The 57,280-nt window shown below is 65.4% G+C and carries 48 protein-coding genes and 1 tRNA gene (2 of these 49 cut by a window edge); 28 read left to right on the forward strand and 21 right to left on the reverse strand.

Annotation, left to right across the window (positions count from 1 at the left end; translation table 11 throughout):
• Together QX041_RS04900 and QX041_RS04905 are read right to left on the reverse strand one after the other, a co-directional pair.
• On the reverse strand, nt 1-547 hold the 5' portion of the coding sequence (locus tag QX041_RS04900) for a peroxidase-related enzyme (protein ID WP_315714487.1). 38 nt of this gene lie to the left of the window's left edge; 547 of the gene's 585 nt are visible here — the first part of the coding sequence; the start codon lies at nt 545-547; its stop codon lies beyond the left edge, outside the window.
• Between the two features lie 159 nt (nt 548-706).
• A complete protein-coding gene (locus tag QX041_RS04905; RefSeq protein WP_316164589.1) occupies nt 707-2,461 on the reverse strand; it encodes an ATP-binding protein in 1,755 nt (584 codons plus the stop codon).
• A 481-nt stretch (nt 2,462-2,942) separates the two neighbouring features.
• Between QX041_RS04905 and QX041_RS04910 the strand changes: the two genes are divergently transcribed.
• From QX041_RS04910 to QX041_RS04920, 3 genes are all read left to right on the forward strand, one after another.
• Entirely contained in the window at nt 2,943-3,464 is a 522-nt protein-coding gene (locus QX041_RS04910; RefSeq protein ID WP_316164590.1) for an Hsp20/alpha crystallin family protein, read from the forward strand.
• A 170-nt stretch (nt 3,465-3,634) separates the two neighbouring features.
• Complete coding sequence (gene hpaD / locus QX041_RS04915) at nt 3,635-4,552, forward strand: 3,4-dihydroxyphenylacetate 2,3-dioxygenase (protein WP_315827378.1); 918 nt, start codon at nt 3,635-3,637, stop codon at nt 4,550-4,552.
• Between the two features lie 168 nt (nt 4,553-4,720).
• Nucleotides 4,721-5,239 (forward strand): hypothetical protein, encoded by a 519-nt coding sequence (locus QX041_RS04920; protein ID WP_316164591.1) that lies wholly within the window; start codon nt 4,721-4,723, stop codon nt 5,237-5,239.
• 72 nt (nt 5,240-5,311) lie between these two features.
• Here the strand turns inward: QX041_RS04920 and QX041_RS04925 are convergent, their stop codons facing one another.
• The 4 genes from QX041_RS04925 to QX041_RS04940 all read right to left on the reverse strand — a co-directional run bounded on the left by QX041_RS04925 (nt 5,312) and on the right by QX041_RS04940 (nt 9,122).
• Nucleotides 5,312-5,470, reverse strand: coding sequence for a hypothetical protein (locus QX041_RS04925; RefSeq protein WP_316164592.1), 159 nt, complete (start codon nt 5,468-5,470; stop codon nt 5,312-5,314).
• Nucleotides 5,471-5,701: 231 nt separating this feature from the next.
• Nucleotides 5,702-7,930: a tetratricopeptide repeat protein gene (locus QX041_RS04930; RefSeq protein ID WP_316164593.1), complete on the reverse strand. Its 2,229-nt coding sequence runs from the start codon at nt 7,928-7,930 to the stop codon at nt 5,702-5,704.
• A 229-nt stretch (nt 7,931-8,159) separates the two neighbouring features.
• Nucleotides 8,160-8,233: transfer RNA gene (locus QX041_RS04935), tRNA-Gln, on the reverse strand.
• A 181-nt stretch (nt 8,234-8,414) separates the two neighbouring features.
• Nucleotides 8,415-9,122 (reverse strand): TetR/AcrR family transcriptional regulator, encoded by a 708-nt coding sequence (locus QX041_RS04940; protein WP_315714478.1) that lies wholly within the window; start codon nt 9,120-9,122, stop codon nt 8,415-8,417.
• Between the two features lie 167 nt (nt 9,123-9,289).
• On the opposite strand from QX041_RS04940, the gene QX041_RS04945 reads away from it, so the two are divergent.
• Nucleotides 9,290-11,569 carry an arylsulfatase gene (locus tag QX041_RS04945; protein ID WP_316164594.1) on the forward strand — a complete coding sequence of 760 codons (2,280 nt, stop codon included), beginning with the start codon at nt 9,290-9,292 and terminating at the stop codon, nt 11,567-11,569.
• Between the two features lie 18 nt (nt 11,570-11,587).
• Here QX041_RS04945 and QX041_RS04950 read toward each other — a convergent pair whose 3' ends face one another.
• Both QX041_RS04950 and QX041_RS04955 read right to left on the reverse strand, forming a co-directional pair.
• Nucleotides 11,588-14,728 carry a multidrug efflux RND transporter permease subunit gene (locus tag QX041_RS04950; RefSeq protein ID WP_315749712.1) on the reverse strand — a complete coding sequence of 1,047 codons (3,141 nt, stop codon included), beginning with the start codon at nt 14,726-14,728 and terminating at the stop codon, nt 11,588-11,590.
• Nucleotides 14,725-15,894: an efflux RND transporter periplasmic adaptor subunit gene (locus QX041_RS04955; RefSeq protein WP_315714473.1), complete on the reverse strand. Its 1,170-nt coding sequence runs from the start codon at nt 15,892-15,894 to the stop codon at nt 14,725-14,727. The genes QX041_RS04950 and QX041_RS04955 overlap by 4 nt, the downstream gene beginning before the upstream one ends.
• Nucleotides 15,895-16,052: 158 nt before the next feature.
• On the opposite strand from QX041_RS04955, the gene QX041_RS04960 reads away from it, so the two are divergent.
• The 7 genes from QX041_RS04960 to QX041_RS04990 all read left to right on the forward strand — a co-directional run bounded on the left by QX041_RS04960 (nt 16,053) and on the right by QX041_RS04990 (nt 22,753).
• A complete protein-coding gene (locus QX041_RS04960; RefSeq protein WP_315749714.1) occupies nt 16,053-16,514 on the forward strand; it encodes a MarR family transcriptional regulator in 462 nt (153 codons plus the stop codon).
• Between the two features lie 377 nt (nt 16,515-16,891).
• Nucleotides 16,892-17,152, forward strand: coding sequence for a hypothetical protein (locus QX041_RS04965; RefSeq protein ID WP_315714471.1), 261 nt, complete (start codon nt 16,892-16,894; stop codon nt 17,150-17,152).
• Between the two features lie 259 nt (nt 17,153-17,411).
• Nucleotides 17,412-19,832, forward strand: coding sequence for a TonB-dependent receptor (locus QX041_RS04970; protein ID WP_316164595.1), 2,421 nt, complete (start codon nt 17,412-17,414; stop codon nt 19,830-19,832).
• A 2-nt stretch (nt 19,833-19,834) separates the two neighbouring features.
• Nucleotides 19,835-20,524, forward strand: a complete 690-nt coding sequence (locus tag QX041_RS04975; protein WP_315714469.1) for a Fe2+-dependent dioxygenase — start codon at nt 19,835-19,837, stop codon at nt 20,522-20,524.
• A gap of 11 nt (nt 20,525-20,535) precedes the next feature.
• Nucleotides 20,536-21,474, forward strand: coding sequence for a tonB-system energizer ExbB (gene exbB / locus QX041_RS04980; RefSeq protein ID WP_315714468.1), 939 nt, complete (start codon nt 20,536-20,538; stop codon nt 21,472-21,474).
• Between the two features lie 6 nt (nt 21,475-21,480).
• The gene (gene exbD, locus QX041_RS04985) at nt 21,481-21,948 is read left to right on the forward strand and encodes a TonB system transport protein ExbD (RefSeq protein WP_315714467.1); all 468 of its coding nucleotides are present in this window, start codon (nt 21,481-21,483) and stop codon (nt 21,946-21,948) included.
• A gap of 16 nt (nt 21,949-21,964) precedes the next feature.
• On the forward strand, nt 21,965-22,753 hold the full coding sequence (locus QX041_RS04990; protein ID WP_316164596.1) for a TonB family protein: 789 nt from the start codon (nt 21,965-21,967) through the stop codon (nt 22,751-22,753).
• A 21-nt stretch (nt 22,754-22,774) separates the two neighbouring features.
• Here the strand turns inward: QX041_RS04990 and QX041_RS04995 are convergent, their stop codons facing one another.
• The 7 genes from QX041_RS04995 to QX041_RS05025 all read right to left on the reverse strand — a co-directional run bounded on the left by QX041_RS04995 (nt 22,775) and on the right by QX041_RS05025 (nt 29,345).
• Nucleotides 22,775-23,176: a hypothetical protein gene (locus QX041_RS04995; protein ID WP_315714962.1), complete on the reverse strand. Its 402-nt coding sequence runs from the start codon at nt 23,174-23,176 to the stop codon at nt 22,775-22,777.
• Nucleotides 23,177-23,237: 61 nt separating this feature from the next.
• Complete coding sequence (locus QX041_RS05000; protein WP_315714465.1) at nt 23,238-23,918, reverse strand: site-2 protease family protein; 681 nt, start codon at nt 23,916-23,918, stop codon at nt 23,238-23,240.
• 55 nt (nt 23,919-23,973) lie between these two features.
• On the reverse strand, nt 23,974-24,363 hold the full coding sequence (locus tag QX041_RS05005) for a GFA family protein (RefSeq protein ID WP_315714464.1): 390 nt from the start codon (nt 24,361-24,363) through the stop codon (nt 23,974-23,976).
• Between the two features lie 201 nt (nt 24,364-24,564).
• Complete coding sequence (locus QX041_RS05010) at nt 24,565-25,311, reverse strand: SDR family NAD(P)-dependent oxidoreductase (protein WP_316164597.1); 747 nt, start codon at nt 25,309-25,311, stop codon at nt 24,565-24,567.
• Nucleotides 25,312-25,426: 115 nt separating this feature from the next.
• Entirely contained in the window at nt 25,427-26,161 is a 735-nt protein-coding gene (locus QX041_RS05015) for an SDR family oxidoreductase (protein WP_315749728.1), read from the reverse strand.
• A 142-nt stretch (nt 26,162-26,303) separates the two neighbouring features.
• The gene (locus QX041_RS05020; RefSeq protein ID WP_315714460.1) at nt 26,304-28,127 is read right to left on the reverse strand and encodes an IlvD/Edd family dehydratase; all 1,824 of its coding nucleotides are present in this window, start codon (nt 28,125-28,127) and stop codon (nt 26,304-26,306) included.
• A gap of 138 nt (nt 28,128-28,265) precedes the next feature.
• Entirely contained in the window at nt 28,266-29,345 is a 1,080-nt protein-coding gene (locus QX041_RS05025; RefSeq protein WP_315749730.1) for a LacI family DNA-binding transcriptional regulator, read from the reverse strand.
• Nucleotides 29,346-29,645: 300 nt separating this feature from the next.
• Between QX041_RS05025 and QX041_RS05030 the strand changes: the two genes are divergently transcribed.
• The 7 genes from QX041_RS05030 to QX041_RS05060 all read left to right on the forward strand — a co-directional run bounded on the left by QX041_RS05030 (nt 29,646) and on the right by QX041_RS05060 (nt 37,392).
• Complete coding sequence (locus QX041_RS05030) at nt 29,646-30,707, forward strand: sn-glycerol-3-phosphate ABC transporter ATP-binding protein UgpC (RefSeq protein WP_316164598.1); 1,062 nt, start codon at nt 29,646-29,648, stop codon at nt 30,705-30,707.
• 69 nt (nt 30,708-30,776) lie between these two features.
• Nucleotides 30,777-32,099 (forward strand): ABC transporter substrate-binding protein, encoded by a 1,323-nt coding sequence (locus tag QX041_RS05035; protein ID WP_316164599.1) that lies wholly within the window; start codon nt 30,777-30,779, stop codon nt 32,097-32,099.
• Between the two features lie 237 nt (nt 32,100-32,336).
• Complete coding sequence (locus QX041_RS05040; protein WP_316164600.1) at nt 32,337-33,290, forward strand: sugar ABC transporter permease; 954 nt, start codon at nt 32,337-32,339, stop codon at nt 33,288-33,290.
• Nucleotides 33,287-34,195 carry a carbohydrate ABC transporter permease gene (locus QX041_RS05045; protein WP_316164601.1) on the forward strand — a complete coding sequence of 303 codons (909 nt, stop codon included), beginning with the start codon at nt 33,287-33,289 and terminating at the stop codon, nt 34,193-34,195. Before QX041_RS05040 ends, QX041_RS05045 begins: the two co-directional genes overlap by 4 nt.
• A 220-nt stretch (nt 34,196-34,415) precedes the next feature.
• Nucleotides 34,416-35,399 (forward strand): D-erythronate dehydrogenase, encoded by a 984-nt coding sequence (gene denD / locus QX041_RS05050; protein WP_315749735.1) that lies wholly within the window; start codon nt 34,416-34,418, stop codon nt 35,397-35,399.
• A gap of 75 nt (nt 35,400-35,474) precedes the next feature.
• Nucleotides 35,475-36,644 carry an acetyl-CoA acetyltransferase gene (locus tag QX041_RS05055; protein WP_316164602.1) on the forward strand — a complete coding sequence of 390 codons (1,170 nt, stop codon included), beginning with the start codon at nt 35,475-35,477 and terminating at the stop codon, nt 36,642-36,644.
• A 193-nt stretch (nt 36,645-36,837) separates the two neighbouring features.
• Nucleotides 36,838-37,392, forward strand: a complete 555-nt coding sequence (locus QX041_RS05060; protein WP_316164603.1) for a GNAT family N-acetyltransferase — start codon at nt 36,838-36,840, stop codon at nt 37,390-37,392.
• Between the two features lie 214 nt (nt 37,393-37,606).
• On the opposite strand, the gene QX041_RS05065 is transcribed toward QX041_RS05060, so the two are convergent.
• Together QX041_RS05065 and QX041_RS05070 are read right to left on the reverse strand one after the other, a co-directional pair.
• Nucleotides 37,607-38,170, reverse strand: coding sequence for a DinB family protein (locus tag QX041_RS05065; protein WP_316164604.1), 564 nt, complete (start codon nt 38,168-38,170; stop codon nt 37,607-37,609).
• A 678-nt stretch (nt 38,171-38,848) separates the two neighbouring features.
• Nucleotides 38,849-39,274, reverse strand: a complete 426-nt coding sequence (locus QX041_RS05070; protein ID WP_315749742.1) for a GFA family protein — start codon at nt 39,272-39,274, stop codon at nt 38,849-38,851.
• Between the two features lie 256 nt (nt 39,275-39,530).
• Between QX041_RS05070 and QX041_RS05075 the strand changes: the two genes are divergently transcribed.
• The 4 genes from QX041_RS05075 to QX041_RS05090 all read left to right on the forward strand — a co-directional run bounded on the left by QX041_RS05075 (nt 39,531) and on the right by QX041_RS05090 (nt 43,581).
• On the forward strand, nt 39,531-40,736 hold the full coding sequence (locus QX041_RS05075; protein ID WP_316164605.1) for a CoA transferase: 1,206 nt from the start codon (nt 39,531-39,533) through the stop codon (nt 40,734-40,736).
• 4 nt (nt 40,737-40,740) lie between these two features.
• Nucleotides 40,741-41,907: an acyl-CoA dehydrogenase family protein gene (locus QX041_RS05080; RefSeq protein ID WP_316164606.1), complete on the forward strand. Its 1,167-nt coding sequence runs from the start codon at nt 40,741-40,743 to the stop codon at nt 41,905-41,907.
• Between the two features lie 184 nt (nt 41,908-42,091).
• Nucleotides 42,092-43,228 (forward strand): thiolase family protein, encoded by a 1,137-nt coding sequence (locus QX041_RS05085; RefSeq protein WP_316164607.1) that lies wholly within the window; start codon nt 42,092-42,094, stop codon nt 43,226-43,228.
• A complete protein-coding gene (locus QX041_RS05090; protein WP_316164608.1) occupies nt 43,225-43,581 on the forward strand; it encodes a Zn-ribbon domain-containing OB-fold protein in 357 nt (118 codons plus the stop codon). The genes QX041_RS05085 and QX041_RS05090 overlap by 4 nt, the downstream gene beginning before the upstream one ends.
• Nucleotides 43,582-44,256: 675 nt before the next feature.
• Here QX041_RS05090 and glsA read toward each other — a convergent pair.
• The gene (gene glsA / locus QX041_RS05095) at nt 44,257-46,116 is read right to left on the reverse strand and encodes a glutaminase A (protein ID WP_316164609.1); all 1,860 of its coding nucleotides are present in this window, start codon (nt 46,114-46,116) and stop codon (nt 44,257-44,259) included.
• A 384-nt stretch (nt 46,117-46,500) separates the two neighbouring features.
• Here glsA and QX041_RS05100 point away from each other — a divergent pair, with 384 nt between their 5' ends.
• Both QX041_RS05100 and QX041_RS05105 read left to right on the forward strand, forming a co-directional pair.
• On the forward strand, nt 46,501-47,487 hold the full coding sequence (locus tag QX041_RS05100; RefSeq protein WP_316164610.1) for an IclR family transcriptional regulator: 987 nt from the start codon (nt 46,501-46,503) through the stop codon (nt 47,485-47,487).
• Nucleotides 47,417-48,976, forward strand: coding sequence for an acyl-CoA carboxylase subunit beta (locus QX041_RS05105; RefSeq protein WP_316164611.1), 1,560 nt, complete (start codon nt 47,417-47,419; stop codon nt 48,974-48,976). The genes QX041_RS05100 and QX041_RS05105 overlap by 71 nt, the downstream gene beginning before the upstream one ends.
• Before the next feature lie 2 nt (nt 48,977-48,978).
• Here QX041_RS05105 and QX041_RS05110 read toward each other — a convergent pair whose 3' ends face one another.
• The 3 genes from QX041_RS05110 to QX041_RS05120 all read right to left on the reverse strand — a co-directional run bounded on the left by QX041_RS05110 (nt 48,979) and on the right by QX041_RS05120 (nt 52,445).
• A complete protein-coding gene (locus tag QX041_RS05110) occupies nt 48,979-50,262 on the reverse strand; it encodes an MFS transporter (RefSeq protein WP_315714443.1) in 1,284 nt (427 codons plus the stop codon).
• 86 nt (nt 50,263-50,348) lie between these two features.
• Nucleotides 50,349-51,536 carry an acetyl-CoA C-acyltransferase gene (locus tag QX041_RS05115; RefSeq protein ID WP_316164612.1) on the reverse strand — a complete coding sequence of 396 codons (1,188 nt, stop codon included), beginning with the start codon at nt 51,534-51,536 and terminating at the stop codon, nt 50,349-50,351.
• Between the two features lie 138 nt (nt 51,537-51,674).
• Nucleotides 51,675-52,445: an enoyl-CoA hydratase gene (locus tag QX041_RS05120; RefSeq protein WP_316164613.1), complete on the reverse strand. Its 771-nt coding sequence runs from the start codon at nt 52,443-52,445 to the stop codon at nt 51,675-51,677.
• A gap of 154 nt (nt 52,446-52,599) precedes the next feature.
• Between QX041_RS05120 and QX041_RS05125 the strand changes: the two genes are divergently transcribed.
• The 4 genes from QX041_RS05125 to QX041_RS05140 form a co-directional block, all read left to right on the forward strand.
• Nucleotides 52,600-53,256, forward strand: a complete 657-nt coding sequence (locus QX041_RS05125) for a TetR/AcrR family transcriptional regulator (RefSeq protein ID WP_315827396.1) — start codon at nt 52,600-52,602, stop codon at nt 53,254-53,256.
• A gap of 186 nt (nt 53,257-53,442) precedes the next feature.
• The gene (locus tag QX041_RS05130) at nt 53,443-54,939 is read left to right on the forward strand and encodes a CoA-acylating methylmalonate-semialdehyde dehydrogenase (RefSeq protein WP_315827397.1); all 1,497 of its coding nucleotides are present in this window, start codon (nt 53,443-53,445) and stop codon (nt 54,937-54,939) included.
• Nucleotides 54,940-55,123: 184 nt separating this feature from the next.
• Entirely contained in the window at nt 55,124-56,269 is a 1,146-nt protein-coding gene (locus tag QX041_RS05135) for an acyl-CoA dehydrogenase family protein (protein WP_315714438.1), read from the forward strand.
• Nucleotides 56,266-57,280 carry the 5' portion of an enoyl-CoA hydratase/isomerase family protein gene (locus QX041_RS05140; protein WP_315827398.1) on the forward strand. The gene runs 62 nt beyond the window's last position, so 1,015 of the gene's 1,077 nt are visible here — the first part of the coding sequence; its start codon is at nt 56,266-56,268; the stop codon falls past the right edge of the window. The genes QX041_RS05135 and QX041_RS05140 overlap by 4 nt, the downstream gene beginning before the upstream one ends.

Raw genomic sequence — 57,280 nt, forward strand, 5'->3', positions numbered from 1 at the left:
CGTCGTTGGGCCGCATGCCCGTGACATTCGCGATCCGGTTCGACAGCGCGAAGAACGCCGCGATCGCGGCGATGTCCCAGATATCGTCGTCGCCGAAGCCGTGGCCGGCCAGCGCCTTGAAATCGGCATCCCCGACCGTTTGCGCCTCGAGCGCCACCTTCATCGCGAAATCGAGCATCGCCCGCTGCCGTGGCGTGATGTCGGCCTTGCGGTAGTTGATCGCGATCTGGTCGGCGATCAGGGGATTCTTGGCGCGGATGCGCAGGATCGCGCCGTGCGCGATCACGCAATATTGGCACTGGTTGGCGCTCGAGGTCGCGACCACGATCATCTCGCGCTCGGCCTTGGTCAGCCCGCCGTCCTTCTCCATCAGCGCGTCGTGATACGCAAAGAACGCGCGGAACTCGTCCGGCCGGTGCGCAAGTGTCAGGAACACGTTGGGCACGAAGCCGCTCTTCTCCTGCACGCCGAGCAGGCGGGTGCGGATGTCGTCCGGCAGCGCATCGATTGCGGGGACGGGGAAGCGGCTGATGGCGGGCTGGGTCATGGCAACGGGTCCGGCATGCGTGGCAGGGGGCGAACCTTAGTCGATCGCGGCGCAGGCGCAACGGGCCAGCTCGGTCCATCACCCGCCAGTGGTGGAGCGCCCGCAACGCCTCCCTGGCAGCCGTCGTCGATCGGGATTTGAGGAGGGCCGCCGCCGGGTCTAGCGCAGCGGCTTCTTCAGCAGCGAGAAGCGGTCCGGGTCGAGACCCATCGACGGCTGCAGCATTGGCGCGTCCAGCGAGGCGGACAGGCTGCCGCGATCTCCGAGGTTGCCGGCGCCGCTGTCGCCGCTCGACGCGTCCCGGCTCGAGGTCGCTCCGCGCCAGCGCTCCAGCACGGCACTGACGAAATGCATGTCATGTCCGGCATTCACCGAGCGGACGGTGGCGATCGTCGCCTCGCTGCGCGGCAATTGATGCAGCGGCACCTCCTTGAAGCGCAGCCGGGTCGGCAGCGCGACGCCTTCGCCGAACGCCAGCACCTCGCGGGTGCCGAGCGAGGGAACGAAGGAGAGCAGGTTGGCGGCGGCATCCGACACCGCCGAACGCAGCAGCGACTGGTCGCGCTCGTTGGCGAGCCGCATCGTGAACAGCGTGTTGCACTGGGAGATGATGGTGGCGTCGAGCTCGGCCGGCCGCTGGGTGATCAGGCCGAGATAGACGCCGTATTTCCGGCCTTCCTTGGCGATGCGCGAGATCGCCTTGCGGGTCGGGCCGAAGCCGATCGAGCGGTCGGCCGAGGCGTAGCGGTGCGCTTCCTCGCAGACGAACAGCAGCGGCGAGACGCCGTCGCTCCACAGGCCGAAATCGAACGCCATGCGGCACACGACCGAGACCACGGAATCGACCACCTCGGCCGGGAAGCCGGCGAGCTGCATGACCGTCATCGGCCGGCCGTTGGCCGGCAGGCGGAACAGGTGGCTGATGACCTCGGCCATGGTGTCGCCGCCGACATTGGCGTTGTCGAACATGAAGGCGTAGCGCGGGTCGTTGCGTACCGTCTCGATCCGCGAGATCAGCTTGTGATAGATGATGCGCGAGGAGCGGTTCTCGAGCTTGCCCATGCGCTCGTCGATCAGGTTGATCAGGTCGACGAGGCGGTAGGGCACCGGCGTATCGACGGTGTAGCCGACGGTCTTCGGGTCGATGCGCTTGAGCCCGATGCGGTCCGTGTTCTGGTATTGGGTGTAGATGCCCTTCGCCAGCGGGATCACTTCTGCCAGGATGTCGAGCTCTTCCGGCACGCCCGGTCGGCCGCCGAACAGGACGTCGACGATCTCCTCGAAATTGAACAGCCAGAACGGCAGCTTCAGGTTGCGCGGGTTCAGCACCAGCGCCTTTTCACCAAAGCAGCGGCCATATTCGTTGTGGACGTCGAGCAGGAAGATACGCAGGTTCGGCCGCGCCTTCAGGATCTCGTTGAGCAGCAGCGACACGCCGGTCGATTTGCCGACGCCGGTCGAACCGAGCACAGCGAAGTGCTTCGACAGCATTTCCTCGACATTGACACAGGCGCGTACGGAGGTGTCCTGCTGCAGCGCGCCGATGTCGATGTGGTCGCCGGCGGTCGGCGTGTAGATCGTGCGCAGCTCCTCGCTGGTGATCATGTCGACGGCGTCGCCGATGGTCGGGTAGTGGGTGACGCCGCGCTGGAACTTGGGCCGTTCGGCCGGCCCGAGAATCTCGCCGAGCAGGTCTACCGAAGCCGTCGCGACGTATTCGCTGGCACGCGAGAGGTCCTCGCTGGTCACCTCGGTGATGATCGCAATGATCGTGGCGCTCGGGCAGCGAATGCTGATGAAACGGCCGACTGTCGCGCGGATATCGGAGACGTTCATCTGCTGTGTCGACAGAATGCCGACGCGGGCCTGGGAGCCCCGCACCGAGATCACGCGTCCGAAGGATGTCACGGTCATGAAACCTGTGGTGAATTGTTGAGTTGACACCTTCTCTGCTGGGACTGGAAAATTTGTTAAGCGGGCAATGTTTGTGAACGCGCCGGCCGCCCAGCCCGGCGGTCGGAGGGTCCCGCGGGGCGTTGCGATCGCACCTCCTCAATCGGGCCTAAGACCTTGCACCGTAAGGCTTTCTGCATCCTTTCCTCAGGCGTCGCGCGAACCGTCCGGGTTAACGTCCGGTTCACCATCTCCAAGGCTCTTCCTGTACGGCTCTTCGGCTGTGGAGGCCGCGGCACCGAAAGAGATCTGGAGGGGCTGCCGCGCCGATCCGAACCCGTCCAGCCGCTCAGCGATTTGATCGCAATCAATCTGGAACCCGGGCGTGCCGGCTATATTTTTCCCGTCAAGCGCGAGGGAGCGGATGCCGGCCGATCAACGAAATCGGTCGCGCCCATGCCGTTGCGGACCCGATCCTCGCGTGAAGCAGGAGGATGATGTTATGGCTGAACCTACCAAGCTGCCCGTCAACACCGAGAAGGCAGGTGCGCCATCCATGCAGGGGTGGCGGCCGTTCGAGAACCTGCGCCGCGAGATCGATCGCGTGTTCGAGGACTTCCATGGCGGGATCTGGCGCACGCCGTCGCTGTTCGACCAACTGCCGAGCCTGGCCCGCGCACGGTCCTTTGCCGTGGCGCCGGCGGTCGACGTCGCCGAGCACGACAATGCCTATGAGGTCACGGCTGAGCTGCCCGGCCTCGACGAGAAGAACGTCGAGGTGAAGGTTGCGAGCGGCGTGCTCTCGATCAAGGGCGAGAAGCAGGAGGACAAGGAGGAGAAGAAGAAGGACTATTACGTCCGTGAGCGCAGCTTCGGCTCGTTCGAACGCTCCTTCCAGATCCCCGACGGCGTCGACACCGACAAGATCGAGGCCGTGTTCAAGCAGGGCGTGCTCAAGGTCACCCTGCCGAAGAAGCCCGAGGTACAGAAGGCCGCCAAGACCATCGACATCAAGGCGGCGTGACCGCATCTCGTGGCTTTCCGTCCCATGATCATGGGACAGACGATGGATCGGACGCCAAGGAAGGGCCGCGCGTGCGGCCCTTTTTTTCGCGGAGCTGCAGGGGTAATCTGCCTTCCAAGCAAACGGTCGGCGATGCCGGCCGGGGGAACGACCGGAAGGGAGACGAGAGGATGGGCAAGCTCGCACTGGCGGCCAAGATCACGCACGTGCCGTCGATGTATCTCAGCGAGCTGGATGGTCCGGCCAAGGGCAAGCGACAGTCGGCGATCGACGGTCATATCGAGATCGGCCGGCGCTGCCGCGAGGCCGGCGTCGACACCATCGTCGTGTTCGACACCCATTGGCTGGTCAATGCCGGCTACCACATCAATTGCGCGCCGCATTTCGAGGGGCTCTACACCTCGAACGAGCTGCCGCACTTCATCGCCAACATGACCTATGAATACGACGGCAACCCGGAGCTGGGCCACATCCTCGCCGAGGGCGCCAACGCCCATGGCGTTGCCACCATGGCCCACGATGCGACGTCGCTGGCGCTGGAATACGGCACCTTGGTGCCGATGCGCTACATGAACCCCGACCGCCACTTCAAGGTCGTCTCCGTCTCGGCGCTGTGCACCTCGCATTATCTCGCCGACAGCGCCAAGCTCGGCTGGGCGTTCCGCCGCGCGGTCGAGGATCATTACGACGGCACGGTGGCCTTCTTCGCCTCGGGCTCGCTGAGCCATCGCTTTGCCCAGAACGGCACCGCCGACGAGTATCGCGACCGGATGTTCAGCCCGTTCCTGGAGCGGCTCGACCACGAGGTGATCCAGATGTGGGAGCACGGCGAGTGGCCGGATTTCTGCGACATGTTGCCGGAATATGCCAGCAAGGGACATGGCGAGGGCTTCATGCACGATACCGCCATGCTGCTGGGCGCGCTCGGCTGGAACCACTACGACCGCGGCGTCGAGGTGGTGACGCCGTTCTTCCCCTCATCGGGGACGGGCCAGATCAACGCGGTGTTTCCGGTCTCGCCGATGCCGCAGGCGCTGGACGACGTCGGCCGGCCGCGCGCCGCCGCACTCGCGGGCGGTCGGCTGTAGCGCCTCTCACCAGACCTCCGCATGCCCGAGCATCTCGATGATGTCCTCGGGATAGACCTGATCGGCGGTTGCCGTGAGCTCGGCTGGTCGCCGCCATTTGCTCGGTGTTGAACCGCGGCGTCGGCCGCGCGACCAATGCGGGACGGATCGGAGGCCGGTGACCGTTCAATGCTGACGAGAATTCTGCTGCTGACCGCAATGCTCATCGCGCCGGGCATTGCCACTGCGCAGGCGCCGCATCGCGAAGCCTGCAACGTCGAGGCCGACGTCACCGACCGCGATCCGAATGGTGCCAATGTCCGTGCCGAGCCTGGCGGCAGCATCGTCAAGGTCCTGAAAAATCCGACCAGCGATGGCTGGATCGTCGTGCATCTCGTCGCGCAGCAGGGCGACTGGTTCGAGATCGACCGGGCCATGCTGAACGACGTCGATCAGGGCAAGGAGACCGTGATCTTTCAGGGCAGGGGCTTCCTGCATCGGAGCATCGTCGGCGCCGGTGGCCTGCAGAACGGCGCGGCGATCTACCGCGATCACGCCACATCGAGCGCGAAGCTCGACCCGCATGCGAGCGGTGACCAGGCGGTCGAGCTGCTCGGCTGCTTCGGCGACTTCGCCCAGATCCGCGTCAAGAAGGGCATCGGCTGGACCCGGCAGCTCTGCACCAACATGGTGACGACCTGCTCATGACAGCGTGCGCTCGCCGAGCTCCGTAGCGGGCAGCCCGTTGACCACGGCTGCGTTGCAGGTCGTCGCGCCTGTTCAGGCCGCGCGCTGCTGGTGCTGCGACAGCCGCTCGCGCTCGCACCGGCACCCGGCCGCGAATTGGCGCAGCCGCTCGATCGTCAGCGCGTCGGTGATGCTCCGCTCGAGCCGCTCGGCCCGCTCGATCTGATCGTCGAGGTCCATCAGCTTGGTCATGTCCCGTCTCCCTGGCCAGACAATTTGAAGCAAATTGCATCGTTCCGGCCGGATGAGGATCGTGGTGAATGACGGGTTAATTCCGTGATCGGGCGCACGCTGGAAGGATCGTCCCGGCGAGCCGACGATGGATCGGCCGGACTGCGTCGTCGATGCACCGCAAGCGTCGGCATGGGTCGAACGGCGCACGGGCGCGACGCTGTGCCGGCCCGACGAGATCTGATTCGAGCGCTAGCCGGTCGTCGCTCGTGCGCAATAGTCACGCCAGAACGTCCGGTATCCCTGTTCCACATGCTGCGTGTAGAGCGCGCCGTTTCCGGCGGCTGAATTCAACACCCTGGCGGGCAGCTCGGCACGGAGCGAGGCAAGCTCGCCGGGCCGCGAGCAGAATTTCAGCGCTGTCGCGAGATAGCCTTCGTCGTCATCGGCGACCCACGCGTCGAGGCCGACTGCCTTGACGATCGCGCCGCCCGCCCGTGCCGAGGGGGTGCTGCCGAGCTTGGTGACGACAGGCACGCCCATCTGCAGTGCCTCCCACGTCGAGATGCCGCCGTTTTGCGGGAACGGATCGAGTGCGATGTCGATATCGGCGAACGTCGCAAGATGCTCCTCGCGCGACGTCTTTCCGACGCAACGGACGCGTTCCGCGGCGATGCCGTGGGCGACGAAGCGGGCGATCAAGCCGTCGCGCAGCAGGGGATCGTTCATCGCATGGTTCTTGACGACGATCATCGAGCCCGGCGTCGCAGCCATCAGCTTCGACCATAGAGCCAGAGTCGGCTCCGAAAACTTGTCGGCGCGATTGAACGAGCCGAAGGTGACGTGGCCGTTGCGAAGCATCGGCAGCGGCGACGGCGGAATTGGAGGCGGCGGTTCGATCGTGATCAGCGACGGCAGATCGTAGATCTTTTCGGCAAACAGATGCCGGACCGCGGCCGGAATCGTCACCGCATCGGCCAGCAGATAATCCATCACGGGCAATCCGGTGCCAGTGACGCTGCCGACGGCCGAGACCTGGATCGGGGCAGGCTTGCGCGCAAACAGCGTGAGCCGGTGGCCGGCGGAATGTCCCGAGAGGTCGACGAGGATGTCGATCTTGTCGGCCCGGATCTGCTCGGCGAGCTTGTCGTCGATCAACTGCCAGGCCTCGACCCAGCGATCGACCAGCGAACGGCACAGCTCGGTCTTGGCGTCCCTCGTCGGTGAACACGAATAGCCGACGATTTCGAACCTGGCCCGATCGTGATGGCGAAGGATCGGCAGGAAGCCGAGCGCCGCCGAATGCTCGCGGAAATCGGACGACACGTAGCCGACGACAAGGCGCCGATCCGGGTCCAGATTCCGCTCGCCGAGCGGCAGACGTGGCAACCGCGCGCCGATCGCCTCCCACCAGTGTCTCCGTTCTGCCTGGAGACGTTCGACCCCGACGTCGGGCAGGAAATCCAGCGCGAAGATCTTCTTGGTGATCGCGTCCTCGTAGTCCGGGTTGATCGCGAGCGCGCGGTCGTAGTCCGCAATCGCCGTGGCGATGTCGCCTTGCATCGCGGAGCAGACCCCGAGCAGGGTCCAGGCGCTCTCCTGCTTCGGATTCTGCGCCAGCATCTTGTCGATGAGCGAGGTCGCCAGGGCGATGTTGCCGCGGACGAGCGAAACCGTGGCCTTGCCGCGCAGGGCGTCTTCCAGCAGCGGTTCGAGGGCCAATGCCGCGTCAAAATCGGCTTCCGCCTCGTCGAACTTGCCCTGCTCCTGATAGGCTCGCCCGCGCTGGGCGAGAGCAGGGGCCGCAGTCGGATTGATCGCCAGCGCCGACGTCAGCGCGGCCACTGCAGTATCGAAGTTCCGCAGGTTCATGCTGACCAGGCCCTTGCCGAACAGGGCCGTCAGCAGCCGCGGCTGCAGCGCGAGCGCGCGATCGAAGCTCTGACCGGCGTCTTCGTACCGGCCCGTGAGCAGCAGCGCCATCCCGCGATTGGCGTGGGCGTCGCCATAGCCGGGCTTCAGCGCGATGGCGCGGTCGTGCGCTGATATCGCCTCGTCGAAACGCGACAGGCTCATCAGCGCATTGCCGAGATTGGTGAGCGCAGTCGGGAAGTTCGGCTGGAGTCCGATGGCGCGTTCGTAGCAGGTGCGAGCCTCGTCGTAGCGGCCGAGCCGGAACAGCGACAGGCCGAGATCGGACTGGGCTTCGGCCGAGCGCGGGTCGACCTCGATCGCGCGTGCCAGGACGAGCACGGCTTGGTCGAAACGGCCGCAGTCCCGTTCGGAGACGCCGAGCAGATGCAGAGCGCCGAAATGCTGCGGCAGGTCCTGCAGGATCTGCTGGCACAGGGCCTGAGCCTCCGGATGCCGGCCTTCGCGGTAGGCCTTGACCGCCGCCGGCAACAGCACGTCCGCCTGTTTCTTGGCCCGCTTTTGCAGCCTTGCGTTCTGGAAGGCACGGGAGCCGACGCTGCTTTGCAAGTGTTTCCTCCACAGAACCGGTCCATTGCTCGCAATGGTTGTTCCGTTCTCGCCGATTCGCAATGAGCAGACGTTAACGCGCGGGACGCGTGCCGAAGGGGTGGTGGACGCCGCAGCGTGTCCGCGCCTTGAGGATGGATCTCGTGCCCAAGGCAAAAACGACCCCGATGCTTCTCAGATCACGAGGATGAGGCTGTCGTGCTTCAGGCCGTCGCGGCAGTGATCAAGCTGGCTGGGGAACCTGGATTCGAACCAAGACAAACAGAGTCAGAGTCTGTTGTGCTACCGTTACACCATTCCCCACCGGAATGCCCTGCAGTTTCAAGCAATTGCCGCACTGTCTGGCACCGTTTTGCGCGCCGGCCGGCAAAGCAGGGCGGCGACGACGGGTCCTTCTACCCGCATGTCTCAGGCTTTGGCAAGCCGCTGGATGACGGATTTCCAACGTGCTCTGCCGCCCCGCCGCGCCACGGGCCGGCAGGGTCTAGCGCTTGCCTCTCGCGGCCTGCGGCTTTCGCGGCGCGCCGTCCGGGCCGGCGCGCAGCAGCAGGACCAGGCAGGCGCCGAGCCGTTCCGCGATCTCGTCATCGTCGATCGACAGCGGGCCGGGATCGTTGAGGACGGCGTTCACCAGGGTGCCGAGCACGACCTGGACGCCGAACGCGACCGTCTTTCGCGCCTCCGCTGTTCGCGACCGCGTGCGCGAGGCCGGGCCGGCGCGCCGGCCCGCAGGCAGCAGGAGCAGCGCCGCGCGCTCCGACAGTGCCTGTGCCAGCTCCTTGAAGCCGCTCCAGTGGTTCGGTCCGGGCTCGCTGCGCACGAGCGCTGCGCGTAGCACGCCCTTGTGACGGCGCATCCACAGCACGGTGCCGCGCACCAGCAGGTGGCATTGCGGGTCGCCCGCGCGGACGGGATCGGGCGGCGGGAGTCTCAAGAGCTGTTTCCGCCCGTCCGCCAAAGTGAGCGCGAGCAGGGCGTTGAAGTAGGCCTCCTTGCTGTCGAACCGGCTGTAGAAGGCGCCGACCGTTGCCCCGATATGCGCACAGAGGTCGCTGATCGACAGCTCCGCGAGGCTGCGCGTGCGCAGCAGCTCCTCGCCGGCCATCAGCAGGGCAAGCGTCGTCTCGCGGCTGCGCTGCTGCCGCGATGGGGTCACGCCGGGCAGGTGGTCCGGCGCGATCCGCTGCGGCATGTCGCTGGCTCCATCTGGAATAATAATAATAATTATGATTATGATCCGAGGCAAGCCTGGCCGTGCCACCCAGCCCCGGGGCGTCGCGGATCCCAGAGCAATCACAACGATAAACTCGTACGGGCTGCGAGGCGCAGCCGGGACGCGAGCGAGAGGGAGGACGAGGCATGAGCGAGCCCGCATTCGGCGGTAGGATCGGCAGGACCATCGCAGGCTCCAGACCCTGGTGGCCGGCGCCGCAGCAGCCGCCGAAGGGCGCGCCCAACATCCTGGTGGTGCTGTTCGACGATGTCGGCTTCTCCGATTTCGGCTGCTACGGCTCGCGGATCCGCACCCCCGCGATCGACGGGCTGGCCGCGCAGGGCCTGCGCTATTCGGGCTTCCACACCACAGCGATGTGCTCGACCACACGGGCGGCACTCCTGACCGGTCGCAACCATCATTCAGTCGGCGTCGGCTGCCTTGCCAATTTCGACTCGGGCTATCCCGGCTATCGCGGCAAGATCGCGCGCGAGGCGGGGACGCTGGCCGAGATGCTGCGCGCCCATGCCTATCGCAACTACATGGTCGGCAAATGGCACGTCACGCCCTTGACCGAGAGCGGCGCGACCGGGCCGTTCGACGGCTGGCCGCTGGGGCGCGGCTTCGACCGCTTCTATGGCTTCCTCGACGCCGAGACCGATCAATATGCGCCGGAGCTGGTGCTCGACAACACCCATGTCAGCCCGCCCGGCAGCTACGCCGACGGCTATCACCTGACTGCCGACCTGGTCGATCAGGCGATCCGCTTCATCGCCGACCACACGGCCGACCGGCCCGAGCTGCCATGGTTGACCTGGCTCGCGCTCGGCGCCTGCCACGCGCCGCATCAGGCGCCGCACGACATCATCGAGAGCTACGACGCGGTCTTCGCCCATGGCTGGGACGCCGAGCGCGCGCAGCGGCTGGCGCGGCAGAAGGCGATGGGGCTGGTGCCGGAGAGCACGGACCTGCCGCCGCGCAATGATGGCGTGAAGCCCTGGGAGGCCCATTCCGAGGATGAGCGGCGCGTCTTCACCCGGCTGCAATCGGCCTTCGCCGGTATGCTCGATCATGCCGACCTGCATCTGGCCCGGCTGCTCGCTTTTCTCGACAAGACCGGCCAGCGCGACAATACGCTCGTGATCGTCATGTCGGACAATGGCGCCAGCCAGGAGGGCGGGCCGCTCGGCTTCGTCAACGCGATGGGACCGTTCAACTTCAAGCCGGAGCCGATCGCCGAGAAGCTCGCGCGGATCGACGACATCGGCGGGCCGGATACGCACTCGAACTTCCCGCATGGCTGGGCGATGGCGTCGAACACGCCGCTGCGCCGCTACAAGCAGAACACCCATGGCGGCGGCATCCGCGATCCCTTCATCGTCTCCTGGCCGCAGCGCATCGCGGCGCGCGGCGAAATCCGCCACCAGTTCGTCCATGCCTGCGACCTCGTGCCGACCCTGCTCGACCTGATCGGCATCGATGCGCCGGCCACGATCGCGGGTGTGCCGCAGATGCCGCTCGAGGGCGTGAGCTTCGCCGCCTCGATCACCGATCCGGCGGCACCGTCGAAGCAGGTCGCGCAATATTTCGAGATGTTCGGCCATCGCGGCCTCTGGCACGACGGCTGGAAGGCGGTGGCCTTTCACCCGTCGGGCACGCCGTTCGACAACGATAGATGGGAGCTGTTTCATCTCACGCAGGATTTCTCCGAGACGCACGATCTCGCAGCCGCCGAGCCGGAGCGGCTCGCGGCACTGGTGAAGCTGTGGTGGGAGCAGGCGGAGGCGCACCAGGTGCTGCCGCTCGATGATCGCTTCGGCCCGCGCTTTGCCGAGAACGCGGCGCGTTTCCACGGCGCGCGCACGCGCTTTACGTTCCACGCCGGCATGGGCCATGTGCCGACCGACGTCGCGCCCGACGTGCGCAGTCGCGACTATCTGATCGAGGCCCACGTCGAGATCGATGCAGAGGGCGCATCCGGCGTGCTCATCGCCCATGGCGATGCGACGTCGGGCTACAGCCTCTACGTCAAGGATGGTCATCTCGTGCACGATCTCAACATCGGCGGCCGGCACGAGATCATCAGCTCGACCCGCCCGGTGCCGGCGGGATCGCATCGCCTGGGTGTCCGCGTCGAACGTCTCAGGCGGCAGACCGAGCCCGCCAAGGGCGCGCGCACCGGCATGAGCCGGTACACGTTGCTGATCGACGGCGAGGAGGCCGGCGCGCTGACGACGCAGCTCGCCTTCCACACGCTGATCTCCTGGTCGGGGCTCGACATCGGCCATGACCGCGGCAGCCCGGTGTCGGACTATGCGGCGCCGTTTGCGTTCACCGGACGGCTCTCCCACGTGACCGTGACGATGCAGGACGAACAGAGTCTGGACGGCGAGGGCGTCGCCACCGCCGAGATGGCGCGGCAGTAGGCGACGACAAGCGGCGGACTATTCCGCCGCTTCCTTGACCGGACCTGCGGCCGCGGTCTCGGGCTCGTGGTCGATGTGCGTACGGCCCCAGCGCGCGAAGGCGTTGTTGACCTTGTCGAGATAGAGATAGACGACCGGCGTGGTGAACAGCGTCAGCATCTGGCTGACGATCAGGCCGCCGACCATCGCATAGCCGAGCGGCTGGCGGATCTCCGAGCCGGTGCCGTTGCCGAGCATCAGGGGCACGCCGCCGAGCAGGGCTGCCATCGTCGTCATCATGATCGGACGGAAGCGCAGCAGGGCGGCCTGGCGGATCGACTGCTCGGGCGGCAGATGCTGGTCACGTTCGGCGGCGATGGCGAAGTCGACCATCATGATGCCGTTCTTCTTCACGATGCCGATCAGCAGAATGACGCCGATCAGCGCAATCAGGCTGAAATCGTAGCCGAACGCCATCAGGATCGCGAGCGCGCCGACGCCGGCCGAGGGCAGCGTCGAGAGAATCGTGATCGGGTGAATGTAGCTCTCGTAGAGGATGCCGAGGATCAGATAGACCACGACGAGGGCGGCGAGGATCAAGAGCGGCACGGTCGACAGCGACTGCTGGAACGCCTGCGCAGTGCCCTGAAAGCTCGAGTTCAAGGTTGCCGGCGCGCCGAGCTCGACCATCGCGCGCTGCACCGCATCGGTGGCTTGGCCGAGCGCGACGCCCTGGGCGAGGTTGAAGCTGATCGTGATCGACGGAAACTGACCCTGGTGGCTGATCGACAGCGGCCGCACCGGCACGTTGGTCCAACTGGCGAAGGTCGAGAGCGGCACCTGGTCGCCGGTGGTCGGCGATTTCACGTAGAGCTTGTTGAGCGTGTCGATATTGCCCTGCAGTTCAGGCAGGATCTCCAGGATCACGCGGTAGGAGTTGAGCTGGGTGAAGTACTGCGCGACCTGGCGCTGGCCGAACGCGTCATACAGCGTGTCGTCGATCAGCTGCGGCGAGATGCCGTACCGCGAGGCGGTGTCGCGGTTGATCGTGAGCTGCACGGTGGTGCCGTCGGCCTGCTGGTCGGTGGCGACGTCGCGCAGCTGCGGCAGCGAGCGCATCTTCTCCAAGATCTTCGGCGCCCACTCGTTGAGCTCGGCGAGATTGGAGTCCTGCAGCGTGAACTCGAACTGGGTTCGGGACGGCCGGCCGCCGAGGCGGACGTCCTGCGCGGCCTGCATGTAGAGCCGGGCTCCCTCGACCTTCTCGAGCTGCGGCCTCAGGCGTGCGATGATCTGCTGCGCCGATGCATCACGCTCGTCACGCGGCTTCAAAGTGATGAACAGATTGCCGGTATTGCCGGCGCGGCCGGAACCGCCGATCGCCATTGCGACGCTGGCTACGCCCGGATCATCCTGCACGATCTTGGCCAGCGCCTCCTGGCGCGACTGCATCGCCTTGAAGGAGATGTCCTGCGACGCCTCCGACGCGGCGGTGATCAGGCCGTTGTCCTGCTGCGGGAAGAAACCCTTGGGGATCAGCACGAACAGGTAGATCGACAGGCCGAGCGAGGCGAAGAACACCATCAGCGTGGCGAAGCGCCAGCGCAGTGCGATGTCCAATCCCTTCTCGTAGGCCCTGAGCAGCGCCTCGAAGCCGCGCTCGCTCCATTGGTAGAATTTGCCATGAGCCTGGTGGCCGCCGCGCAGGAAACGCGAGGCCATCATCGGCGTCAACGTCAGCGAGACGAACATCGAGACGAAGATCGTCATCGCCAGCACGACCGCGAATTCGCGGAACAGGCGCCCAATGATGCCGCCCATCAGCAGGAGCGGGATCAGCACGGCGACCAGCGAGATCGAGATCGAGACAATGGTGAAGCCGATCTCCTTGGCCCCCTTGTAGGCGGCAGCCATCGGGGACTCGCCTTCCTCGACATAGCGAGAGATGTTCTCGAGCATGACGATGGCGTCGTCGACGACGAAGCCGACCGCGATCGTCAGCGCCATCAGCGAGAGGTTGTCCAGTGAATAGCCGACCCCCCACATCATCGCGCAGGCGCCGAGCAGCGCGAGCGGCACGGTGATCGTCGGGATCACCGTGGCCCAGAAGCTGCGCAGGAAGATGAAGATGACCATGACCACGAGAAAGATGGTCAGGAGCAGCGTGAACTGGACGTCCTCGACCGCGGCACGGATGGTCGTCGTGCGATCCGACATCAGCTCGACCTTGATGGCCGGCGGGATCGCCGCAACAAGGCGCGGCAGCGTCGCCTTGATCTTGTCGACGGTTTCGATGACGTTGGCGCCAGGCTGCTTGAAGACCACCAGGAACACGCCGCGCTTGCCGTTGGCCCAGGCGGCCTGCTTGGCATCCTCCGGCCCGGTCACCGCCCGGCCAATGTCACGGACGCGCAACGGACCGCCATTGCGGTAGGCGATGATGACGTCGTTCCAGTCCTTCGATTCGGTGAGCTGGTCATTGGCGTAGATGGTGTAGGCCCGACGCTCGCCATCGATGTTGCCCTTCGGGCTGTCGACCGTGGTGATCGCGATCTGGCTGCGCACGTCCTCCATCGAGAGGCCCTTGGCGACCAGCTTGGCCGGGTCGATCTGGATACGGATCGACGGCTTCTGCTGGCCGCCGATGATCACCTGGGCAACACCCGAGATCTGGCTGATCTGCTGCGCGAGCTGCGCATCGACGGAGTCGGAGACCGTCGTCAGCGGCAGCGTCTCGGACGTGGCGGACAAGATCAGGATCGGCGCGTCCGCCGGGTTGACCTTGCGGTAGGTCGGCGGCGACGGCAGGGTCTTGGGCAACTGGCCCGAGGCAGCGTTGATGGCGCCCTGGACGTCGTTGGCGGCGCCGTCGATGTTGCGGTTCAGGTCGAACTGGATCGTGACCGATGCGGTGCCCAGGTAACTGGTCGATGTCATCTGGGCGATGCCGGGGATCTGTGCGAATTGCCGCTCCAGCGGCTGGGCGACCGAGGTCGCCATGGTCTCAGGGCTGGCGCCCGGCAGATTGGCGGTCACCTGGATGGTCGGGAAGTCGACCTGCGGCAGCGGTGCGACCGGCAGCAGGGGGTAGGCGACCAGGCCGATGAACAGGATACCTGCCATCAGCAGCGAGGTGCCGATGGGGTATTTGATGAAGGGTGCCGAGATGCCGCCGTTCATTCCTGCCGGACCTTAGCTGGCGCCGGCTCCGAGCTGGCCACCGCGGTGGTCACGACCGAGCCTGGCTGAACTTTGAATTGACCGCCGGTGATCACCTGCTGGCCGGGGGTCAACCCCTCTTCGACGACGGTACGGCCATCGAGCGAAACGCCGACCTTCACCTTGCGCAGCTCGGCCTTGCTGTCCGGGCTCACCGTGTAGGAATACAGCCCGTTGGTCGAATGCTGGACGGCGTCGTCGGGAACCACCGTGGCATCCTTCAGCGTCCGCACCAGCAGCCGCGTCGAGACCGACTGTCCGGGCCACAGCACGTGGTCCTTGTTGTCGAACACCGCCTTCAGCCGGATCGTTCCACTCGACGTGTCGACCTGGTTGTTCACGACCATCAGCTTGCCCTCGGCGAGCTGCTTCCTGCCGTCGGTGGTGAACGCGATCACCTTCAAGGGAGCGGTCTTCTGCGCCTCGTTGATGTAGGGCAACTGCTCCTCCGGCGCGGTGAAGATCACCGCGATCGGCTCGATCTGCGCGATCGAGACCATGCCGGTCTGGCTCGAGGCGTTGACGATATTGCCGATGTCGACCTGGCGGAGGCCGGCGACCCCGGAGATCGGCGCCTTGACCTGGGTGTAGCTGAGCTGGGTCTGGGCATTGGCGATCGCGGCGTCGTCGGCGGCGATCTGTGCCGTGAGCTGTGCGACGGTGGCGCGCTGGGTGTCCTGCTGCTGCCGGGTCGCGAACTCGCCGAGCTTGGTGGTGCGCTGCAAATCGAGATTGGCGTTGTTGAGATTGGCCTCGTCCTGCGCCCGCTTGGCCTTGGCCTGGTCGAGCGCGGCCTGGAACGGCCTCGGGTCGATCTCGACCAGCAGGTCGCCCTCTTTCACAAGCTGGCCTTCGGTGAAGGCGATCTTGTCGATCTGGCCGTCGACGCGGGTGCGGACCTGGACGGTGTTGAAGCCTTGCACGGTCCCCAGGCCGGTGAGGAAGACCGGGAAGTCCGTCTTCTCGACCGGCACGGTCGAGACCCGAACCGCCTGCGGTCGGGCCGATGTCTGCTCAGCGGTCTTCTTCGCTGCCTCGGCGCCCTGATGACGCTGCCAGCCGTAATAGCCGGCGCCGCCGAGAGCCGCGACAAGCAGGATCCAACCGAGGGTTCGTGATGTCTTCATGCTGGCCCATATGCTGAGACGAACAGGATAACCGGTCTTTAAAACCATTCCCAGCATGCCAGATATAGTACGCACGCAATTAATGTGTAAACACACGAGCGCGTGGACAAACCTAAACAATCGGCAAGCTTCGAGGAAGCGCAAGGGAGTTCACAGCCATGTCGCTGGATATGAGACGTCAGCTCGTTGCGCAGCTTGTCGAAAGCTCGCGCATCCTGCGCAACTATATTGATCATCGTGCCAAACAGCGCGGCACCACCCGCGCCCAATGGGTGGTGCTGTTTCGGCTGCGCGCGCATGAGGGGATGTCACAGGTCGATCTCGCAGAAGTGCTGGAACTGCAGCCGATTTCGCTGGTGCGTCTGCTCGACAGGCTGGTCGAGCAGGGGCTGCTGGAGCGCCGGCACGATCCGAGGGATCGCCGCGCGAACCGTCTCCATCTCACCGCCGCGGGACGAGAGCTCGTCGATGATCTCGACGAGCTGCGCGATGCGATCGCCGGCGACGTTCTGCACGACATTCCGGACGAGGCCGTAGCCACCAGCCTGTCCACGCTCAGGGACCTGAAGGATCGGATCAAGACGCTGTCCGATCCGAAAGCCGAGGTGGCGCTCAAATAGCCGAGCCGCGGCGCAGACCGTTCTGATCCCATCTTGAGTTGCGTCGTACAATAAAACATCTTGAGTGCGAAAAATGGCGGGGAAGCTTGCCGTTGCCGCGGCGTGGCCTGCGCGAGAGCAGGGCGGTCTGCGGCGATCCTCTGCCGCCATCGTCGGCCGGCGCGCCGCGCCGGACCATTCGCCGGCCGCGCGGGTCTCTCGTGCGAATGCCGCACTCCGACCTATTCTCGCCGTCTTGTCGCGCCCGATGGGAGCTGATTAGAAGCCGATGGGTCCCGCCGCCGTCATGGCGCCGTCGGGCCGCGGCAGGATTCAACCGGAGCGAGGCTGTGTCGCCGACGATGCGCCGTGCGACGATAGCGAATGGGGAGCTCACGATGGAAGAACTGAATGGAAAGATGCTCGCGTGCCAGATCCTGGTCACCGGCCTGATCGCGCGCGTCGCCAACGAGCAGCGCGATCCGTTGCGTTTCCTGACCGATTTTCGCGATGAGATCAGGGCCGTCGTCAAGGGCGTGCGGATCGCGGGGATCGATGATTCCGATCGCGTGCGCCAGATCGCGGTGCAGACCGTGGACGAGCTGTTCTCGCTGATGAAGCCGCCGAGCAGCGACGCGCCGGCTGGCTCGTCGAACTGACCTGCGCCGGGGTTACGCCCGACGCGGTGCTGATTCGACGGCAGCGCGAGTCAAATCGCGCTGTTTAGAACGATTTCAAGTTCCGCATGTTGTTAGTTGAGCGTTTTTAGAATTGTTTTGATCTGGAACTATTCAAGGCCAAATTAGGGCTCCTCAAATTGACCCCCTGAAACGCGCCCGATACCAACGACACATCGTCGCACTGCGAATGATCCGCGTAAGCGATGTGGAATGAAGATCTGGGGCGCGTGAAAATAAAATGGGACAGGTGATAGCACCGCGTTCGCTGCGTGGGGTCGCAGCGATGAGGTTCAATGACGGACGCGGAGAGGGGCCCTCCGTCACCAAGGTGTCGGCGGTGGCCGGGCTGATGGCGGTGGCATCGATGTCGTCGGCCGAGGCGCAACCGGCGTCCGACCTGCCGCCCGTCAACGTCGATGCGCCGATCGCGCGGGCCAAGCCGACGTCCTCCAAGCCGACCGCCGAGCAGGTCCGCGCGCGCAATGCCCTGCGCCGCGCGGCGGCCCGTCAGCAGTCGGCGCAGCAGGCCGCGGTGGCGTTCCCGAACGCAGGCGGACTGTCCGCGCCGGACGCCAACCCCTACGCGGACGCAGCCGAGCCCTACAAGGTCAACCGCGTGCAGGCGTCGGGCAAGTTTCCCGAGCCGCTCCTGAACACGCCGAAGACGATCACCGTGATGAGCAAGGAAGTGCTTGCCGACAAGCACGTCACCGCGCTCAAGGAGATCGGCCGTTCGACCGCCGGCGTCACGCTCGGCTCGGGCGAGGGCGGCAATGCGTTCGGCGACCGCTTCTTCATTCGCGGCTTCGATGCCCGCAACGACGTCTTCATCGACGGCATCCGCGATCCCGCGGTGTCGATCCGCGAGAACTTCTTCACCGAGCAGATCGAGATCCTGCGCGGTCCGGCCTCGTCCTATGCCGGCCGCGGCACCGCCGGCGGTGCCATCAACATCGTCACCAAGCAGGCTGGCGATACGAACTTCAAGCGGATGGATACCGAGTTCGGCACCGACCAGCAGAAGCGCGTCACGCTCGACGTGAACCAGGTGATCTCGCCGACCTTCTCGGTGCGCACCGGCGGCCTGTTCCAGGACTCCAATGTGGCGGGGCGCAACTTCGTCACCGATGACCGCTGGGGCGCCTTCCTCTCGACCAAGTGGACGCCGATCGACGATCTCAAGATCACGACGAATTATGTCCATACCGATCTGTCGGGTTATCCGGATTTCGGCGTGCCCTACTACAAGCAGGGCAACGTCCCCGTGACCTCGGCAGGCATTCCGCGCGGCACTTGGTATGGCTTCCTCAATCGCGACTTCCAGACCGCGCGGCAGGATTTCGGCACTGCCGCAGCCGAGTACAAGGTCAACGAGGCGATCACCCTCAGCAGCAAGTTCCGCGGCGAGCACTCGCTTCTCAACTATATCGGCACGTTGCCGCAGGGCCCCAACACGACCAGCCCGAATCCGCTGCTCTGGACCACGACGGCGAGCGCACAGAGCCGCTACCAGACGGTGGACGTGTGGGCCAACCAGAACGATGCGACGTTCAAGCTCGATACCGGCGGCGTCAAGCACACCGCGGTGCTCGGCACCGAGTTCTCGAACGAGAACATCTCGATCGATCGCTACACCGGACTCTCGTCCGAATTGTTCGGCGGCGGCTCGACCAGCTCGGGCGCGGTTACCGGCGTCAACGTGTACTCGCCGCAATACACCTACATCCCATTCAGCAATACGCCGTCGCTGATCGGCAACCCGACGCGCTACGGCGTCAACACCAACAGCGTCTACGTCATGGACACGGCCAACTGGCAGGACACGGTCATCCTGAACGGTGGGGTGCGCTATGACGGCTACAACATGAGCTCGTCGACCAATTCGCCGAAATACCTCAAGATGAACGCCGACCTGGTCAACTACAATGTCGGCCTGGTCTACAAGCCGATGCCGATCGGCAGCATCTACGCGGCCTATGCGACCTCGGCCAATCCGTTCGGCTCCGAACTCGACGCCACCGGCACCGATTACGGCGGCGTGCCCGCCAACACCGCGGTCCTGCTCGGACCCGAGCGCAACAAGGCGGCCGAGCTCGGCACCAAATGGGAGCTGGTCGACCGCCATCTGCTGGTCTCAGCCGCGCTGTTCCAGACCACCAAGGACAATGCCCGCGAGACCGTCGGCGGCCTGCTCACCTCGGGCGCGGCCTACCGCATCCAGGGCATCGACATCGAGGCCGAAGGCAGGCTCACCGATCGCTGGAGCATCTTCGGCGGCCTGGTGCTGATGCAGTCGAAGGTCACGCAGAGCGGCGTCGCCTCCAACATCGGCCTGCAGCTCGCCAACATCGCGCATCAGTCGTTCAGCATGCTGTCGAAGTACAAGCTCGACAATGGCTGGGAGATCGGCGGGCAGGCGGTCTACCGCTCCAAGGTCTATGGCGGCACCTTCGCGGCCAACACCGGCAACGAGCTGCCGAGCTACTGGCGCTTCGACGCCTTCGTCGAGAAGAAGCTCGACGCGAACTGGACCATGAAGCTCTATGCCCAGAACCTGACCAACAAGCTGTACTACGACACGCTGTATCGGAGCGCGGTGCCGTTCGTCGCCGTGGCCCCGGGGCGCGCCTTCTACATCGTCACCACTGCGAAGTTCTGATCATGCTGATCTGCATCCCGGACGTTCTGTCCAAAGACGAGGTCGCCGACTTCCGCCGCATCATGGATGCGGCGGAGTGGGAGGACGGCCGCTCGACGGCCGGGGCGCAGTCGGCCATGGTCAAGCGCAATGAGCAGTTGCCGCCCGACGGCGAGGCGGCGCGGGTGCTGGGCCAGCGCATCATCACGGCACTGACGAAGAATCCGCGCTTCCTGTCGGCGGCGATCCCGCTGCAGATCTTTCCGCCTTTGTTCAACCGCTACACCGCCTCGCGCGGCGACCATTTCGGCATCCATGTCGACAATGCCGTGCGCGGCGATCCGCGGACCGGCCTGCGCATCCGCACCGATCTGTCGATGACCTTGTTCCTGGCCGAGCCCGACAGCTATGACGGTGGCGAGCTTGTGATCGAGGACACCTACGGCTCGCACGAAGTCAAGTTGCCCGCGGGGCACGCGGTGCTGTATCCGTCATCGAGCCTTCACATGGTCACGCCGGTCACGCGCGGCTCCCGGGTCGCCTCTTTTTTCTGGATGCAGAGCATGATACGGGATGCCCACGTCCGGAGCATGATCTTCGATCTGGACGCGGCGATCCAGAGCTTGGCGGACCGCCTCGGGAGGGACGATCCCGATGCTGTCAAGCTGACCGGCATCTATCACAATCTGATCCGGCAATGGGCCGAGGTCTAATGGGCCGAGATATGATGACATCGTTCCTCGTTAGGTTTGCAATCGTCCTGTCATGTCTGTCTGTTGCTGCGGGGCTACCTGCACATGCGCAGCAGGAGCCGGCCAGGTCCGCCCCGGCGGTCTCGACCGATCTGTCCGCGCCGGCGCCGGGCACAGCCCAGACGATGGCCCCTCCCGCGTCGGGACAGGTCGCCCCAACGGCTGCCGCCCCGGTGGGCATCGAGACCGGCGCCCGCAATGGCAAGTCGGTGACCACCGGGCTGGACGAGCTGTCGCCGTTCGGCATGTTTCTCAAGGCCGACATCGTCGTCAAAGCGGTCATGATCATGCTGGCGCTGGCCTCGATCGCAAGCTGGACGATCCTGATCGCCAAGAGCCTCGAATTCTCCGTCCTGCGCCGCCGGCTGGTCGTCGCGCTGCGCAAGCTGACCGGGGCGAAGTCGCTGGCCGAGGCCCATCTTGCGCTTGGTCAAGGCAAGACCGTCGCGGCATTGCTGCTGCAGGCTGCGATATCAGAGGCACGGCTGTCGGCCGGGCTCGGCAGTGACGAGGGCATCAAGGAGCGCGCAGCCTCGAGCTTCACCGAGATCGTTCGAGCCGAAGCGCGCAGGGTCCGCACCGGCATGGGCCTGCTCGCCACCGTCGGCGCGATCTCGCCCTTCGTCGGACTGTTCGGTACCGTCTGGGGCATCATGAACAGCTTCATCGGCATTTCCAGATCGCAGACCACCAACCTCGCGGTGGTCGCGCCGGGCATCGCGGAAGCGCTGCTGGCGACCGCGATCGGTCTGGCCGCGGCGATTCCGGCCGTGATCATCTACAATCACTTCTCGCGGGTCACGAAGGGCTATCTCGAGCTCGTCAACCGCGCCTCCGGCACCACCGGACGATTGCTGTCGCGCGATCTCGATCGCAGCCATACCGGCCTTCACGTCCGGGCGGCGGAGTAGCCGAGGATGGCCGTCTCGCTCTCCGAAGGCGATCTCGACGACGATTTCGACGAGACCCACGACATCAACGTGACGCCGTTCATCGACGTCATCCTGGTGCTGCTGATCATCTTCATGGTGGCCGCGCCGCTCTCGACCGTCGACCTGCCGATCGACCTGCCGTCCTCGAGCGCCACGCCGCAGAAGAAGCCGGACAAGCCGACCTATGTCTCGATCAAGCCCGACCTGTCGCTGGCGATCGGGGAAAATCTGGTCAAGCGCGTCGATCTCGTGCGCGAGCTCGATGCCATGACCGATCAGCCGAAGGACCGGCCGATCTTCCTGCGCGCTGACAAGCTGGTGCCCTATGGCGAGCTGATGGGCGTCTTGGAACTGCTGCGCGCCGGCGGTTACACCAAGATCAAGCTGGTGGCGCTGGAAGCGCCGCCTGCCGCGGCCGTGCAGGTGCCGCCGGCCCAGCCCGCGCAGCCGTGAGGAGCGCCGGCTTGTGATGAGCGACCTCGACATCGGGCACTCCCCCTCGCGCCGTCTCTGGTTTCTGGCGATCATGGGCGCGCTGATCCTGCATGTCGGCGGGGCCGCGCTGGCGCTGACGCATCTGAACGACGACGAGGACGCCGGCGGCCTCGGCGCGGCGGGCGCCGAGGTCATCGACATCGATATGGGCTCGCCGAAGGTCGAGGACGACGAGGTTCCGGTCGGACAGGACTCGGTAGCGCAGACCGCCGCTCCGCAGATGCAGGAGCAGAAGGCCGAGGTCGAGCAGACCGATCTGCAGAAGGATGTGCCGACCACGACCGAGGAGGCCGACCGCGAGGTCACGACCTCTGACGTGAAGAAGCCGACCGAGGAGCAGAAGGTCGCGACGGTCCAGACACGGGCGTCGGAGGCGCAGGAAGCCTCCGAAGACAGCGCGCGCAAGGCCCTGGACGAGAAGGTTCCTGAAGCCGAGAAGACCAAAGCGCCGAATGCCGGTATCGGCAAGGACGTGCAAAGGCTGACGGCCAATTGGGGCCGCAAGATCAGCGCCTATTTCGAACTGCACAAGAAGTATCCATCCGGAAAGAAGGCCGCTGCCCAGCTCAAGCTGGCGCTCGTGCTCAATCGGCTCGGCCGTGTCGTCTCGGTGGACGTCAAGGAAACGTCCGGCGATCCGGAGTTCGATCAGGCCGCCCTCAGCATGGTCCGCCGTTCGGATCCCGTGCCAAAGCCTCCCGCGGGCCTCACCGACGACGAGTTCTCCTTCATCCTGCCGGTCAAGTTCAACCCGCCGAAATGAGCGGGTGGGGTTCGGCTGACCTCACTGCCAATACAGCCTGACTCCGACGTAGACCACGCAGAGCGCGGCGAAGATCAGCGCAACCGGCAGCTTGCGCGGAGCGGTCGTCCCGCTTTGCGCCGCCTTCTTCGGCGGCAGCTTGCGGAAGGCGGTGACATTGCCGGTCACCGGCTCGGCGGCGACCGGCTTGACCTCGGGCGGGGCGCCGCCGCCGCCCATCTCGGCATAATAGGCCTTGTACATCTCGCGGATGGTGGCCTCGGTCGCCTCGTCCTCCGGCATGTCGCCGAGGCGGGCCTTGTAGCTTGCCAGGAAGTCCTGCGCCGCCGGCGGCAGGCCGGAGGCGCCGTTCAGCTTGGCGATCATCTTCCAGGTCGCGAAATCGGCACGGGCGCGGGTGTCGGCGCGGCGTGCGATCATCATGTCAGCGGCTTTGACCAAGAGTGCCTCGGGGCTCGTTCGTTACCATCCCTGACGGGTAGATCTAGACATTACCCGTCAATAGCAGAAGCAGCTGCTTCAGAGAATCGGTCGTGGCGCGGAGCAGCCCCGACACGAGATCAAGATTGAGACCAAATTGGGAACCCGCCAGCGGCAGGAGGATCAGACATCCGATCAGAATCAGCATGCCATACGGCTCGAGCCGGGCAAGCGGCCGCGCCAGCGCCGCCGGCAGCACGCCCACCGCGACCCGGCCGCCATCGAGCGGCGGTATCGGGAGCATGTTGAACACGGCGAGCAGGATGTTGAACGAGAAAATATTCCACAGATTGCTGGCCACCCACCGCGCCGCCTCCGGTGGAACCAGCGGCAGGGCGTGGAACGCCAGTCCGGCCGCCAGCGCCAGCGCGATGTTGGTGGCCGGTCCGGCCAGCGCCACCATCACCATGCCGGCGCGCAGCGGCTTCAGATTGCGAAAATCGACCGGCACCGGCTTGGCGTAGCCGAACAGGAACGGCGAGCCGGACAGCAGCAGCATGCCCGGCAGCAGGACGGTGCCGAACGGATCGATGTGCTTGAGCGGGTTGAAGCTGACGCGACCGAGTCGCAACGCGGTGTCGTCGCCGAACCGCCAGGCGACGAAGGCGTGAGCAGCCTCATGAAAGGTGATGGCGATGATGATCGGCAGGATCCAGACGGAGATGCCGTAGAGCGAGATGTTCAAGGATCGGGGTTCCGGACGCGTTACCGCCTTACATAGGCACGATGGTTCCCCGATGCTACGCGGGATTCTCCGGAAATTGCGGCAGGCCGTCGCTGAGCTGCACCCAATCCATCTTTTCCGAGACCCAGATGTGCTCGGTCGGGGCAAAGGCGTTGCGGTCGTCGAAGCAGGCCAGGGCCACGCCGACAACCGGGCGCGTCCTGCGCCATGAGAACAGCCTGACGCCGCAGCGCGGGCAGAACATGCGATCGAGCGCGTCGGAGGAGGGGAAGCGCGCGGTTTCGCCGGTGATCGTCAGCGCGTCGTGCGCGAACAGCGCGCGGGCGAAGAACGGCGCGCCCGTCGCCCGCTGGCAGTTGCGGCAGTGGCAGACGCGTACGTTGATCGGCTCGCCGGTGCATTGGAAGCGCACCGCGCCGCAGAAGCAGCCGCCGTGGTGGGTCATGGTGGGACCTCCAACTGGTCATGATCTCTCGCGATCGTCAGCAGTACCGGAACGGTTCTGCCTATCGCCGTCATTGCGAGCGCAGCGGCGCCGCGGAGCAATCCAGGGCCGCGCGAGGAGCTCTGGAGTGCTTCGTCGGCTTTCGCCTCCTCGCAATGACGATTTCTCGGTGAGGACGGGCTCTATCGATCGGCACGCCGACTAATAAGTTGCGCGGCCACCGGAAATGTCGAATACGGCGCCGGTCGAGAACGAGCACTCTTCCGAGGCGAGCCACGACACCAGCGCGGCGAGCTCTTCCACCAGCACGAAGCGGCCTTTCGGGATCTTCGACAGCATGAAGTTGATGTGCGCTTCCGTCATCTGGTCGAAGATGGCAGTCTTCGCCGCGGCGGGCGTCACCGCATTGACCGTGATGTTGTGCTGCGCCAGCTCCTTGCCGAGCGACTTTGTCAGCGCGATCAGGCCGGCTTTGGACGCGGAGTAGTGCGCAGCGTTCGGGTTGCCCTCCTTGCCGGCGATCGAGGCGATGTTGACGATGCGGCCATAGCCCTGCTTCAGCATCACCGGCACGATTGCCTTGGCGCAGATGAAGGGACCGTCGAGATTGATGCGCAGCACCTTGCGCCACTCCTCGAGATCGGTCTCCCACACCGTCTTGTTGATGCCGGCGATGCCGGCATTGTTGACCAGGATGTCGATGCTGCCGAACGCGGCCAGCGTCGCGTCACGGGCGCCTTCGACCGCTTGGGTGTCGGTGACGTCGACCTGCAGCGCCAGCACCTCCGGACCGATCGCCTGCGCGGTCTTCTCCGCCAGCGCGATGTCGTGATCCCAGATCGCAACCTTCGCGCCCGACGACTTGAAGCGCTCGGTGATGGCGCGGCCAAAACCTTGCGCGCCGCCGGTGACCACGGCGCAGCGGTTGGTAAGGTCGATGTGGTTCATGATGTTTCCCCGGTCGATCTTTGTTGTCGTCATTCCGGAGCGCGCGCAGCGCGAACCCGGAATCTCGAGATTCCGGGTTCAGCCCTGCGGGCTGCCCCGGAATGACGAAGCAGAACTACAGCGTCCAGCCGCCGTCGATGGTATGCGCGACGCCGGTCGTGAACGCGCTCTCGTCGCTGGCAAGATAGACCGCGAGATGGGCGATCTCCTCCGCCGTGCCGAGCCGGCCCATCGGCTGGCGCGAGATGAACATCTCCAGCCCGTTCGGGCCGGCCGAGGCCGCGCGTCCCAGCATCGAGGGCGTTTCGATCGTGCCCGGGCAGATGCAGTTGCAGCGGATCTTCTTGCCGACGAAATCGGCTGCGACCGAGCGCGTCAGCGCCGCCACGGCTGCCTTGGTCGCACCGTAGACGTAGCGGTTCGGCGCCGCCTTGAACACGCCCGCGGCGGAGGCGATGTTGACGATGGCGCCGCCGCCCTGATCGAGCATCTTCGGCAGGAAGGCGCGGATGGTGCGATGCATCGACTTGACGTTCAGATCGAACGAGAAATCCCAGTCGTCGTCGGAGCAGTCGAGGATGGTGCCGTTGTGCACGAAGCCGGCAGCGTTGAGCAGGATCTCGACCTTGCCGACCCGCTCGGCCATCGCGTTCACGGCCGCGGTGTTGCGCACGTCGAGCGTCGCGACCTCGGCAATGCCTTCGCTCTTCAGCGTGCTCAGGCCGTTCTCATCGATGTCGGTGGCGAATACGGTGGCGCCTTGACGCGCGAAGGCAATGGCACAGGCGCGGCCGATGCCGGCAGCGGCGGCAGTGACGAAGGCGCGCTTGCCCTTGAGACGGTCGGACATGGAGTCTCCCTTGGGAATTGACTTCTTAGTTATCGTCATTCCGGGACATCGCGAAGCGATGGGCCCGGAATCCATAACCACGATCGGGAGTATGGATTCCGGGCTCGCGCTTCGCGCGCCCCCGGAATGACGGCAGTTGGGTCTAGTGATTATGCCTTGCCACACCCACGGTGCCGGCGATGTTGTGATAGCGCGTGGCAAGCTCCATGCAGGCGCCGGTGGCCTGCTGGCCGACGGTGTTGCGATAGAGCTCCTGCCATGGCGTCTGGTTGGCGGGGTGCGGGAAGCCGCCCTTGGCCTTCAGCTCGGCGCGCCGCTTCGCAAGCTCCTCGTCCGAGATCAGGATATTGGCCGAGCCCTTGTTGAGGTCGATGCGCACGCGATCGCCGGTCTTGAGGATTGCGAGCCCGCCATCGGCGGCGGCCTCCGGCGACGCATTGAGAATCGACGGTGAGCCCGAGGTGCCGGACTGCCGGCCGTCGCCAATGCAGGGCAGGGACAGGATGCCGCGCTTGATCAGCGCCGCCGGCGGCTGCATGTTCACGACCTCGGCGCCGCCGGGATAGCCGATCGGACCGGCGCCGCGGATGAACAGCACGCAGTGCTCGTCGATCGCAAGCTGCTCATCATCGATGCGGTCGTGATAGTCCTCAGGCCCCTCGAACACGATGGCGCGGCCCTCGAAGGCGTTCGGGTCCTTCGGATTGCTGAGATAGCGGTCGCGGAACTCCTTGGAGATCACGCTGGTCTTCATGATCGCGGAATCGAACAGGTTGCCGCGCAGCACCAGGAAGCCGGCATCCTTCACCAGCGGCTTGTCGTAGGACCAGATCACGTCGCCGTCGGGCTTCGCTGCCTCGCGGCAATTCTCACCCATGCTGCGGCCGTTGACGGTGATGACGTCCTCGTGGATGCGCTTGTGCCGCATCAACTCGCCGATCACGGCCGGCACGCCGCCGGCGCGATGGAATTCCTCGCCGAGATAGAAGCCGGCCGGCTGCATGTTGACGAGCAGCGGCACGTCGTGGCCGACCTTCTGCCAGTCGTCGATGTCGAGCTCGACGCCGACATGGCGCGCCAGCGCGTTGATGTGGATCGGCGCGTTGGTCGAGCCGCCGATCGCGGAGTTGGCGACGATGCAGTTCTCGAACGCCTTGCGTGTCAGGATGTCGGACGGCTTCAGGTCTTCCCACACCATGTCGACGATGCGCGTTCCGGTCTCGTAGGCGATCTGGCCGCGCTCGCGATAGGGCGCGGGGATCGCGGCGCAGCCGGGCAGGGACATGCCGAGCGCCTCGGCCAGCGCATTCATCGTCGACGCCGTGCCCATGGTGTTGCAATGGCCAACCGACGGCGCCGAGGAGGCGACGATCTCCATGAACTCCTCATAGCCGATCTCGCCGGCGGCGAGCCGCTCGCGCGACTTCCACACCACGGTGCCGGAGCCGGTGCGCTGCCCCTCGTGCCAGCCGTTCAGCATCGGGCCGCCCGACAGCACGATGGCGGGGATGTTCACGGTTGCCGCGGCCATCAGGCAGGCCGGCGTCGTCTTGTCGCAGCCGGTCGTCAGCACCACGCCGTCGAGCGGATAGCCGAACAGGATTTCGACCAGGCCGAGATAAGCGAGGTTGCGGTCGAGCGCGGCCGTCGGGCGCTTGCCGGTCTCCTGGATCGGATGGGTCGGAAATTCCATCGCGATGCCGCCGGCGGCGCGGATGCCCTCGCGGACGCGGTGCGCCAGCTCGATGTGGTGGCGGTTGCAGGGCGAGAGATCGTTGCCGGTCTGGGCAATGCCGATGATCGGCTTGCCCGACTGCAGCTCAGCCCGGGTCAGGCCGTAATTCAGATAGCGCTCGAGATAGAGCGCGGTCATGCCCGGATTGTGCGGATCGTTGAACCACGCCTGCGAGCGCAGCTTGCGGCTTTTGTCAGCGCCGTTGCCGGCATGCCCGTTCGAGTTCGTCATGTGTTTTCTCCCGCAGTGCAAACGTGGCGAGGCCGGTCCGTCGTCTGCGCGCTATCGGCCCGCTGTCGAAGATCGCCTACGTCTTTCGTTCAAGTCGTCGTTGGTTCGAGTGGTTCTAGTTCATGGCTTTTGGTTGCGCTACCATTTTGTTCCGGAAGCGCGCCCCGACGCGGGCTGCGGACTTGCGGCGGCGCGCTGCAAGGTCGAGCTCTGCCGTTCGATCACCTCGAAGCCGAGATCGACGACGCGCTGCGCCACGGGACGGCCTTCGACGGCGTCCATGATCATCGTCGCCGCACGCCGACCCATCTCGTAGCGATTGGTACGCACGCTGGTGAGCGTCGGAACCGCCGCGGCCATGAATTCCATGTCGTTGAAGCCGACGATCGCGATCTGCTCGGGTACCGCAATGTGCCGGCGCTGGCATTCGAACAGCACGCCGAGCGCGAGATCGTCGTTGGCGCAGAACACGGCGTCGAGATCCGGCGCCTTCATCAGCAGATCGGAGAACAGGCTGCCGCCCATTGTGGTCGAGGTCGGAACAGGCGCCGTGACGATGAGACGCGGGTCGAACAAGCCGGCCTCCTTCATCGCGTTCTGATAGCCCTGCAGCCTGCGCTGCACCCTTGGGTCCATGCGGGCGCCGATGAAGCCGATGCGGCGGCAGCCCTGCGCGAGAAGGTGTGAAATGGCTGCAAAACAGGCATCGACGTGCGAAAATCCGATCATCATGTCAATCGGGGCGGCGCCGAGCTCCATGATCTGCACGACGGGACAGTCCGCTGCCTGGATGATCGACCGGCTCTCCGCCGTCTGGTCGAGACCGGTCACGATCAGGCCGGCCGGCTTCTGCATCAGGAACAACCGCAGCAGGCGCTCCTCCTGCAACACGCTGTAGCGGGTGTTGGCGAGCTGGATGCTGTAACGGCTGCCTTCGAACGCATCATAGATGCCCCGCAGCACGTCGGAGAACACGTTGTTGGTGAGGGACGGTATCAGCACGCCGATCACTTCGGTGCGCTGCGATGCGAGCGCGCGCGCGGCGAGGTTCGGCACATAGCCGAGCTCCTTGGCGGCACTCTCGATCCTCGTGCGGCGGCCGGCCGAGACCGTGTCGGGATTACGGAAGAAGCGTGACACCGTGATCGGGCTGACGCCCGCCAGTGCCGCAACTTCGGTCAGCCGGACTTTGCCCGGCTCGATGCGTTTCCGTCCCATGCCTCGCTCATAGCATAGGCGGTCTGGTACACAAGCGATATTGACAGCGCTATCACGCGGTTGCTAAGCGAGGCATTGCGGAAGCGAACTGAACTGCGGACAATGTCGGCCGTACTGGCCCTGTTTCGGAGCCGGTCGGAACGACCAGAGCCAACAAGACCATCAAAAACAAGACCACCAAGAACAAGACTACACGACCAAGACTACAAAACGACAAGCGGCCTGATCAAACGGCCGAGAACAACGGTCAGAATGCCGCCGGCAAGCAGCCAATGCTGTCGGTCTTTGAGGAGGAAATTGATGTCGTCGGTGCAAATTCGCGACGTGCGCAAATCATTCGGCGGATTCGAAGTGCTGCACGGCGTGACGATTCCGATCGAGGATGGCGAGTTCGTCGTGCTGGTCGGGCCGTCCGGCTGCGGCAAGTCGACGCTGCTGCGCATGCTCGCAGGGCTCGAGAACATCACCGCCGGAACCATCTCGATCGGCGAGCGCGTCGTCAACAACGTGCAGCCGAAAGAGCGCGACATCGCGATGGTGTTCCAGAACTACGCGCTCTATCCGCATATGACGGTCGCCGACAACATGGGCTTCTCGCTGAAGCTGCGCGGCGCACGGCCGGAAGACATCAAGAAGGGCGTCGCGCGCGCCGCCGAGATCCTGGCGCTGACGCCGCTGCTCGACCGCTATCCGCGCCAGCTCTCCGGTGGCCAGCGCCAGCGCGTCGCAATGGGCCGCGCCATCGTGCGCGATCCGCAGGTGTTCCTGTTCGACGAGCCGTTGTCGAACCTCGACGCCAAGCTGCGCGTCGCGATGCGCACCGAGATCAAGGAGCTGCATCAGCGTCTCAAGACCACCACCGTCTACGTCACCCACGACCAGATCGAGGCCATGACGATGGCCGACAAGATCGTCGTGATGCATGACGGCATCGTCGAGCAGATGGGCTCGCCGCTCGATCTCTACGACAAGCCGGACAACCAGTTTGTCGCCGGCTTCATCGGCTCACCGGCGATGAACTTCCTCAATGGCCACCTGAAGTCCAACGGCTCGGTCCATGTTGTGACCGAGAACGGCGCCAAGCTGCCGCTGCTGACCGCGCCGGCCGCCTCCGACGGTCGCCCCGTCGTCTACGGCGTGCGGCCCGAGCATCTCGAGCTTGCCGATGACGGCATCGAGGCCGAGGTCGTCGTCGTCGAGCCGACCGGCTCGGAGACGCAGATCGTCGCCCGGATCGGCACCCAGGACATCATCGCGGTGTTCCGCGACCGCCACGAGGTCAATCCCGGGGAGAAGATCCATTTGCGCCCGCGGGCGTCGGCGGCGCATCTGTTCGACAAGGACAGCGGCCGGAGACTCTGATCCGGGCGCTTGAGGCGCAGAACTGACAACAAACAAAACAAGCAAATACTCAACGGGAGAAAACTTCAGATGACTCATTTCCCCACCGATCGACGGTCTCTGCTCAAGGGCGGCGCGACCTTGCTGGCGGCCGCGGCGACGATGTCGGCCGACGAACTGCTCGGCTACGCCAAGGCCTGGGCGCAGACCTCGCCCTTCAAGCCCGAGCCCGGCGCCAAGATCAACATGATGCGCTGGAAGCGCTTCGTCGAGGCCGAGGACGTGGCCTTCATGAAGATCGTCGACGCCTTCCAGAAGGCCAACAACGTCACCATCAACGTCTCCAACGAATCCTATGACGACGTCCAGCCCAAGGCCTCGGTCGCGGCCAATACGGGGCAGGGGCTCGACATGGTGTGGGGCCTCTACACGCTGCCCTTCCTGTTCTCCAACAAGTGCGTCGACATGACCGACGTCGCCGATTACCTCGGCAAGAAGTGCGGCGGCTGGACCGACTCGGGCAAGGCCTATGGCATGCTCGACGGCAAGTGGATCGGCATCCCCGTGGCGGCCACCGGCGGCCTGATCAACTACCGCATCTCGGCGGCAGAGAAGGCTGGCTTCAAGTCGTTCCCGAACGACCTCGCCGGCATGTCCGAGTTCTTCAAAGCCATGAACAAGAACGGCACCCCGGGCGGCATGGCGCTCGGCCACGCCTCGGGTGACGCCAATGGCTGGGTGCACTGGGCGCTGTGGGCGCATGGCGGCAATCTGATCGACAAGGACAACAAGGTCGTCATCAACTCGCCGGAGACCGCCAAGGCGCTCGAATACGTCAAGGGCCTGTACGACAATTTCGTGCCGGGCACCGCGTCGTGGAACGATAGCTCCAACAACAAGGCGTTCCTGGCCGGCCAGCTCTACGCCACCGTCAACGGCATCTCGATCTACGTGACCGCCAAGAAGGAGGCGCCGCAGATCGCCGAGGACATGAACCACGCGCATCTGCCGCCCGGCCTCGACGGCAAGACCCGCGAGATGCATCTGGGCTTCCCGATCCTGGTGTTCAACTTCTCGAAGTATCCGCAGACCTGCAAGGCGTTCACCGCCTTCATGCTGGAGCCGGAGCAGTTCAACCCGTGGATCGAGGCGGCGCAGGGCTACCTGTCGCACTTCCTCAAGGCCTATGACGCCAACCCGATCTGGACCGTCGATCCGAAGAACACGCCGTATCGCGACGTCGCGGCGACCGCGACCACGCCGGCCGGCGTCGGCAAGCTCGGCGAGGCCGCTGCGGCCGCGATCGCCGACTTCGTCCTGGTCGACATGTTCGCGAACTACTGCACGGGCCGCGAGGACGTGAAGACGGCGATGGCGAGCGCCGAGCGCTCCGCCAAGCGCATCTTCCGCTGAGGTGGACAACCGCCGGTGCGTCAGAGCAGACCGGTGGTTACCAAGACGCAGGTGAGCAAGGCGCAACGCGCCATGCTCGCCGTCATTGCGGGCGAAGCGAAGCAATCCAGGGCCGAACGTTGGACTCTGGATTGCTTCGTCGCTTCGCTCCTCGCAATGACGGAGTAACTCTATCCGTCCCGAACGCCGGTGGGCGCGCGTCGCTCACCCCACGGTTCGAAGGGAGCTGCTGGATAAATGAGTACCATTCAGACCTCGTTGCCACGAGGCGCCGCCGTCGGCGAGCCCTCGGCATGGGTGCGCATCAAGACCAACCGCAACGTGATCGCGCTGTGGTTCATGCTGCCCGCGGCGGCTTTCCTGATCCTGTTCCTGGCCTATCCGCTGGGGCTCGGCGTCTGGATGAGCTTCACCGACGAGAAGATCGGCCGCAGCGGCGTCTTCGTCGGTCTGGAGAACTACGAATGGCTGTGGGACGACTCGATCTTCTGGCTGTCGGTGTTCAACACGCTGCTCTACACGATCGTGGCGAGCGCCATCAAATTCGCCATCGGGCTCTATCTCGCGCTGCTGTTGAACCGGCACATGCCGTTCAAGGCGATGATCCGCGCCGTCGTGCTGATCCCCTTCATCGTGCCCACCGTGCTGTCGGCGATCGCGTTCTGGTGGATCTACGATTCCCAATTCTCGATCATCTCCTGGTCGCTGATCAAGCTCGGAATCATCACCCAGAACATCAACTTCCTCGGCGACACCTCCTGGGCGCGCGCCTCCGTCATCATCGCCAACATCTGGCGCGGTGTGCCGTTCGTCGCGATCACCTTGCTCGCCGGCCTGCAGACCGTGTCGCCCTCGCTGTACGAGGCGGCCACGCTCGACGGCGCCACCAGCTGGCAGCGCTTCCGCTTCATCACCTATCCCTTGCTGACGCCGATCATCGCGGTCGTCATGACCTTCTCGGTGCTGTTCACCTTCACCGACTTCCAGCTGATCTGGGCGCTGACCCGCGGCGGCCCGGTCAATGCCACGCATCTGATGGCGACCTTGAGCTATCAGCGCGGCATCATCTCCGGACGGCTCGGCGAGGGCGCCGCGATCGCCACCGCGATGATCCCGTTCCTGATGGCGGCAATCGCGATCTCCTGGTTTGGCATGCAACGGCGCAAATGGCAGCAAGGATCCGACCAATGACCGACACCACGCTGCACGCCAAGGCGCCCACCACGGCCGGCACCGACGAATCCGAGGGCATGAGCTATCTGGAGTCGCTGCCGCGGCGGCTGGTGACGCTCTATCTGCCGCTGTTCATCATCCTCGTGGTGCTGCTGTTCCCGTTCTACTGGATGGGGCTGACGTCGATCAAACCCGACGAGCAGCTGATCGACATGGAGAAGTACAATCCGTTCTGGGTGGTGCATCCGACCTTCAAGCACATCTCCAAGCTGCTGTTCGAGACGCAGTATCCGCGCTGGCTGTGGAACACGATGTATGTCGCGGTCGGCGCCACCACGCTGTCGATCTTCGCTTCCGTGCTCGCGGCCTATGCGATCGTGCGGTTGCGCTTCAAGGGCGCCGATACCGTCGGCGTGCTGATCTTCTTCGCCTATCTGGTGCCGCCGTCGATCCTGTTCATCCCGCTGGCCTCGGTGATCCAGGCCTATGGGCTGTTCGACTCGCCGTTGTCCTTGATCCTGGTCTATCCGACGCTGCTCATCCCGTTCTCGACCTGGCTCTTGATGGGCTACTTCAAGACCATCCCGTTCGAGCTCGAGGAATGCGCTTTGATCGACGGCGCCAGCCGCTGGCAGATCCTGGTGAAGATCGTGGTGCCGCTCGCCGTGCCCGGCCTGATCTCGGCCTTCATCTTCTCGTTCACCCTGTGCTGGAACGAGTTCATCTACGCGCTGACCTTCCTGCAGTCGACGCCGAACAAGACCGTGCCGGTCGCGATCGTCAACGAGTTCGTCGACGGCGACATCTACAAATGGGGATCGCTGATGGCCGGCGCCCTGGTCGGCTCGCTGCCGCTGGTCATTCTTTACGCCTTCTTCGTCGAGCATTATGTGTCGGCCATGACCGGCGCGGTGAAGGAGTAGGCGGCTTTGTCCGTGAGCCGGGTCAAGGCGTCGCTTGCTGCTCACGCGGATCTCAACTCCCGTCATTGCGAGGAACGAAGCGACGAAGCAATCCAGAGCCATTCCGATGACTCTGGATTGCTTCCGCCGTCGCCTTTCGGGCTATGGCTGACAAGTCGCTTCGCTCGCAATGACGAACGTTGAGACCACGCCCAATCGTTGCATTTGAAGGAGCATACCCTTGCATATTCTCGTTCTCGGCGCCGCCGGCATGGTCGGGCGCAAGCTGGTCGAGCGTCTCGTCCGCGACGGCCGCCTCGGCGACAAGGCCATCACTCGCATGACGCTGCAGGACATCGTCGCGCCGTCTAAGCCCGACACGTCCATCGCCGTCGACACCATCGCCGGGGACTTCGCCGTCCCAGGCTTTGCGGAGAAGCTCGTCGCCGGCCGTCCCGACGTGATCTTCCACCTCGCCGCGATCGTCTCCGGCGAGGCCGAGCTCGATTTCGACAAGGGCTACCGCATCAATCTCGACGGCACGCGGATGCTGTTCGACGCCGTCAGGCTGATCGGCGACGGCTACAAGCCGCGGCTGGTCTTTACCTCCTCGATCGCGGTGTTCGGCGCGCCGTTCCCCGAGGCCATCGGCGACGAGTTCGTCAATGCGCCGCTGCTCAGCTACGGCACCCAGAAGGCGATCGGTGAGCTCCTGCTGGCCGATTACAGCCGCCGCGGCTTCTTCGACGGCGTCGGCATCCGCCTGCCGACCATCTGCATCCGCCCCGGCGCGCCCAACAAGGCCGCCTCCGGCTTCTTCTCCAACATCCTGCGCGAGCCCTTGGCCGGCAAGGAGGCCGTGCTGCCGGTGTCCGAGGACGTCCGCCACTGGCACGCCACGCCGCGCTCGGCGGTCGGCTTCCTCCTGCATGCCGCAACCATGGACACGGCCAAGATCGGCCCACGCCGGAACCTGACCATGCCCGGCCTGTCGGCGACGGTTGGCGAGCAGATCGCAGCCCTGCGTCGCGTGGCAGGCGACAAGGTGGCGGATCGCATCAAGCGGGAGCCGGATCCCTTCATTGTGGGCATCGTCGCCGGCTGGCCGCGGAATTTCGAGGCCAAGCGGGCTCGCGAACTCGGCTTCACCACCGAGGAAAAGACCTTCGACGACATCATCCGGATTCACATTGAGGATGAGCTCGGTGGCAAGTTCGTGGCCTGAGACGGCCGCCAGCCTCTGGACTCACATGGCGCAAAGCGCCATTTGAGGGGCAGGGAGACATTCGGGAGAGAGAGCATGACCGCCAGCATCGTCGGATGGGCGCATACGCCGTTCGGGAAGTTCGACGCCGAGACCGTCGAGAGCCTCGTCGTCAAGGTCGCCAATGAGGCGATCGCCGACGCCGGCATCTCGGCCGGTGACGTCGACGAGATCGTGCTCGGCCATTTCAACGCGGGCTTCTCGCCCCAGGATTTCACCGCCTCGCTGGTGCTGCAGGCCGATCCGGCGCTGCGCTTCAAGCCGGCGACCCGGGTCGAGAACGCCTGCGCGACGGGCTCGGCCGCCGTGCACCAGGGCATCCGCGCCATCGCCGCCGGCGCCGCGAAAATCGTGCTGGTCGTGGGCGTCGAGCAGATGACGCGCACACCGGGCCCGGAGATCGGCAAGAACCTGCTCAAGGCGTCCTACCTGCCGGAGGACGGCGACACCGTCGGCGGCTTCGCCGGCGTGTTCGGCAAGATCGCGCAGGGCTATTTCCAGAAGTACGGCGACCAGTCCGACGCGCTGGCGCTGATCGCCGCCAAGAACCACAGGAACGGCGTCGCCAATCCCTATGCGCAGATGCGCAAGGATTTCGGCTTCGAGTTCTGCCGCTCCGAGAGCGAGAAGAACCCTTACGTGGCCGGCCCCCTGAAGCGCACCGACTGCTCGCTGGTGTCCGACGGCGCCGCCGCTCTGGTGCTGACCGACAGCGAGACCGCGAAGTCCTTCGCCAAGGCAGTGAACGTGCGCGCCACCGCACATGCGCAGGATTTCCTGCCGATGTCCAAGCGCGACATCCTCGCCTTCGAGGGCTGCACCGTGGCCTGGCAGCGCGCGCTGGAGAAAGCCGGCGTCACGCTCTCCGATCTCTCCTTCGTCGAGACCCATGACTGCTTCACGGTCGCCGAACTGATCGAGTACGAGGCGATGGGCCTGACGCCGCGGGGGCAGGGTGCCCGCGCCATCAAGGAGGGCTGGACGCTCAAGGACGGCAAGCTGCCGGTCAATCCGTCCGGCGGCCTCAAGGCCAAGGGCCACCCGATCGGCGCCACCGGCGTCTCCATGCACGTCATGACCGCCATGCAGCTCACCGGCTCTGCGCCCGAGGGCATGCAGCTCCTCAACGCCAAGCTCGGCGGCATCTTCAACATGGGCGGCGCGGCCGTGGCCAACTACGTGTCGATCCTGGAGCCAGCGAAGTAGGCGAGGTCCATCCTCCGTCATTGCGAGCGAAGCGACTTGTCCGCCATAGCCCGAAAGGCGACGGCGGAAGCAATCCGGGGCCGCGCGTGCCGCTCTGGATTGCTTCGTCGCTGCGTTCCTCGCAACGACGGTGATACAGGAGAGCTTCCGCCATGCGGAAGCTCTTTGTCATTGACTGGTCCGATTGCCCATCATGATCATCTCCACCGAACGCCTGACCTTGCGCGAGTGGCGCGATGACGATCGCGCGCCGTTCGCGGCGATGTCCGCCGATCCGGCCGTGATGCAATTCCTCCGCGCGCTGCCAACGCGGCAGGACTCGGACCGGTGGATCGATTTCCAGATCGCCCATCAGGCCGCGCACGGCTTCGGCTTCTGGGTGGTCGAAGACCGCGCCACCGGCACTTTCCTCGGCGCCACCGGCCTGTTCCGCGTCGCCTTCGATGCGCCGTTCACGCCGGCGGTCGAGATCGGCTGGCGGCTGGCGCGCGCGGCCTGGGGGCGGGGGATTGCGACCGAGGCGGCGCGGGCGTCGCTCACGTTCGGCTTCGATGAGCTCGGCCTCCACGAGATCATCGCCTATGCCGCGCCGGCCAATCAGGCGTCACAGAACGTCATGCGCAAGCTCGGCATGATCAGGAACGAGGCGTCGGATTTCGATCATCCGCGAGTCGAGGCGGACAGCCCGTTGCGCCGGCAGGTGATGTACCGGCTTCCGCGCGAGGTGTGGGCCAATGCCTCGTGCTGATCCTTCCTCCCAGTCATTCCGGGGCATTCGCGCGCAAAATGGCGAAGCCATTTTGAAGCAGCGCGAATGAGCCCGGAATCCATAACCACAGGACGAGGTGTGTCGAAGGCAGGCGCCACGAGCATCTCGCGCCCGACGGCCGGTTGTGGCTATGGATTCCGGGCTCGCGCTGCGCGCGCCCCGGAATGACGGAGGGAGGGAAGCCACGCGTGTATCAGCTCCGCCACACCTTTTCCTCGCTGAACCCCAGCTCGGCGAAATCCTTCGCCCGCAAGCTTGAATCATCCGCAGGGAAAAACTCGTCGAGCTGCGGCGGCTTGACGCTGGTGCTCGACAGCATGGCATGCGCCTGGCCGCGGTGATGGATGTCGTGTTGGAACAGGTGCAGCAGCAGCCGGTCGCAGCGCTCGTTCTGCACCCGGCTCTCGCGGTTGATGCGGACGGTGTCGTCGAGCCGCGCCGGCGTGAGCGCCTCGCAGAAAGCAATCAGCCGGCGGTCCATCGCGCCCTGCGCCTTCGCAAGATCTGCGAGGCGCGGGAACGGCACCTCGTTCTGCCACGCCATCGGGCCGAGCCAGCCGCCTTCCAGCGCGTCGATGTAGAACAGGTCGATGATGTAGATGTGGTTCAGCGTCCGCTGCAGGCTGGGGAAAAAGCCGCTGCGCTCGGCAGCGAAATCCTCGGCGCTGAGCTGGCCGCAGGCGGTCAGCAGCCGGTGATTGGCCCAGGCATTGTTGTAGGCGAACGCGCGGAAGGTCTGGACGAGATCGGCGGGCATTGATCAGGGCACCCCGTGATGGCTCGCCGCAGATCATACGGAACTCCGTGCTCCCTTCACCATCCATTTCCGCGGGCCGGAGCGCATCATCCCCATGCGCTTTTGCGGAACTCTGCCGGGATCGGCCAAGCGGCGAATTTCGCCAGCGCCTTCAAGCTGATTTGGCCTGTCCAGTCCCCTGGTCAAAAATATTCATGTTTCGCTTTTCCAGAAAATATGCTTCACTCTCCCCATCCTGCTTCGCCACGAGGGGCGCTTCGCGATCGTCACGAACGTTGAGGCAGGGAGGCGGTGGCCGCGACGTGTCGCAGCGTAGCTTGTCTGCGCGGACGAACGGCATGGCGCGGACGTGAAGTCGCGTGGTCCCGGCATCCCGACGCTGATGCCAAGTTCGCGGGGCATGATGATCCCCAAGGACGACGGTGGCCAAAAGCCGGCGCACCGAGGAGAGCGCGAAATAAGCGTGAAAACCATCGCGCAGGGAAGGCCGGGTCGGTCCGGCTGAACCTGTGGTTCTCTCCCCGTGCTTTCTTTCGCACGGGGGCCACGGGTGCCAGTCGGCACCCGGCCTTCCCTGCGCCCTCTGTTTCGAAGGGGGCGGCTTCGATCAGCACAGCTCGGACAGATCCTGTCGCGAGGCCATCGATGCTTGGGTGCTTGCGAAAAGCAGACCTTGTCTCACTCCGGCATCATCTCGCCGGAGCCGCCGAACTCCGCCGGGAAATCCTTCAGCTTCGGCAGGCCATCCCTGATGGGCAGCACCGTCTCCGCGTAGTTGACGTGCACACCGGGCGTGAACTTCAGCGTCGGAATCGTCGCGGCATAGACGTCGATCATGCCGAGCGGCGGGTGGTCGGTCATCAGATGCCCGCCACACTTGGTGCAGTATTTGCGGTGGCTCATGTCGGTCTTGTGATAGCTGCCGATCGCGTCAGCCCCCTTGGTCACCCGCACGTTCGCAGGCTTCCACAGGGTGAAGGCGTTGACCGGACCGGCCGACCAGGAGCGGCACGACGAACAGTGGCAATAGCCCATCGCCTCCGGCTCGCCATCGGCCTCGATCTCGACCGCGCCGCAGAAGCATTTGCCCTGATAGAGCGTCATGAGTGTTCTCCCTCGTGTTTGTTTTGGATGTTGGACCGGCATGCTGACACACCTGAACGCTGAAATGGAATCCTAGAATGCAGCTCGCGGCGGGGAACATCTGGTGCAGCGCGGCGGTCGTCGTCCGTGATCCGCGACACGGAATGTTGCGGCGGGGGATCTGACGCATGGCCCCATACCCGCGCGGCGGCTTGCTAGGGAACATCAGGTGCCGTTAGCTCTGGCGACAACAAGGATCGAGGGAGCCGACGCCACGATGGGACCGCTTGCGGGCATCAAGGTCATCGACATGACCACCGTGCTGATGGGGCCGTATGCCGCCCAGACGCTCGGCGACTACGGCGCCGATGTCATCAAGGTGGAATCGCCGGAAGGAGACGTCACCCGCAAGATCGGCCCGTGGCATCATCCGGGCATGGGGCCGGTCTATCTCAATACCAACCGCAGCAAGCGCGTGATCTGCCTCGACCTCAAGAAGCCCAGGGGACGCGAGGCCGCGCTGCGGCTCATCAAGGACGCCGACGTCCTGCTCTACAACATCCGGCCGCAGGCGATGGCGCGGCTGAACCTCGGCTATGACGTGGTCTCCGCGCTCAATCCGCGGCTGGTCTATGCCGGTGTGTTCGGCTTCGGCCAGGATGGTCCCTATGCGGCCAAACCGGCCTATGACGATCTGATCCAGGGCGGGGCGGCGCTGTCGCATCTGATGGCGGTCGCCGGTGACGGCACGCCGCGTTATGTGCCCAATGCGCTGGTCGACCGCATCGTCGGCCTGACGGCGGTCGGTGCCATCTGCGCCAGCCTCGTGCACCGTGGCCGCACCGGGCGCGGCCAGCGCCTGGACGTGCCGATGTTCGAGACCATGTCGGCCTTCATCATGGGCGACCACATGGGCGGGCTCACCTACCAGCCCCCGCTCGACAAGGGCGGCTATGCGCGGCATTTGTCGCCCGACCGCAGGCCCTACAAGACCGCCGACGGCCATATCTGCGTGATCGTCTACAACGACAAGCAATGGGACGCGTTCTTCACCGCGTCCGGCCGCACCGACCTGCGCGCGGATGACAGGTTCAACAGCTTTGCCCGGCGTGCCGCCAACATCGATTTCGTCTATGCCGAGCTCGCGCGCATCTTTCAGACGCGCACCACGGCCGAATGGACCGATCTGCTGGATGCCGCCGATGTGCCGGTCATGCCGATGCACGACCTCGAAAGCCTGCTGAACGATCCGCACCTCGTGGCGACCGATTTCTTTCCCGTGGTCGAACATCCGACCGAAGGTCCGATCCGCAGCACCCGCGTGTCCGCGACCTGGTCCGAGACCAAGGCCGAGCCGCTGCGTCTGGCGGCACGGCCGAACGAGCATGGCGCGGTTATCCTGCACGAGCTTGGTTTCTCGGACGAGGAGATCGCCGCGATGATCCGCGACGGCGTGACGACGCCGGCGCCTGCCAGGGAGTGAGACGATGGATTTCGCGCTCTCCGCCAACCAGGAATCGATCCGCGATGCGGTGGCCAAAATCTGTGCTCGCTTCGACGATGCCTACTGGCTGAAGAAGGACAAGGAGGGCGGTTTTCCCGCCGACTTCCACAGGGCCTTGGCCGAGGCTGGCTGGCTCGGCATCTGCATCCCGGAGGCGTATGGCGGCTCCGGGCTCGGCATTCTCGATGCTGCGATCATGATGCGCACCATCGCCGAATCCGGCGCCGGCATGTCCGGTGCCTCGGCGATCCACATGAACGTGTTCGGGCTCAATCCGGTCGTCGTGTTCGGGACCAAAGAGCAGTGTGCGCGGATGCTGCCGGGCATCGTCGATGGCAGCGAGAAGGCCTGCTTCGCCGTGACCGAGCCGAACACCGGCCTCAACACCACCCAGCTCAAGACGCGTGCCGTGCGCAAGGGCGACCGCTACATCGTCAACGGCCAGAAGGTGTGGATCTCGACCGCGCAGGTCGCCGAGAAGATTCTGCTGCTGGCGCGCACGACGCCGCTGGAGGAGGTGAAGCGCCCGACCCATGGGCTCAGCCTGTTCTACACCGATTTCGACCGCAGCCGGATCAAGGTGCACGAGATCGAGAAGATGGGCCGCAAGCCGGTCGACTCCAATGAGCTGTTCTTCGAGGATGTCGAGATTCCGGTCGAGGATCGCCTGGGCGAGGAGGGGCGCGGCTTCGACTACATCCTGCACGGCATGAATCCGGAGCGTATCCTGATTGCCGCCGAAGCCGTCGGGCTCGGTCATCTCGCACTGTCGCGCGCGTCGGCCTATGCGAAGGTGCGCAACGTGTTCAATCGCCCAATCGGCAAGAACCAGGGCATCCAGCATCCCCTGGCGAAGAACTGGATGGAGCTGGAGGCCGCGTGGCTGATGGTGCTGCAGGCCGGCTGGCAGTACGACCAGGGCCGGCCTTGCGGCCCGGCGGCGAACGCCGCGAAATATCTCGCCGCCGAAGCCGGCTTCCACGCCTGCGAGCAGGCGGTGATGACCCATGGCGGCTTCGGCTATGCGCGCGAGTATCACGTCGAGCGCTATTTGCGGGAATCCCTGATCCCCCGCATCGCCCCGATCAGCCCGCAACTGATCCTCAGCTTCATCGCTGAGAAGGTCCTCGGTTTGCCGAAGTCGTATTGAGATGGGTTCTGACTGAGATGATGAACGCAATCGTGATGGACGCACAATGCCTGCATTCCCGCCCCCCTTGTGGGGGAGGGGCAGGGAGGGGGGTACCCCACGAAGGCTCGTCGTGCGGCCATCCCCACCCCCGACCCCGCCCCACAAGGGGGAGGGGGGCGCAGCGGCGCTCGTGGTGGGGACCATGACCTACATCACCGGCACCGGGCTTACCTCGTTCGGCAGGCATGACGGCCGCTCGTCGCTCGACCTGATGAGCATGGCGGCGCAGCTTGCGCTGGATGATGCCGGGCTGACGCGGCGCGACATCGACGGCATCCTGTGCGGCTATTCCACGGTGTCGCCGCACATCATGCTCGCAACCGTGTTCGCCGAGCACTTCGGCATCACACCCTCTTACGCCCATGCGGTGCAGGTCGGCGGCGCCACCGGGCTCGCGATGGTGATGCTCGCGCATCACCTGGTCGAAGCCGGCGTCGTCAGGCACATGCTCGTGGTCGCCGGAGAGAACCGGCTGACCGGGCAGAGCCGCGATGCGTCGATCCAGGCGCTGGCCCAGGTCGGCCATCCCGATTATGAGCTGCCGCTCGGGCCGACCATCCCTGCCTATTACGGCCTCGTCGCCTCGCGCTACATGCACGAATACGGCGTCACCGAGCATGACCTCGCCGAGTTCGCCGTGCTGATGCGGGCGCATGCGCTCGATCATCCCGGCGCGCAATTCCATGAGCCGATCACCATCGCGGACGTCATGGCATCGAAGCCGGTGGCGCGGCCGCTCAAGCTGCTCGACTGCTGTCCGGTGTCCGACGGCGGCGCCGCCATCGTCGTCAGCCGCGAGCCGACCGGAGCGATTGCGGTGCACGTGCGCGGCTGTGCCCAGGCGCATACGCATCAGCACGTCACGGCGGCGCCGGCCTTGAGCGAGCTTGGTACCGAAATCGCGATCGCGAAGGCGAAGGCAGCAGCGGGTGTAGACATCAAAGACGTCGACTACGCCGCCGTCTATGACAGTTTCAGCATCACGCTCTGCATGCTGCTCGAGGATCTCGGCCTCGCCGGCCGCGGCGAGGCGGCGGCGCGGGTCAGGGCCGGTCATTTCAGCCGCGACGGCGCCGTGCCGCTCAACACCCATGGCGGGCTGCTCAGCTACGGTCATTGCGGCGTCGGCGGCGCCATGGCGCATCTGAGCGAAGCGCATCTGCAGATGACGAGGCGCGCCGGACCTCGCCAAGTCCGCGAAGCAGCGCTGGCGCTGCTGCACGGCGATGGCGGCGTGCTGTCGTCGCATGTCAGCATGTTCTGGGAGCGTGTGCGATGAGCGAATCGTCCGACTGGACCAGGGGCGTTGCAGCGATTCGCTTTCAGCGCTGTGCGTGCTGTGCCCACCTGCAGTATTTCCGCCGCGGCTTCTGCGCGGCCTGCGGCTCGCTTGCGCTCACCGATCACGCGGCGACGGGCGAAGGTACCATCTATGCGGCATCATTGGTCTGTCGTGCCGCGACGCCGGAGACGCGCGCGCATGTGCCCTACAACATCGTGCTGGTGGATATGCGCGAGGGCTTTCGCATCATGGCCCATGGCGACCACGAACTTGCGATCGGCGATCTCGTCATGGCCCGCTTCGTCACCTTCGCAGGCGGCATCGTGCCGTACTTCGGGAAAGTCAAATGAAGATGGGGAACAGAACGACGTCTGAAAAGGTCGACCGCGGGCGGCCGAGGCGGGACGATACGCATGAAAAATTCGTCCCGACCCGGATCGCCGCGCGATTGACACAATACTGTTACGCTACGCCTACTAACTCAAACGCAACTCAACTCGGTCGTTCGCGTGAGCAATCAAGCTCACATTCCTACCTACGGGCGATGAAGAAACTGCGACGCAGAACCTCCAGACAGCCCTTCATCGCCCGTAGAACAGGACGCTGGCGATGACGATCATGGACGTCACCGCCAGCATATGCGCGAGTGCCTCCGACGTTGCCCTCTTAGTGGCTTCCTTCATGCCGTTTCCTCCCTGGACACTGGACACGACTCTCCGTGGCGCAAATACACACGCTACGTCGGCTGGAATTTTACTCGGAACACCCCACTTCGACGTTCGCTTCGCGAGTCCCCACTCGGCGTTCATCGACGGTTCAGAACATCGTCGGGTAATGCGGCGTGAATTGGGCTCGCTTATGGTTGTCCTGCGACCGAGTCCCGGTAACGTTTAGGCGAGCCCGTACAAATACGAGTGATGCGAATTATCGACCAGAAGCCGTTAGTTACTGTGAATTACAACCTTGAGTATTTGTTTGCTTCGACCGCGTGCGACGCTTCGATGACTGACTTCGACGCACTGAAATCAGTCTGCCGCGAGCAGGTTGAGCCGCGCATTGGCGACCGTCAGACGCTCGGCCAGCAGTTGCGCCAGATTGCGCATGATGCGCTCGCCGGCTTTCGGATGGCGCACGCGGAAACGCTCGAAATCCACCAGCGAGATCTCGAAAGCGGTGGCGGAGAAATCCGCGACGACGTCGGCGGAGCGCACGGGCTCCAGCAGCGCCATCTCGCCGAAGCATTGCCCCGCCGTCAGCGTCGCCAGCCGGATGCCGTCGGGCAGGGTGACGTGGACGACGCCGGAGCGCAGGAAGAAAAGCGAGGCCGCAGCATCGCCGGCCGCCAGGATGCGTTCGCCCTGTTGATAGTGCCGGATGGTCGCGAGCGCCGCGAGCTCGTGGCGCTCGTCCGCGGAGAGCCCGGCGAGCAGCGGCTGCTCGGCGAGCTCGGTGGTTTCGAGGAAGTCGATCGCCCCGCCATAGCGATAGACGATCTGGTCCTCGGCCCATTCGATCGCGGCGTCGAGCAGGTAGAAGTCGCGGACGTTCCTGATGTCGCCGGTGCGGGCCGCGATCTCCTGCCATTCCGGCGAGCTGCGGCGGATGCCCGACAGCACGACGGTCACGTCGAAGTCGGCGAGCTCGTGAAACAGCTCGGAAAGCAGGCGCACGCCTGCTTGTGTCATCGCGGTGACGCGATGGAGGTCGACGATGACGAATTGCGGTCGCGTGCTCGCCGCAAGCTGGCGCGAGACGTAGTCGACGTTGGAGAGCGACAGCGTGCCGACCAGCTCGAGCACGCGCACCGCGTCCGGATGTGCGGCGAGGATGTTGCGCTCCTGCGCGCGGCGGCTGCGTCGCGACGGGCTGGCGCCGATGTCGTAGTCGGCGATGATCGTGGTGCGCGCATCGTCGGAACGGTTGAGCATGTGCAGGCCGTAATGCGCCGACAGCGCCTCGCAGACCTTGATGCCGCGCACGCTGTTGCCGTGACCGTCGAGCCTGGGCGAATAGCTGCCGAGCCCGAGCCGCGCGGGCAGGCTCGCCAGGATGCCGCCGCCGACGCCGCTCTTGGCGGGAATGCCGACGCGGTAGATCCATTCGCCGGCGAAGTCATACATGCCCGACGAGGTCATCACCGACAGCGTGCGCGACACCGCATAGGGCGTCACCACCTGCTCTCCGGTGACGGGATTGACGCCACGATTGGCGAGCGTGGCCGCCATGATCGCGCAGTCGCGCGCGGTGACGAGCACGGCGCATTGCTGGAAGTAGACCGCGAGCACGTCGTCGACAGGCTCCCTGATGACCTCCGACGTCCGCAGCAGATAGGCGATCGCGCGGTTGCGATCGCCGGTGGCGGCTTCCGACGCGAACACCGCGTCGTCGACATCGAGCTTGCGGCCGGCGAAGCGGCCGAGCGCGTCGCGAATGGTCTCGAAGGCGTCATTCTGACGTGCCTTGCGGATCAGGCCGCTGCACGCGATCGCGCCGGCATTGACCATCGGATTGAACGGGTGGTTCTCCGCATTGAGCCGGATCGAATTGAAGGGATCGCCGGACGGCTCGACGCCGATCACGCGCTCGACCTCGTCGGAGCCGAGCGTATCGAGCGCGAGCGCGAACACGAACGGCTTCGACATCGATTGGATCGTGAACGGCACGCGGCTGTCGCCGACCTCGTAGACGTGGCCGTCCAATGTGGCGAGGCCGATGCCGAAATGCGCCGGGTCGGCCTTGCCGAGCTCGGGGATGTAGTTCGCAACGGTGCCGTCATGATCGGGCCAGAAGTCGGCATGGCAGGCCGACAGGAAGCGCTGCAGCGGCGGCATCGCGGCCGTCGCCCAATGCTGCGGATGTCGGATCGGCCTCGGGTGGGTGGTCATGGCAAGCTCGGCGGGAACAAGGTCTCGCGCCGGTTATGTCGCAGCCGCGACGGCGCAGCCAGCCCACACTTGTCGCAACGCTGGTCAAATGTTGCCGCTGCTCACCGATTGAGCGGGTTTGCGGGCGCGATGACCGTCCCGTGTTGCCATGCGCGAGAGGCGATGCCCATCGAAAGCCGCCGCTGCGGTACAGCGCGTTGGAACCGGCGACGATCGTCCCTCCCGCATCCTGCAGCCGATTGCCTGAGGATGCCGAGTCTTGTGCCAACACGCTGAAGAATGGCGGGTTTTGGAGACGGTCTGCTGTTGTGACGGCAAAACGGCTGGGCTAGCTTGTTCAACAAGCGGAATATCATTCCGCATGACGGAATTGGTGGGAAACGCATGGGACGACGGTCTGAGCGATTGAGCAGGGGCAGCATGCTGCCCGGAGATCTCGCCGGCGAGGGCGAGGTCATTCAGGTGGTGTCGCGGGCGTTCGACGTGCTTCGCTGTTTCGAGGGGCACGAGGCGCGGCTCGGCAATCTCGAAATCTCCAACCGCTGCGGCCTGCCGCGGTCGACGGTGTCGCGGCTGACGCACACGCTGACGCGCATGGGCCAGCTGGTCTACCTGCCGCGCGATCAGAAATACCGCATCGGCCCGAGTGCCGTGGCGATGAGCACGTCGATGACCAGAGGCTTGCAGCTGCGCAATCTGATCCGGCAGCGGCTGCAGGACGTCGCGGAGCAGTTGCCCGGCACCGTCGGCTTCGTGATTCCCGATCGCTTCCACCTCGTCTATCTGGAGTTCGGCCGCGCCGCGAATGCGCTCGGACTGCATGAGACCACCGGCAGCCGCATCTCGATGGCCTCGACCGCGGCCGGTCATGCCTATGTCGCCGCGCTCGAGCCGGAGGTCGGCGACGCCTTGCTGGCCGAGATGGAGCGCGAGATGCCTGACGCGGCCAAGCTGCTGCGGCCACGCCTCGAGCACAACAGACAGTTTCTCAAGGAGCATGGCTACGTCGTGGCCTGCGGCCTGTGGAGTCCGCACATCAATGGCGTCGCGCTGCCGCTGTGGTCGCCGCAATACCAGACCTATGTCGTGCTCACGATCGGGCTGTTGTCGGCGATGTACGACGAGCAGCGGCTGCATGACGAGGTCGCCCAGCCGATGCGCGAGCTCGGCCGCAGCATCGCCGCGCTGCTGCAGGGCGCGGAAGCCGACGTCTTCAACAACCGGATGGACAGAAAACCGCTCCAGGTGAACGCGAAGACTAACCACAAGAACAAGACCATCACCGGGGCAGGGGGAACGAATGAGTTGGCAGCCGGAGCTCGAGGAACTGGCCCGGCGCGAGGCCTTCGCGCGGGAGATGGGCGGGCCTGACAAGGTCAAGCGTCAGCACGACCAGGGCCGTCTCACCGTTCGCGAGCGCATCGACGGCGTCGTCGATCCCGGCAGCTTTCACGAGATCGGCGCGGTCGCCGGCCTCGGCGAGTATGACGAGCAGGGCGAGCTCAAGCACGTCACGCCCGCCAATTGCGTGTTCGGGCGCGCGCGCGTCGACGGCCGCACCGTGGTCGTGGTCGGCGACGATTTCACCGTGCGTGGCGGCTCGGCCGATGCCTCAATCGCCGCCAAGCCGTTGATGGCGGAGGAGATGGCGCACGACTTCCGTCTGCCCATCATCCGTATCATCGAGGGCTCCGGCGGCGGCGGTTCGGTCAAGACGATCGAGACCAAAGGCGCGGCCAATCTGCCCGGCGGCATCGGCGGCAATCGCTGGTACCGCTACACGACCGAGAACATGTCGCTGGTCCCGGTGGTCGCGCTCGGCCTCGGCTCGGTCGCGGGGCTTGGCGCAGCGCGGCTCGCGGCGAGCCACTACTCGGTGATGACCAAGCAGTCGGCGATGTTCGTCGCCGGGCCGCCGGTCGTGAAGCGGCTGGGCCAGGACCTCGGCAAGATGGAGCTCGGCGGCGCCGACATCCAGACCAAGGCCGGCGGCGTCGACCACGCGGTCGACACCGAGGCGGAAGCGTTCGCCTGCGCGCGGCGCTTCCTGTCCTATCTGCCGTCGTCGGTCTACGAGCTGCCGCCGACCTTGCCTTGCACCGACGATCCGCAGCGCGTCGACGAGCAGCTCATCAGCGCGGTGCCGCGGGATCGCCGGCGCGTCTACAAGATGCGGCCGATCATCGAGTCCGTCGTCGACAACGGCTCGTTCTTCGAGGTGGCGCAGAACTATGGCCGTCCGATCATCATCGGCCTCGCGCGTCTCGAAGGCCGCGCAGTGATGGTGCTGGCGAGCGATCCCTATCACTTCGGTGGCTCGTGGACGGCGGATGCATGCCAGAAGGTGATCCGCTGGGTCGACTTCGCCGAGACCTTTCATCTGCCGATCGTCTACCTGATGGACTGTCCCGGCTTCATGGTCGGCCTCGAGGCGGAGAAGGCCGCGACCATCCGCCACGGCGTGCGCGCAATGGCGGCGGTCAACCAGTCGACGGTGCCGTGGTGCACGGTGATCGTGCGCAATAATTTCGGCGTCGCTGGCGTCGTGCATCAGCCGGCCGATCGATTCTCCATCCGCTATGCCTGGCCGTCGGCCCATTGGGGCTCGCTGCCGCTCGAGGGCGGCATCGAGGCGGCGTATCGCGCCGAGATCGATGCCGCGCAGGATCCGAAGGCCAAGCTCAAGGAGATCGAGGAGCGGCTGACCAAGCTGCGCTCGCCGTTCCGCTCGGCCGAGAAGTTCTGGGTCGAGGAGGTCATCGATCCCCGCAAGACGCGCGCGCTGCTGTGCGAGTTCGCCCGCCTCGCCGAGCCGCTGCGCACGCCCGGGCCGCCCACGGCGATGACGACGCGGCCGTGAGCTTACGCCGCGGCGGGCTTCGCCTGCCGCGCGATCGCCAGCGCCAGAAGCGCCGCGACGATGCAGAGCGCGCCGGCGGTGAAGAACGCCGGCAGGTAGCTCTGGAGCAGTGTGCGCGACAGGCCGGCGCCGAACGCGGCGGTGCCGGCGCCGAGCTGATGTCCGGCGAACACCCAGCCAAACACCAGGTTGGCCCGCTCGGGCCCAAACCGCTGCGCCGTCAGCCGCACCGTCGGGGGCACGGTGGCGATCCAGTCGAGACCGTAGAACATCGCGAACAGCGACAGGCCATAGAACGAGAAGTCGGTGAACGGAAGGAACAGCAGCGAGAGACCACGCAGACCGTAGTACCAGAACAGCAGCCAGCGATTGTCGTACCGGTCCGATAGCCAGCCCGAGACGATCGTGCCGACGAAATCGAACATGCCCATCGCGGCGAGCAGGCTCGCCGCCTGCACCTGAGGAATTCCGAAGTCGAGGCACATCGGGATGAGATGCACCTGGACAAGGCCGTTGGTCGAGGCGCCGCAAATGAAGAACGTCGCAAACAGCATCCAGAACACTGGCGCCCGCGAGGCGTCGCGGAGGGTGCCGAGGGCGGCGGCGAGGATCGGCGTGGTGACGGGCGAGGGGGCGGCGATCGGGTCGGTGTCGTTGTCGCCATAGGGTCGGAGGCCGAGATCACTCGGGCGATCGCGCATCAGCAGCAGCACGGCGGTGGCGGAAACGCCGAGCATGATGCAGATCAGCCCGAGCGCGACGCGCCAGCCGAGCCGCTCGGTGAGGCTGGCGAGCAGCGGCAGGAACACCAGCTGTCCGGTGGCGACGCTGGCCGTGAGAATGCCGACGACGAGGCCGCGCCGCGCGACGAACCAGCGCGTGGCGATGGTCGCGCCCAGCACCAAGGCGGTCATGCCGGTGCCGATGCCGATCACGACGCCCCACAGCAGCACGAGGTGCCACACCTGTGTCATCGCGAGCGACGCCAGCAGCGCCGACACCACGATCAACTGGGCCAGCAGCGTGATGTTGCGCAGGCCGTAGCGGTTGAGCAGGGCGGCGGCGAACGGCGCCATCAGCCCGAACAGCACGAAGCGGATGGAGAGCGCCGAGGAGATCTCCGCGGTGCTCCAGCCGAATTCCTGCTGGAGTGGCACGATGAACACGCCGGGTGCGCCCACCGTGCCGGCGGACACCAGGGCCGTGAAGAACGTCACGGCGACCATCACCCAGCCGTAATGGATGTTGCGCCGTCCAAGGATCGCTGCAAGTTGGTTCGAGATCATGAGGCTCTCAGTACAATGGGGTTGCGCGCCCATTCTGCCAGGGCGCCCAAATGACATAAATGGCTAAGTTCCCTCGTTTCAGGACATCAGGGTCGCTCCACGGCGATCGCAGTCGCCTCGCCGCCGCCGATGCACAGTGCGGCCACGCCGCGCTTCAGCCCGCGCGCGTCCATCGCATGCAGCAACGTCACGATCAGCCGCGCGCCGGTGGCGCCGATCGGGTGGCCGAGCGCACAGGCGCCGCCGTTGACGTTCAGCCGGTCACGCGGGATGCCAAGGTCGCGCTGCGCGGCCATGGCAACGACGGCGAAGGCCTCGTTGATCTCGAACAGGTCGACATCCTCGACGCGCCAGCCGACCTTGTCGAGCAGTTTCCCGATCGCCGGAATCGGCGCCGTCGTGAACCATTGCGGCTCCTGGCTGTGGGTGGCGTGGCCCTTGATCTCCGCGATGACAGGCAGCCCGTCGCAATCGGCACGCGACCGCGCGGCGAGCACGAGCGCCGCGGCACCATCCGCGTTCGCGGAGGACGCTGCGGGCGTGATCGTGCCGTCCTTGCGGAACGCCGGCTTCAGCGCCGGGATCTTCACCGGATCGACCTTGAGCGGATGCTCGTCGTTGGCGACCAGGCGCGGGCCGGATTTCTCGACGATCGTGATCGGGGCGATCTCGGCCTTGAACGCCCCGCCTTCGACCGCCTTGCGCGCACGCGTCAGCGTCTCGATGGCGTAGGCATCCTGGTCGGCGCGGGTGAACTGATAGGCCTCGGCCGTGGCCTCGCCGAAATCGCCCATCGAGCGTCCGGTCTCATAAGCGTCCTCCAGGCCATCCAGCATCATGTGATCGAGGATCCGATCGTGGCCAGCACGATAGCCGCCGCGCGCCTTGGTCAGCAGATATGGCGCATTGCTCATGCTCTCCATGCCACCCGACACGACGATCTCGGCGGAGCCCGCCCGAATGATGTCGTGCGCCAGCATCGTGGCCTTCATTCCGGAGCCGCAGACCTTGTTGATGGTGGTGGCGCCGGTGGCGTCGGGCAGGCCGGAACCGCGCGCGGCCTGCCGTGCCGGAGCCTGGCCCTGGCCGGCCGACAGCACGTTGCCCATGAACACCTCCTGGACCGCATCGGGCGAAACGGTGGCGCGTTCGAGCGCGGATCCGATCACGTGCGCGCCGAGCTTGTTCGCACTCAGCGGCGAGAATTCGCCCATGAAACGGCCCAACGGCGTGCGGGCGGCGGACAGGATCACGACGGAATCGGACGAGGCCATGACAAGGCTTTCTGATGAAATATGATAATCATCATATAATAATCTCTCGCAAGAGGAAACCCCGGCGGTCCCTGCTGAACCGTCGTGAAGCTGGCGCGAGGCTGCCGGGATCTGCGAGGCGAGACTTGGAGAAACTTGCTATCGCTTGCGGTCGATGAAATGTTGCATCAGCCGTTTCGGCTCGTCGGTGAGGAACGACCGTCCGAAGGCGCCGATCGATATCTCGATGGACTCCTTCAGCGGCAGCTCCTCCCATTGCCGCAGCAGAGCCTTCTGCGTCCGCAGCGCTTCGGGACCGCAGGCGAGCAGGGATGCCACGGCCTTCTCGACCGCGATGTCGAGTTCTCCCTCGACGGCGACGGCATCGACGAGGCCCCAGGCGAGAGCGGTCGGCGCGTCGATCGTCTCGGCGGTCATCAGCAGCCAGCGCGTGCGGCCCCAGCCGATGAGACGTGGCAGCAGCGCGGCATGAATGACCGAGGGAATGCCGACACGCACCTCGGGCATGCCGAACTTGGCGTCGTGTCCCGCGACACGGATATCGCAGGCCGCTGCGACCTCCAATCCGCCACCCAGACACCACCCCGGCATCCGCGCAATCACGGGGGCAGGAAAATGTCGCACCGCTTCGCAGAGCCCGGCAAGTCGCGAGATGAAGGCTTCCGCTGAAGCCTGGTCCAGCGTTGCCATCTCCTTGATGTCGGCGCCGCCGATCATGCTCTTCCCGCTTTCGCCGGCCAAAACGAGAACGCGAATGGCGGCGTCGGAGGCGAGCGATCGCAGCCCGGCTTCCACGTCGAGAATCGCCGCCGAACCGAGAATGTTGAGCGCGCCTGCATTGCAGATCGTCAGCCGAACGACGCCTTGGCCGTCACGACTCACGCCGCAGTGGGAATTGAGCATGTCCATGGTCGTCCTCGTCGGGTTCCTGGGCAACAGGGGTGTGCCGGGAATAAATCAGGCCAGCGAAGTTGATTTAGATCAACTCGAATTCATCAAATAGCTGCAGCGAGCAGGACGCAGAGCTGTTATAGTATGACCGCAGACATTCAATGGGACGGCAATGCGTTACTCTCCGGAACACAAGGCGGAAACCCACGCGCGGATCGTGCGCAAGGCATCGGTGCGGCTGCGCGAGCGTGGCGCTCATGGTGTCGGGGTTGCAGACCTGATGAAGGAGGCCGGACTGACTCACGGCGGCTTCTACGCGCATTTCGATTCGCGCGAGGCGTTGGTCGTGGAGGCGTTCGGTTATGCGATCGATCGTTCGATGGAGCATTGGCGCAAGCTGCTGGACCAGTTGCCGCCGCAGAAGCGGCTCTCGGCCATCGTCGACGGCTATCTGTCCGCCGGCCATCGCGACGATGTCGGTCACGGCTGCGCGGTTCCTGCGCTCGGAGCGGAAATCGCCCGCGAGAGCGCCAAGACCCGCAAGGCCTTTGCTGCGAAGCTGGAAGAGTTGATCGACCTGTTCGCCGAGTACATCGTCGACGTACCGGCCAAGACTGCGCGGAAGCGGGCTTCGGCGATGCTCGCGACGCTGGCGGGGACGCTCGTGATGGCGCGACTCATGGGCAGCGGCGAATTGTCAGACGATATCCTGAACTCCGGGCGCGAGGTGGCGCTGGCCGTCGCCAGCGGAGGTGGGCCGGCGGGCAGGGCACTTGTGCGGGCACCCGCAAAAAGGCCCGTGAAGAAGGTGGTAGCCGAGAAGCGCTGATCCGTCGCGCGGCTCGGATGCTGGACGCGGCACGCTGCACGCCGCGGGGTCTGCCGTGATCGTGCCGACCGAGCGAAGGGGCGGCATTTTCGCAGCGCCGATCAGCGCTTAGACCCTTCCCAAACGCCGCAAAGACTGCAAGATGCCGGCCAATTCGGCACTGCTTACCCCTGCGGAGGATACCCCATGCGTTCGATCGGCCATTTTATTGGCGGCAAAGAGGTCAAGGGCACGTCTGGACGGACGGCCGATGTCTTCGAGCCCATGACCGGCGACGTTCAGGCCAAGGTCGCGCTGGCGTCCCGCGCCGAGCTCCGGGCCGCAGTCGAGAACGCCAAGGCCGCGCAGCCGGCCTGGGCCGCCACCAATCCGCAGCGCCGAGCGCGCGTCATGATGAAGTTTCTGGAACTCGCGCAGCGCGATTACGACCAGCTCGCCGAGCTGCTGGCCCGCGAGCACGGCAAGACCGTTCCAGATGCCAAGGGCGACATCCAGCGCGGCCTCGAGGTGGTTGAGTTCGCCTGCGGCATTCCGCATTTGATGAAGGGCGAGTACACCGAAGGTGCCGGTCCGGGCATCGACATCTATTCGATGCGCCAGCCGCTCGGTGTCGTTGCCGGCATCACGCCGTTCAATTTCCCGGCGATGATTCCGATGTGGAAGTTCGCTCCCGCCATCGCCTGCGGCAATGCCTTCATCCTGAAGCCGTCGGAGCGCGATCCGGGCGTGCCGATGAAGCTCGCCGAGCTGATGATCGAGGCCGGTCTGCCGCCGGGCATCCTCAACGTCGTCAACGGCGACAAGGTGGCGGTCGACGCCATCCTCGAGGATCCGGACATCATGGCGATCGGCTTCGTCGGCTCGTCGCCGATCGCGCAGTACATTTATGAGCGCGCCGCCGCCCACGGCAAGCGCTGCCAGTGTTTCGGCGGCGCCAAGAACCACGCCATCGTGATGCCCGACGCCGATCTCGACCAGGCCGTCGATGCGCTGATCGGCGCCGGCTACGGCTCGGCCGGCGAGCGCTGCATGGCGGTGTCGGTTGCGGTGCCCGTCGGCAAGACCACGGCCGACCGGCTGATGGAGAAGCTGATCCCGCGCGTGGAAAGCCTCAAGATCGGCACGTCAGTCGACCCATCGGCCGATTTCGGCCCGCTGGTCACCCGCGAGGCGGTCGAGCGCGTGAAGAACTACGTCGACATCGGCATCAAGGAGGGGGCGACGCTCGCCGTCGACGGCCGCGGCTTCAAGATGCAGGGCTATGAGAACGGCTTCTACATGGGAGGCTGTCTGTTCGACAACGTCACCAAGGACATGCGGATCTACAAGGAGGAGATCTTCGGGCCGGTGCTGTCGGTCGTTCGTGCCAAGGACTATGCCGAGGCGCTGGCGCTGCCGTCGGAGCATGATTACGGCAACGGTGTCGCGATCTTCACCCGCGACGGCGACGCCGCGCGCGACTTCGCGGCCAAGGTCAATGTCGGCATGGTCGGCATCAACGTGCCGATCCCGGTGCCGATCGCCTACTACACCTTCGGCGGCTGGAAGAAGTCCGGCTTCGGCGATCTCAACCAGCACGGCCCGGATTCGATCCGCTTCTACACCAAGACCAAGACGGTCACCTCGCGCTGGCCGTCCGGCGTCAAGGAAGGCGCGGAATTCTCGATCCCGCTGATGAAGTGATGAGATGAACTGACAACAGTGGGAGCCCGCTAGGGCTCCCACTCCGTCATTGCGAGGAGCGAAGCGGCGGAGCAACCCAGGCTGCCTCCGCGGAAAGACTCTGGATTGCTTCGCTTCGCTCGCAATGACGGAGTGTGAAGAGGCGCCACGGCCAACAAACAAGACCAGGAAACGCGGAGAACGGATGCAGTTCGCTCTCGACGAGGATCAGATCGCGGTGCGCGACATGGCGCGCGCCTTCGCGGCGGAGAAGATCGCGCCGCATGCGCTGCGCTGGGACGAGGAGAAGCATTTTCCCGTCGATGTGATGCGGGAGGCCGCAAGCCTCGGCATGGGCGGCATCTACATCCGCGACGATGTCGGCGGCTCGGGTCTCAGCCGGCTCGATGCGGCGCTGATCTTCGAGGCGCTGGCGACGGGCTGCCCCACGGTGTCGGCCTTCATCTCGATCCACAACATGGCCTCGTGGATGATCGACACCTTCGGTACCGAGGCCCAACGCCAGGCTTACCTGCCGAAGCTCTGCGCCATGGACCTGATCGCGAGCTATTGCCTCACCGAGCCGGGCGCGGGCTCCGATGCGGCGGCGCTGCGCACGCGCGCGGCGCGCGAGGGCGACGACTACGTGCTCAACGGCCAGAAGCAGTTCATCTCCGGCGCGGGCGCCACGGATATCCTCGTTGCGATGGTTCGCACGGGAGCCGACGGTCCCGGCGGCATCTCGACCCTGGTGATCGATGCCAATACCCCCGGCGTGTCGTTCGGCGCCAATGAGCGCAAGATGGGCTGGAACGCGCAGCCGACCCGCGCGGTGATCTTCGAGAATGCGCGCGTTCCGGTGGCCAACCGGCTCGGCGAGGAGGGCATCGGCTTCAAGATCGCCATGGCCGGGCTCGACGGCGGCCGCCTCAACATTGCCGCGTGCTCGCTCGGCGGCGCGCAGGCGGCGCTCGACAAGACGCTGGCCTATACGAAAGAGCGCAAGGCGTTCGGCAAGCGGCTCGACGAATTCCAGGCGCTGCAGTTTCGCATCGCCGACATGGCGATCGAGTTGGAGGCGGCGCGCACCTTCGTCTGGCGCGCGGCGGCTGCGCTCGACCGCAAGGATGCTGACGCGACCATGCTGTGCGCTATGGCCAAGCGCTTCGGGACCGATGTCGGCTTCGAGGTCGCCAACCAGGCGCTGCAGCTGCATGGCGGCTACGGCTATTTGAGCGAATACGGCATCGAGAAGATCGTGCGTGACCTGCGCGTGCATCAGATCCTCGAAGGCACCAACGAGATCATGCGCCTGATCGTGTCGCGCAAGCTGATCGAGGCGGCGCGATGACCGAGGCTATCGAAGGCGACCTGATCGTCCGCCGCGAAGGCTCGGCCGGCATCATCCGGCTGAACCGGCCGAAGGCGATCAACGCGATGACGCTGGAGATGTCGATGGGCATCGACGCCGCGCTGGATCGGTTCGAGGGCGATCCGGCCGTCGCAATTGTCGTGCTCGAAGGCGCGGGCGAGCGTGGACTTTGTGCGGGCGGCGATATCCGCGGGCTCTATGAGAGCTCGAAGACGAATGGCGATCTCGGCAAGGTGTTCTGGCGCCAGGAATACATCATGAACGCGCGCATCGCGGCGTTTCCAAAACCCTATGTCGCCTATATGGACGGGCTGGTGATGGGCGGCGGCGTTGGGCTGTCGGCGCATGGCCGCCACCGCATCGTGACCGAGAAGACCAAGCTCGCAATGCCCGAAGTCGGTCTCGGCTTCTTTCCCGACGTCGGCGGCACCTGGCTCTTGTCGCGCGCGCCCGGCGAACTCGGCGCCTATTTCGGCCTGACCGGGCAGATCATGAACGGGCCCGATGCGATCCATGCGCGCTTTGCCGATGCCGTGGTGCCGACCGAGAAATGGCCGGCGCTGCGCGAGGTCCTGACCAAAGTCAGGCCGGGGACGCTGTCGATCGAGATCGACCGGCTGATCGCAGGCTTCGCGACGTCGGAGACGTCCGGCCCGGTGGCGGCGCAGCAGGCCAAGATCGACGCCTGGTTCGCCCATGACAGCATGCACGACATCTTTGCCGCCTTGAAAGCGGACGGCTCGGAGCTCGCGTTGGCGACGCTGAAGACGCTGCAGGAGAAGTCGCCGCGCGGCATGGTCGTGACGCTCGAGCTGCTGCGATTGGCACGCGGTGCGGCGTCCCTGGAGGAATGCCTGGTGCGCGAGTATCGTGCGGCGCTCGAAGTGTTCCGCAGCGACGATTTCCGCGAGGGCGTGCGTGCGGCGATCATCGACAAGGACCGCAATCCCAGATGGTCGCCGCCTGATGTCGATCAGGTGACACCGGACA

The organism is Bradyrhizobium sp. SZCCHNRI2009, assembly GCF_032485115.1.
In the GTDB taxonomy this organism is placed as follows: domain Bacteria; phylum Pseudomonadota; class Alphaproteobacteria; order Rhizobiales; family Xanthobacteraceae; genus Bradyrhizobium.

What these genes read in the sequence shown, in the direction of transcription:
- QX041_RS04905 (WP_316164589.1), bottom strand. Translation starts at nt 2,461, where the DNA reads ATGACCGTGACATCCTTCGGACGCGTGATCTCGGTGCGGGGCTCCCAG.
- QX041_RS04910 (WP_316164590.1), top strand. Translation starts at nt 2,943, where the DNA reads ATGGCTGAACCTACCAAGCTGCCCGTCAACACCGAGAAGGCAGGTGCG.
- hpaD (WP_315827378.1), top strand. Translation starts at nt 3,635, where the DNA reads ATGGGCAAGCTCGCACTGGCGGCCAAGATCACGCACGTGCCGTCGATG.
- QX041_RS04920 (WP_316164591.1), top strand. Translation starts at nt 4,721, where the DNA reads ATGCTGACGAGAATTCTGCTGCTGACCGCAATGCTCATCGCGCCGGGC.
- QX041_RS04925 (WP_316164592.1), bottom strand. Translation starts at nt 5,470, where the DNA reads ATGACCAAGCTGATGGACCTCGACGATCAGATCGAGCGGGCCGAGCGG.
- QX041_RS04940 (WP_315714478.1), bottom strand. Translation starts at nt 9,122, where the DNA reads ATGCCGCAGCGGATCGCGCCGGACCACCTGCCCGGCGTGACCCCATCG.
- QX041_RS04945 (WP_316164594.1), top strand. Translation starts at nt 9,290, where the DNA reads ATGAGCGAGCCCGCATTCGGCGGTAGGATCGGCAGGACCATCGCAGGC.
- QX041_RS04950 (WP_315749712.1), bottom strand. Translation starts at nt 14,728, where the DNA reads ATGAACGGCGGCATCTCGGCACCCTTCATCAAATACCCCATCGGCACC.
- QX041_RS04955 (WP_315714473.1), bottom strand. Translation starts at nt 15,894, where the DNA reads ATGAAGACATCACGAACCCTCGGTTGGATCCTGCTTGTCGCGGCTCTC.
- QX041_RS04960 (WP_315749714.1), top strand. Translation starts at nt 16,053, where the DNA reads ATGTCGCTGGATATGAGACGTCAGCTCGTTGCGCAGCTTGTCGAAAGC.
- QX041_RS04965 (WP_315714471.1), top strand. Translation starts at nt 16,892, where the DNA reads ATGGAAGAACTGAATGGAAAGATGCTCGCGTGCCAGATCCTGGTCACC.
- QX041_RS04970 (WP_316164595.1), top strand. Translation starts at nt 17,412, where the DNA reads ATGGGACAGGTGATAGCACCGCGTTCGCTGCGTGGGGTCGCAGCGATG.
- QX041_RS04975 (WP_315714469.1), top strand. Translation starts at nt 19,835, where the DNA reads ATGCTGATCTGCATCCCGGACGTTCTGTCCAAAGACGAGGTCGCCGAC.
- exbB (WP_315714468.1), top strand. Translation starts at nt 20,536, where the DNA reads ATGATGACATCGTTCCTCGTTAGGTTTGCAATCGTCCTGTCATGTCTG.
- exbD (WP_315714467.1), top strand. Translation starts at nt 21,481, where the DNA reads ATGGCCGTCTCGCTCTCCGAAGGCGATCTCGACGACGATTTCGACGAG.
- QX041_RS04990 (WP_316164596.1), top strand. Translation starts at nt 21,965, where the DNA reads ATGAGCGACCTCGACATCGGGCACTCCCCCTCGCGCCGTCTCTGGTTT.
- QX041_RS04995 (WP_315714962.1), bottom strand. Translation starts at nt 23,176, where the DNA reads ATGATGATCGCACGCCGCGCCGACACCCGCGCCCGTGCCGATTTCGCG.
- QX041_RS05005 (WP_315714464.1), bottom strand. Translation starts at nt 24,363, where the DNA reads ATGACCCACCACGGCGGCTGCTTCTGCGGCGCGGTGCGCTTCCAATGC.
- QX041_RS05010 (WP_316164597.1), bottom strand. Translation starts at nt 25,311, where the DNA reads ATGAACCACATCGACCTTACCAACCGCTGCGCCGTGGTCACCGGCGGC.
- QX041_RS05015 (WP_315749728.1), bottom strand. Translation starts at nt 26,161, where the DNA reads ATGTCCGACCGTCTCAAGGGCAAGCGCGCCTTCGTCACTGCCGCCGCT.
- QX041_RS05020 (WP_315714460.1), bottom strand. Translation starts at nt 28,127, where the DNA reads ATGACGAACTCGAACGGGCATGCCGGCAACGGCGCTGACAAAAGCCGC.
- QX041_RS05025 (WP_315749730.1), bottom strand. Translation starts at nt 29,345, where the DNA reads ATGGGACGGAAACGCATCGAGCCGGGCAAAGTCCGGCTGACCGAAGTT.
- QX041_RS05030 (WP_316164598.1), top strand. Translation starts at nt 29,646, where the DNA reads ATGTCGTCGGTGCAAATTCGCGACGTGCGCAAATCATTCGGCGGATTC.
- QX041_RS05035 (WP_316164599.1), top strand. Translation starts at nt 30,777, where the DNA reads ATGACTCATTTCCCCACCGATCGACGGTCTCTGCTCAAGGGCGGCGCG.
- QX041_RS05040 (WP_316164600.1), top strand. Translation starts at nt 32,337, where the DNA reads ATGAGTACCATTCAGACCTCGTTGCCACGAGGCGCCGCCGTCGGCGAG.
- QX041_RS05045 (WP_316164601.1), top strand. Translation starts at nt 33,287, where the DNA reads ATGACCGACACCACGCTGCACGCCAAGGCGCCCACCACGGCCGGCACC.
- QX041_RS05055 (WP_316164602.1), top strand. Translation starts at nt 35,475, where the DNA reads ATGACCGCCAGCATCGTCGGATGGGCGCATACGCCGTTCGGGAAGTTC.
- QX041_RS05060 (WP_316164603.1), top strand. Translation starts at nt 36,838, where the DNA reads ATGATCATCTCCACCGAACGCCTGACCTTGCGCGAGTGGCGCGATGAC.
- QX041_RS05065 (WP_316164604.1), bottom strand. Translation starts at nt 38,170, where the DNA reads ATGCCCGCCGATCTCGTCCAGACCTTCCGCGCGTTCGCCTACAACAAT.
- QX041_RS05070 (WP_315749742.1), bottom strand. Translation starts at nt 39,274, where the DNA reads ATGACGCTCTATCAGGGCAAATGCTTCTGCGGCGCGGTCGAGATCGAG.
- QX041_RS05075 (WP_316164605.1), top strand. Translation starts at nt 39,531, where the DNA reads ATGGGACCGCTTGCGGGCATCAAGGTCATCGACATGACCACCGTGCTG.
- QX041_RS05080 (WP_316164606.1), top strand. Translation starts at nt 40,741, where the DNA reads ATGGATTTCGCGCTCTCCGCCAACCAGGAATCGATCCGCGATGCGGTG.
- QX041_RS05085 (WP_316164607.1), top strand. Translation starts at nt 42,092, where the DNA reads ATGACCTACATCACCGGCACCGGGCTTACCTCGTTCGGCAGGCATGAC.
- QX041_RS05090 (WP_316164608.1), top strand. Translation starts at nt 43,225, where the DNA reads ATGAGCGAATCGTCCGACTGGACCAGGGGCGTTGCAGCGATTCGCTTT.
- glsA (WP_316164609.1), bottom strand. Translation starts at nt 46,116, where the DNA reads ATGACCACCCACCCGAGGCCGATCCGACATCCGCAGCATTGGGCGACG.
- QX041_RS05100 (WP_316164610.1), top strand. Translation starts at nt 46,501, where the DNA reads ATGGGACGACGGTCTGAGCGATTGAGCAGGGGCAGCATGCTGCCCGGA.
- QX041_RS05105 (WP_316164611.1), top strand. Translation starts at nt 47,417, where the DNA reads ATGAGTTGGCAGCCGGAGCTCGAGGAACTGGCCCGGCGCGAGGCCTTC.
- QX041_RS05110 (WP_315714443.1), bottom strand. Translation starts at nt 50,262, where the DNA reads ATGATCTCGAACCAACTTGCAGCGATCCTTGGACGGCGCAACATCCAT.
- QX041_RS05115 (WP_316164612.1), bottom strand. Translation starts at nt 51,536, where the DNA reads ATGGCCTCGTCCGATTCCGTCGTGATCCTGTCCGCCGCCCGCACGCCG.
- QX041_RS05120 (WP_316164613.1), bottom strand. Translation starts at nt 52,445, where the DNA reads ATGGACATGCTCAATTCCCACTGCGGCGTGAGTCGTGACGGCCAAGGC.
- QX041_RS05125 (WP_315827396.1), top strand. Translation starts at nt 52,600, where the DNA reads ATGCGTTACTCTCCGGAACACAAGGCGGAAACCCACGCGCGGATCGTG.
- QX041_RS05130 (WP_315827397.1), top strand. Translation starts at nt 53,443, where the DNA reads ATGCGTTCGATCGGCCATTTTATTGGCGGCAAAGAGGTCAAGGGCACG.
- QX041_RS05135 (WP_315714438.1), top strand. Translation starts at nt 55,124, where the DNA reads ATGCAGTTCGCTCTCGACGAGGATCAGATCGCGGTGCGCGACATGGCG.